Genomic DNA, 54,960 nt, shown 5'->3' with positions numbered 1-54,960 from the left:
CCTCGGCGTAGCGGTCGACCTCTGCGTGCTGGGCTATTTCAAGTACGCCAACTTCGGCGTCGACAGCCTCAACGCCATGATCAGCTCGTTCGGCATGGAGCCCTTCGTGCTCACCCACATCCTGTTGCCGATCGGGATTTCCTTCTACGTCTTCGAGTCCATCAGCTACATCATCGACGTCTACCGGGGCGACACGCCGGCGACCCACAACCTGATCGACTTCGCCGCCTTCGTGGCGATCTTCCCGCACCTGATCGCCGGCCCGGTGCTGCGCTTCCGCGACCTGGTTGATCAGTTCAACCACCGCACCCACACCGTCGACAAGTTCGCCGAAGGCTGCACGCGCTTCATGCAGGGCTTCATCAAGAAGGTCTTCATCGCCGACAGCATCGCGCCCATCGCCGACCACTGCTTCGCGCTCTCCGACCCCACCACGGGTGACGCCTGGCTTGGCGCGCTGGCCTACACCGCGCAGCTGTATTTCGACTTCTCCGGTTACAGCGACATGGCCATCGGCCTCGGCCTGATGATGGGGTTCCGCTTCATGGAAAACTTCAACCAGCCCTACATCAGCCAGTCCATCACCGAGTTCTGGCGGCGCTGGCACATCAGCTTGTCCACCTGGCTGCGCGACTACCTCTACATCAGCCTGGGCGGCAACCGCGGCACCACCTTCCAGACCTACCGCAACCTGTTCCTCACCATGTTGTTGGGCGGCCTGTGGCACGGGGCCAACTTCACTTACATCATCTGGGGCGCCTGGCACGGAGTCTGGCTGGCCATCGAGCGTGCCCTGGGCGTCAACGCCGCGCCGACGGTGATCAACCCGCTGAAATGGGCCCTCACCTTCCTGCTGGTGGTGATCGGCTGGGTGATCTTCCGCGCCGAGAACCTCGACGTCGCCTGGCGCATGTACGCCGCCATGTTCAGCTTCGGTGACTGGCAGCTGTCCGAACTCAACCGCGCCCAGCTGACCAGCCTGCAGATCGCCACCCTGATCCTGGCCTACGTCGTGCTCGCCTGGTTCGGCATCCGCCAGTTCCATGCCCAGCCGTTGTCCGGCGCGCCCAAGGCCAAGGCCAGCCAGGACGACGCAGACGTCCAGGTCAGCGGCAATGGCGCCGTCGCCCTGCAGAGCGCCTGGACCGGCCAGCTGCGCGCCGTGGCCCTGCACGCGGCCATCCTGGTGCTGTTCGCCGCCTCGGTGCTGAAGCTCTCGGCACAGAGCTTCTCGCCCTTCCTCTACTTCCAGTTCTGAGGGGAGACGACCATGAACCGAACCCTGAACCTGCTCTACATCCTGCTCTTCGCCGGCCTGCTGCTGACCCTCAACCTGCTTTCGATGCGCGGTGTATTCGGCTTTTCCGCAGCCCAGGACACCCCCGTGCTCAATGGCAAGCTGGCCCAGGCCTTCGAGAAACACTACGACGCCGAATTCCCGGTCAAGCAACCGGGCACCAATCTCTGGGCGCTGCTGGACTTCAAACTGTTCGGCGAGGGCCGTCAGGGCGTGCTGATCGGAGAGAACGGCTGGCTCTATTCGGACGAAGAGTTCGACCCGGTAGCGGACGGCACTCGCCACCTGCGCGACAACCTGGCGCTGATCCAGGGCGTACGTGACGAACTGGCGCGGCACAAGGTGGAACTGGTCCTGGCGATCGTCCCGGCCAAGTCGCGGCTCTACCCGGAGCACGTCGGCGATTCCACCCCGACCGCCCTGCGCGAGGACCTCTATCCGCGCTTCCTCGGTGCCGCACATAAAGCGGGGATCATCGCCCCGGACCTGTTCGCCAGCCTGGAACAGGCCAAGGACCAGGGCCAGGTCTTCCTGCGCACCGACACCCACTGGACCCCGCTGGGCGCTGAAGTGGTCGCGGGCCGTCTGGGCCAGGCGGTGACCAAAGCCATGACCCTGCGCGGCGCCCCGCAGCACTACATCACCCAGAACGAAGGCAGCGAGACCTACAAGGGCGACCTGACCCGCTTCCTGCCCCTGGACCCGTTGTTCGAGGAGTTGATGCCAGCCCCTGACCACCTGCAGAAACGCGCTACCCGCGCCGCAGACGAAGCAGCATCGGCCGGCGACGCCCTATTCGCCGAAACCGAAGTGCCCGTGGCCCTGGTCGGCACCAGCTACAGCGCCAACGACCGCTGGAATTTCGCTGGTGCCCTGCGCCAGGCCCTGCAGCGCGACCTGGTCAACCACGCCGAAGACGGCCACGGACCGATCCTGCCGATGCTCAAGTACCTCAAGAGTGACGAGCTGAAGAACACCCCGCCGCAGCTGGTGATCTGGGAGTTCCCTGAGCGCTACCTGCCGATGGCCAGCGACCTCAGCGACTTCGATCCTGAATGGGTTGCCAGCCTGCGCAAGGGCGGCACCACCGACGAACGCCTGGCCGCACGGACAGGCCACTGAAGAGTCCCCCTCGCAGAGGGGAAACACGGGGCCCGAACCGGCCCCATTGAACGAGAAGATGGAGGTATACCCCATGAACCGACAGAACAATCGCAGCTGGACGTCATATGCCTGCGCCCTGGTCCTCGGCCTTGGCGCCTTGCAAGCCAATGCTGACGAAGGCGGCCTGTATGGCCCGCAGGCCCCCAAGGGTTCCGCTTTCGTCCGCGCGTACAACGCCACCAGCGGCGAACTCAGCGTGAATGTCGGCAATACCGCGCTGACCGATGTCCCTCCTCTGGGCTCCAGCGATTTCAAGTTCCTTCCGGCAGGGAACTACAGCGCCAAGGTCGGCAGCAGCAACCTCTCAGTGAAGCTGGAAGCCGACCACTACTACACCCTGGTCAATCAGCCAGGCAAGGACCCGCAACTGGTGGAAGAGCCGCCCTTCAAGAACAAGCAGAGGGCCCTGCTGCGGGTGCAGAACCTGACCGATGCCAAGCTCACCCTGAAAACCGCCGACGGCAAGACCCCAGTAGTGCCCGACGTCGCCCCGCAAGGCCGCGGCGAACGTGAAATCAACCCGGTGAAGGTCGGTCTCGCCCTGTTCGACGGCGACCGTAAGGTCAGCGACCTCAAGCCGATCTCGCTGCAGCGCGGCGAGGTGGTGTGCCTCTATATCACCGGCAGCGGCAGCAAGCTTTCGCCGGTGTGGGTGAAACGCCCGGTCGAGTCCTGAGCAACAGCCGGCGCGGATAACGTCCGCGCCACAGCTACCCGCCCCGCAGAGGGCGGGAAGAAAAATGAAAAGTGATCGATGGAAGCAGCGCCCACAACCCATGACAGTTCTAGGAGAAACACCATGATTCCTGTGATCCTCTCTGGCGGTAGCGGCTCTCGCCTCTGGCCTCTTTCGCGCAAGCAGTATCCCAAGCAGTTCCTCGCCCTTGCCGGTGACCACACCCTGTTCCAGCAGACCCTGCAACGCCTCTCTTTCGAGGGCATGCAGCCGGCCGTGCTGGTGGCCAACCAGGATCACCGTTTCATCGTCCAGGAACAACTCGACGGTATCGGCCTGGAAGCCCAATCCATGCTGCTCGAACCCTTTGGCCGCAACACCGCACCGGCCGTCGCCATCGCGGCCATGCAGCTGGTCGCCGAAGGCCGTGACGAGCTGATGCTGGTGCTGCCGGCCGACCATGTGCTGAAAGACCAGCGCGCGTTCCAGCAGGCCCTGGCATTGGCCACTATCGCAGCGGAACGGGGCGAAATGGTGCTCTTCGGCGTCCCGGCCGAGCGTCCGGAAACCGGCTATGGCTACATCCGTGGCCAGGTTGACGGCAACCTGCCAGACGGCATCAGCCGCGTCGCCCAGTTCGTCGAGAAGCCGGACGAGGCCCGCGCACGCCAGTACGTGGAGTCTGGCGACTACTTCTGGAACAGCGGCATGTTCCTGTTCCGCGCCAGCCGCTACCTGGAAGAACTCAAGCACCACGATGTGGATATCTACGACACCTGTCTGCTGGCCCTGGAGCGCAGCAAGCGTGACGGCATCGCGGTCAGTATCGACCCGGCCACTTTTGCCTGCTGCCCGGACAACTCCATCGACTACGCCGTGATGGAGAAAACCGCCCGCGCCTGCGTGGTACCGCTCTCCGCCGGCTGGAACGATGTCGGCAGCTGGAGTTCGATCTGGGAAGTGCACGACAAGGACAAGAACGGCAACGTCACCAAGGGCGACGTCGTGGTGCAGGACAGCCACAACTGCCTGGTCCACGGCAACGGCAAGCTGGTGTCGGTGATCGGCCTGGAAGACATCGTGGTCGTGGAAACCAAGGACGCCATGATGATCGCCCACAAGGACCGCGTGCAGGACGTGAAGAAGCTGGTCAACAAGCTGGATGCCGACGGCCGTAGCGAAACCCAGAACCACTGCGCGGTATATCGCCCCTGGGGTTCCTACGACTCAGTGGACATGGGCGGTCGTTTCCAGGTGAAACACATCACCGTCAAACCAGGCGCTCAGCTGTCGCTGCAGATGCACCACCACCGCGCCGAGCATTGGATCGTGGTGTCCGGCACCGCGCAGGTCACCTGCGACAACAAGACCTTCCTGCTCACCGAGAACCAGTCGACCTACATCCCCATCGCCTCCGTGCACCGCCTGGCCAACCCCGGCAAGATCCCGCTGGAGATCATCGAAGTGCAATCAGGCAGCTACCTGGGAGAGGACGACATCGAGCGGCTCGATGACGTCTACGGCCGCGCCCCGCAAACCGCCACGGTGCACAGCATCGCCCGCTGACGCTGGCTCCTCCAGGGACCCTCGCTCTGCGCTAGCATGGAAGGCCTCAAGGAGGCCTTCCATGCTCATCGGCGCCATTCTCGTCTTCACCTGGCTGATCCTGCTGATCCGCTACCCGACCAAGGCCCTGCCGCTATCACTGGCGGCAGTCTGTGGAGTCGCCCTGATCGCGGGCTGGGTGCTGTGGCAGGAGAAAGGCGAAGAACGTCGGTTCTCCCACCTGGAAATCAGCCTCACCTACAGCCCCGCCGAATGCCCTGCCGACCGCCCGCTGGCGATCCAGGTCCGCAATGGCAGCTCCGCCACCCTGCGTGACTTCGCCTGGCAGGTGCAGGCCTTCCGCCCCGACGACACCATCAATCTGGTGCAGCCCAGCTACGACCATCCGCGCTACCTCGGCCCCACCGAGTTGCAGGCCGGAGCCCAGTGGCGCGACTGCATCCCGCTGCCACCCATTCGCCAAGGTTATCGACCGCAATCACTGGAGTTTCGCGCCGCCAATCTGCGTGGCAAATTCGTCGATTGAGTAAACAGCGGCCGCTGCACGAAGTAGCCCCCTCTCCCAGGGGAGAGGGGAGAAAAGCGCAAGAGCTACCTCCCTCTCTTCAGGGAGAGGACAAACCGGACGCCCATCCAGCAAAGGACCCAACATGCCCAACCCCGTCGCCCTGATCACCGGCTGCTCCAGCGGTATCGGCCGCGCCCTTGCCGACGCTTTCAAGGCCGCCGGTTACAACGTCTGGGCCAGCGCCCGCCAGCCTGGCGACCTTGCCGAACTGGCGGCTGCCGGCTTCACCGCCGTAGCCCTGGACATCAACGATGAAGCCGCGGTGGCCGAGCTCGCCCAGCGCCTGGAAACGGAAACCGGACGACTCGACGTGCTGATCAACAACGCCGGCTACGGCGCCATGGGGCCGCTGCTGGACGGCGGCCCCGAGGCCCTGCGTCGGCAGTTCGAGACCAACGTGTTCGCCCTGGTGGGCGTGACCCGCGCCTGCTTCCCCCTGCTGCGCCGCAGCCGCGGCCTGGTGGTGAACATCGGCAGTGTCTCTGGTGTGCTGGTCACACCCTTCGCCGGTGCCTACTGCGCATCCAAGGCCGCGGTGCATGCGCTAAGCGATGCCCTGCGCCTGGAACTGGCGCCCTTCGGCATCGAGCTGATGGAAGTACAGCCCGGTGCCATTGCTTCCAGTTTCGGCACCAATGCCATCCGCGAGGCCGAAGCGCTGATCGCCGAGAGCTCGCCCTGGTGGCCCCTGCGCGAGGGCATCCGCGCCCGCGCTCGTGCCTCCCAGGACCACCCGACTCCAGCGGCCGACTTCGCCCACGCGCTGCTCACCGCCGTGCAACGCACACCGCGCCCGACGCTGGTACGCATCGGCAACGGCAGCCGCGCCCTGCCCCTGATCGCACGCTGGGTGCCACGTGGATTGTTGGATCGGGTGTTGAAGAAGCGGTTTGGCTTGGGGGTGTCGTTGTAGGCATCACTTCCCTCTCCCCCGCCCCCTCTCCCTGAAGAGGAGAGGGCCAAGGGAGTGGGCAAGCGGATTCAACCACTCCGCTCCACCAGCCCCTCACTTATCCACAATTTCAACCACCCCGCCGCCAGGGTCGGATCACCCAACGCCTCGCACAACTCGGAAAAGCTCCAGCCCTGCTCCACCATCCCCAGCAGCGCCTGTGTTTCTTCTTTCGCGAGGCTGCGGTACTGCCCCACCAGCTCCCGCCGCCATGCCAGACACAGCTCCGCCCGTGCGAGAGCCTGGCAAGCGGGAAACTCAGCCCCGTGCTTCACTGCCCGCCATAGCGCCAGGCTGTTGAACTGGCATGACACGCGCTGCACGCTGGGCAGCAGCGCCAGGCGCAGCTCCGGCCAATCTTCGGCTGGCAAGTGCGCCATCTGCATCAAGGTCAGCGGCTCCCCGTCCGGCGCATCGAACGCCAGGGTAAAAGCCCACTCCAGCCGCGCCAGCTCAGCCAGCGGCGCGGCTTGCTCCGCTACCAGCCAGGTCTCGATGAAGTCGGCCAATCCGGCGCCCAGCCAGCGCAAGCTGAAATGGCGGGAAGGATGGGCACGCAGGTAAGCGCGAGCCAATGCGTCGAACTCGTCGTCGCCGAGCCAGTGGTGAATAGTCGGGTAATCGCCGCGCAAGGCTTCGATCAGCCGCGCGCCGTAGGCGTGATGGTAGATCTGCAGACCCTCGACCGCGCTGAGCGCAGGGCCTCCGTGCAGGCCTGCGAGCAGGTCGGCGTCCAGCGTCCCACCTTCATCCAACAGGTAGGCTTCGAAGCGCTGCTGGTATTCCTTCAGGCGCATGCGGCCTCCCGAGCGAAAGTCGCATCAGCCAGCGCACGCGCTTTCTGCAACTCACTCAGCAGTTCATCCAGCGGCGGCAGGTGGTCATCGCGCTCGAGCAGCGTCGACACCGGCCCCAGGTGCGCCAGGGTGTGCTGGTAGAGCGCCCACACCGGGTCGCACACAGGTTGGTCGTGCGTATCGATCAGGTAATGGCCGTAGTCGCTGTGACCGGCCAGGTGCAGTTGGCGGATCGCGCCTGCCGGCAAGGCACTGATGAAGTCCCAGGGCTCGAAACCCTGGTTGCGCGCACTCACATAGACGTTATTCACATCCAGCAGCAGCTCACAGTCGGTGCGCTCGGCCAGCGCAGCAAGGAACTGCCACTCGCTCATTTCGCTGTCGGTACAACGCAGATAGCTGGAGACGTTCTCCAACACCAGCGAGCGACCGATCACGTCCTGCACCTGATTTACCCGCTCAGACACATGCGCCAGGCTCTCTTCGGTGAAGGGCAGCGGCAACAGGTCATGCAACTGATGGGCGCTGCCCCGACTCCAGCACAGGTGATCGGAGATCCAACGCGGCCGAACCCTCCCCGCCAGTGATTTGAGGCGCCGCAGGTAGTCGCGGTCCAGGTCATGCGGGCCACCGATGGACAACGAGACGCCGTGCATCACCAGCGGATAGCGCTCGGCAATGGCGTCCAGGTAATAGAGCGGCTTTCCGCCCTCGACCATGTAGTTCTCCGAGATGATCTCAAACCAGTCCACCGGCGGTGCGTGGTCAAGGATGTCCTGGTAGTACTGGGTTCTCAGCCCCAGGCCAAAGCCCAGGTTTGTGCTGTCCGTGTGCATGGCTAGCCCCTGTCAGTGGGACGTGGGGCAGCCCGAAGGCCGCCCCGCTCCGGGTCATGCCCCAACCTTGCCGCCCGCGTTGTTGCACTCGGCCAGGGTGGTGCTCTTGAAGCCCTGCCCCTTGCAGGCGCCCTGTCCTTTGCAGGCGTTGTTGGCGGTCTTGCAGTCGTTCTGGCCCTTGCACGCGTTGATGCCATAGCAGTGCACCATGGCCTCTTCGGCGAAAACCTGGGTCGGCAGGCTGGCGAACAGGCCGGCGGCGGCCAGGGCGAGAGCGGCACCGGTCATGGTGGCGGAGGTCTTGATGGTCATTTTTATGCGTCCTCTAACAGTAGGTTGAGCCGCCCCAGATCGACTTCATGGTGCGGACATAGAGATAGAGAACGCAGGCCCCCCTGCGTTACAGCACAGGCGGATTTTTTGTAGCCCGGATGGAATCCGGGAAAATAGCTCACTGCCGCTCCCGGATTGCATCCGGGCTACAGTCTCCAAACATCCACTGCGAGTAACGAGTATGTCGCTTCCCCTCCGCTATGCCCTCGGCGGCGTCGCCCTGGCCATCATCCTCAACCTGCTGCTGCGCACCTTCGTCAAGGTCGGAGGGATCTTCGCCACACTGATCGTCGCTACCGCTGTCTCGGCAGCCATGGCGCTGTGGTTCCGCCTGGCGCAGCATCGCGCGCCCAGCGCAGGCGAGCGCTGGCGCATCGTGCTGTACTTCGCCGGAATTCTGGGAGTGCTGTACCTCGGTCTGTTGGGGATGATGACCGCGCAGGACACGCCCAGCCCCATGGGCGTGGTGTTGTTCGCCCTGCATTACCTCTGCTACCCGGTGCTGGTTGCGGTGATGCTGTCTGACCGGCTGTTCGGCAAGGCCCGTTAGACGCTGCCCTCACGCTCCACCACCAGGATGCGCGCCGCACCACGGGGATGGGCAACGTGTTCGCAGCCGACAGCAGCGTAGAACAGGTCTCCAACGCCCAGCAGCACCTGACGCTCCTCGCCGCCGTCGCGGTAATGCATCTGCACCTCGCCATCCAATACCACGAACACCTCCTGGCCATCGTTCACGTGCCAGACGTAGGGCTGGTCGGTCCAATGCAGGCGCACCGTAGTGCCGTCCAGGTTCGCGATATCCAGCGCACCCCAGGCTCGCTCGGCGGTGAAAGCGCAGCTACGTACCACCCGGCAGCTCATGCCCGGGCCTCCTCGGCTGCAGGTGCCACGGCAAGTTTTGGCTTGCGGAACACCAGCACGTTGCCCGCCATCACCAGTAGCAGACCGAACAAGGCCGGGGCAGTCCATTCATAGCCTTCGACGAACGCCGAAATGTTCAGCGCCACCACCGGGAACAGCACCGTGCAGTAGGCCGCGCGCTCCGGCCCCATGCGCCCCACCAAGGTCAGGTAGGCGGTGAAGCCGATCACCGAGCCGGGAATGGCCAGGTACAGCAGCGAACCGACATAACGGGTGTTCCACTCCATCGCGAATGGCGTACCGCTCACCAGGCACCAGGCGCAGAGCAGCAGGGTGCCGTAGAGCATGCCCCAGGCGTTAGTGGTGAGCGGCTTGAGGCCAACTTTCTGTTGCAGGCTGGAGAGGATGTTGCCAGCGGAAAAGCACAACGTGCCGAGCAGGGCCAAGCCGAGGCCCATCAAGGTTTCGCGGCTGGCGGTGTGGCCGGACAACTCTGGCCAGAACAACAGCGCCAGGCCTGCGAGCCCGAGGCCGCCGCCGGCCAGCACGTTTGGCGCGATGCGCTGACCGAAGAAGATCCGAGCGTTCAGCGCATTCCACAAGGTTGCTGTGGAAAACACCACGGCGATCAGGCCGCTGGGGATCCATTGGCTCGCGGTGTAGAAGCACAGGAAGTTGATGCAGAACAGGCACAGGCCCTGAGCCAGGCAGATCATCTGCGCGCGGCCGTCAAGCTTCTGCAGGCGGCGGCTGAGCAGGAGGATGGCGAACAGCACGACAGCTGCCAAGCCAAAGCGATAGGCGATGGAAACCGGAATGGCGACCTCGCCCATCTGCAGCTTGATAGCGATCCAGGTGGTGCCCCAGATCACGACGGTGAGCAGGTAAAGCGACAGGTTCATGAGAATAACTCCCGGTGGCAGTGAGGGAAGTCTCCACCTCGCAGGCTCTGCCCGCTTGCACAAACTTGCGCTTATCTCGTCGGCTCGCTGCCCAGGCGCGGGCACACGCGTTAGGATTGCCAACATCGCAACCAGCTCGACTCCAAGCCATGTCGCCGCTCGAACAGAACCAGGTATTCCAGTCCCTCAGCAGCTCCCCGAACGCGCGCCTGGAGCATTGCGCGGAGCTGGGCGACGGGCTGGGCGCGGCACTCTGGAGCAATCACCACGATGCCCGTGATTACCAGGGGCCTGCACACCACACGCTGTCCTGCTACCTGGCCGGCGGCACCGGTACCTTCCGCCGCGAGCGGCCCGATACCAAGGGCGCGCCAGACAAACTGTGCGTCCTGCCGGCTGGCCATGAATCATCCTGGGTGATCAATGGCGAGATTCGCCTCGCCCATCTCTACTTCAGCGCCGAACATTTCGCCCAGGCGGCGATCACCCTGCTCGACCGCGAACCGCGCGAGCTGCAGCTGCGCGAGCGGACCTTCCTCGACGACCCGCAGCAAGCACACAACTTCCGTCAACTGATCGGTCTGGACTGGGACGAACCCGGCGAGCGCCTGCTGGCCAGCAGCCTCGCGCACGAAATGATCCATCACAGCCTGCTGACCCAGGCCGGCCTGCGCGAAGGGTTGAGGCTCAAGGGCGGGCTGGCGCCGGCCCTGCGAAAACGCCTGGTGGAGTACATCGAGCACCGGGTGGCTGAACCCATCAGCCTAGGCGAACTGTCGACCTTCGCCGCGCTCTCGGAATATCACTTCGCGCGCATGTTTCGCGAAAGCTTCGGCATGCCACCGCACCAATACCTGCTCGCCAGGCGCCTGGCGCGGGCGCGCAAGCTGCTGCAGGATACCGCCCTGCCCCTGGGCGAGATCGCCATGGCCTGCGGCTTCGCCAGCGCCAGCCACTTCAGCAACCGGTTCCGGGCAGCCATGGGCGGTACGCCGGGGGCGTTCCGAGCGGCGTTTCGGTAATCGATCATTGGGGCCGCATGGCTGCCCGCTGGCGTTCTCCTGCGGCTCTGAGGCTCAGCGACAACTCGTAGGTTGAGTGAAGCGAAGCCCAACAGTCCCCAAACCATTGGGCCTCGCCAGGCTCGGACCTATGAGGCCCGCACCAAATTACGGTGATGCGCAGGCGGGTAGTGCCGTGCACTGGCCCTTGCTGCTGGCAGAACTGGCCAGGGGGGCAGCCAGGCGCTGGTCATCGGGGGCCAGCGTGCGGGCGCAGGCGCGAGCCTGGGAGGCCTGGGAGGCACAGCCCTTTTCGCTCAGCACCTCGGACAGATTGAACCAGCCCAAGGCAAAGTCCGGCTTGCGGCGCAGGCTTTCGCGCAGGGCCTGCTCGGCGCCATTACGATCCCCTTCGGCGTAGCGTGCATTGGCCAGGGCGAACAGCGGCAGAGGCTCCTCCGGCCAGTGTTTGGCGGCCGTCCTATAGGCCTTCTCGGCTACCGGGCGCTGGGCGGTTTCCTCCAGGTCACTGGCGGATTTGAGCCAGGGCTCCAGCTGCGCCTCGGCAGGCAACTGGTCCGCCGGCACGGTCACTACTGCCCAACGCTCGGCACGCTCCCAGGTACGGTCGAAGCTGCGCAGATCGGTCACCCAGCGACGCTCGGTACCGGAACGCAACACCAGCTCATCCTTGCTGCGATCGAAGCCCACCACCACTGCAAAGTGCCAGCGTGGCAACAGGTCGAGGCCGAGGTTCTGCATCACCAGCACCGGATTGCCGGCTGCCACCTGTGTCAGCAGGGCATCCAGGTTCGGCTCCAGCGGGTAGACCAGCATGCCGTGCTGGCGCGCGGCAGCCACCAGTTCCAGCTTCAGGCTGCCCTCGCGCTCAGGTAGGTAGACGCGCGGCACCAGCGCTTCAGGCGAGGTCTTGACCCCGCGCTGCACCAGAACCGTGGCCAGCGCCGCTGGCCCGCACTGGTAAATCTCCTGGGGGTAGAACGGTACCTGGTCCAACTCCACTCGCTGAGGCAGCCGGTCGCTCTGCGGGGGCAGCATGGGCTGCCCCGCACAACCGGCAAGCACGAGGGCCAGCGCGGCGAGACATGGCCGCAACAGGTTTAGTTGATGCATTTGATGAAGCTGAAAATGTCTGTCGCGCAGAGCATGTCGGTAATGATGAAGATCACCAGGAACAGCACGATGATGCCGACCCAACCACCCGCCGGCTCCTGCTCGAGGCGCTGGTTGAACTGCGCCAGTTCGGCTGGCGTCAGGCTGGCGATACGGGCTTCGACCTGTTCACGAGGTACGCCGAGGGATTCGAGCTTCTGTTGCACCTGCTGGTCGTCGAGCATGGCGCGGAGCTGCTCGCGGTCTACCGGTTGGTGTTGGGACTGTTGCTGGATGGCCTGGGGAGTGCCGATCATGGCGGCATGGGCAACGGGGGCCTGGGCGAGAAAGGCAATCTGGCCGGCCATCAGAACAGCAGCAAGACTACGATTGCAGGAACGCGAAAGCATAGGAACTCTCCTTGGATTTGTTACGCATTGACCACAACCGCCCCCGACAGTTCCTTACTGCCTGAAGCCAAGTTGTTGATTCGTTCACAGTTTTAAAAATTGTCTGACGCAACTACGCGATTCATCCGCCGGAAAATCAGCCGATCAGTCAGCTGCGGCCTTGCCAAGGTTCCTGCGGAACCAATCGTCGAGCATGGCCTTCTCGTACCGCAACCGGTCGCTGCTGGAATAACGGTTGCCATGCTGGAGGTAGGCTTGGTCGATCACCATCGCCTCGCGACTGACTAGCACATTGCCATCCTGCTCAAAACTGTAGTGCATTTTTATCCGGGGCCAGGTGATTTCCCGCATGAAGCGGACATTCTGGAACTCCACGCGCCAAGGCTCGTAGCGGCCGGCAAGGTCGATATCGAGGATATCCACCTTGAAGGTCTGCCCGGCCTGCAAGTAACGCTCGCCCAGTTTCTGGATATGGGCTTTCAGCTCCTTCAGCACGACGTCATCCGCACCACGGCCATGGTCGCGCCCAAGATGGGCGTCGCTGAAGCTTTCCGGATGGGTGAAACGAACTTCGGTGGTGGCAGCAAGCGCTGCGGGGGTGAGGATCAGCACGGCGAGCACGATGAGGGGAAGCGCTGGACGCATGGCACACCTCCTGATGGCAACACCAGATTGACTGCCTCGCTCAGTGTACGCCTGCCTCCGAGGGAGGGAAGGGTGGCCGGTGGGCGGCGGCGTAGGGCGTACCCGTGACTTTCCGGGTCGCACTGCAACCCTTGGGGTATGAAGTCCCCCCTACCGCTTCCGTCGCTGCGTTATTGCGGCGAATTCATTGGCGCTCTGTCTGCGCTAGCTGTTGCCAGAAATCAACGTCCGGGCTGATGGGTAATGCGCTGCTCAGGAGAGGGTTATCCGAGCGCGACCGCAACTCTGCAATAAATTCTCGTTTGAACAATGGATGCAGTTGAAATTCCATAGTACTTACTGCGAGCGGATGCCCCTGCCAGGCAATGCGACCTATGGCGGTTCTCCAACGACACTTGGTCGGCGACGGGGCGCGCCGCTGGTCATTGCGGTTCGAACTTTGCAGAAGTCATGGCAGTCCAGAGATTCATTGCCCGATCAATCAGGTGACCTGCCATGTACAACCCATTCCAGATCCTGACCGACGCCTTCCAGGCCGAATACCGGGTCAATCTCAGCCTGGAACGGCAAGGAGGCAATATCATGCTGACCCTTACCAACAAGCGGGGCGTAGTGGCGCGGCGCATGATCAGCCCGGCCCAGCGCAACGATCCGGCTCGCCTGCAACGGGTGATCGAGAGTATCCGCCTGGGCATCGCCATCGAGCGCGGGCACGAGGTGGGCTCACTGCTGTGCGCCATGACCGGTGGCCGGGTCACTCCGGTTCGGCCTGGCCAGGTCTGTGCTGTGCAGAACGCGGGGATGTGAATGGAGGTGGCGGCTCAGGCCTCCTCCTCCACCACCTCATCGCGACGCAGGTGGCGCCGGTGGGGACCATCGCTCTGCACCGAAGGGAAGCGCGATGAGGCGAAACGCACCACAAGGATCGCCAGCGCCAGCAACAGGATCGCGCCGGACACATAGACCACCCCAAGGTCTGGACGGTGATGATGGGAAACGTCGGAGATCAGCAGACGGGTCAGCGCGGTGATGGCTACGTAGATCAGGAAGCGCACCGGCATGTGGTTGGTCTTGAAGTAGATGCCGACCATGGCGCCCAGTTCTAGGTAGATGAACAGGAGGAGGATGTCATCGACCGTAATGTGTCCCTTCTCCACCATTCCAAGGAACGCGACTACGGCGGCCCACGCGGTAATGCCACCAATGGCGAACAGCGCCAGGTAGTGGAAGCTCTCCACCAACAGGTTACCCAGCGATTCGGCCAGGCCATGCACGTTCTCGCGCAGGGTGTCAGCCCAGTTGATCTTCACGATACAGCTCCTTGATACGACAGGCCCAAGAGTGGCGGGCGAAAGTGACAGGGGGATTATGCAGGATGGAGGCCAGTGCCTCGTTATGAGGGCTGGGCCCACTGCCACGCCACTGGACAGGTTGTCGCACCCTTGACGAAGGGAAAGCTCCTCAGAAAAAGCTGCGGACTGGACAAGGCCGGGTCCGTACCCGCATAAACGCGGTTCGCACTGAAAAGGAGTTCCGTCATGATTCGCCCGCTCACTCCCCGACACGTCCTGCTCACCGCCCTCGCGCTGGCCATTCCACTGGCCACGCCAATTGCCACCCTGGCCGCGCCGGTGGCCAAGCAGCAGACCCAAGTGCCTGGTTTCTACCGCACGGCCGTGGGCGACCTGGAGATCACCGCGCTCTACGATGGCTACGTCGACCTCGGCACCAGCCTGCTCAAGGGCGCCAGCGCCGAGGACATCCAGAGCCTGCTCGCACGCATGTTCGTCGAGTCCAGCAAAGGCGTACAAACCGCCGTGAATGCCTACCTGGTCAACACCGGCAGCCATCTGGTGCTGGTCGATACCGGGGCAGCCAAGTGCTTCGGGCCCACCCTGGGCGGCATCCTCGGCAACCTGAAGGCAGCGGGCTACCAGCCGGAACAGATAGACAGCGTGCTGCTCACCCACCTGCATCCCGACCATGCCTGCGGCCTGCTGGATGCCGAAGGCGAGGCCGCTTTCGCTAACGCCACCGTATTCGTCAGCCGTGACGAAGCCAACTACTGGCTGAACCCCGAAGTCGCCGCCAAGGCCTCGGAAGACGGGAAGAAGTTCTTCGCGATGGCGCAGGCCGCGGTGGCGCCTTACAAGGCCGCCAGCCGCCTGAAGGTCTACGCTCCTGGCGACAGCCTGGTCGAAGGCCTCGTCGCCGCCCCCTCCCCCGGCCATACGCCTGGCCACACCGGCTACCTGTTCAGCTCCAAGGGCCAGAGCCTGCTGGTCTGGGGCGATGTGGTGCATAGCCACGCCACACAGTTCGCCAACCCGGATATCGCCATCGAATTCGATGTAGATAACGCCAAGGCCATTGCCAGCCGCAAACAGGTGTTTGATAACGCGGCAAAGGACAAGCTCTGGGTCGCCGGCGCCCACCTGCCCTTCCCCGGCCTCGGCCACGTTCGCCGAGAAAACAGTGGCTATGCTTGGGTACCGGCGGAGTACGGGCCAATCCGTAACGACCGTTGAGACGCGGATGACGATATCCCGCGCCAGCGGTGAAATCGTGAGCGAGCTCCAAGGCCCACGTCGTCGGGAAATTTGCCTTCGCCTATTCCCGTCGGCAGCCAATCCATATACTGTATGCACATACAGTAATTTTAAGCCAATGAACAAAGGTGAGGGGTGATGAATGGCCGTCGAAGTGGTGTATCGCAGCAGCCGCGATCCGGAGCGCCTGTTCATGGATAAGGCTGAAGCCGATCGTTACGACAAGATGCTGGAGCTGGCGGAGTCGCTGGCGGAAGTCCTGCAAAAGGCGGTGCCTTCACTCAGCGAACAGCAGGTAGAAGACATCGGCATCTTCATGGCCAAGCACCGCGACACTTTCGCCCGCGCGTTCAAGAACCAGCCTGAAGCGTTGTCTGAGCTGGGTACCGAGTAGACGACAGGTTGTACTTCCCCCGCCCCCAAAAGAGGAGAGGGGAGTTTATCCGTGCCGAGATCATTCCCGCGTCCAGCGCTGCCCCAATCTACCCGGTACTGCGCCAAAGTTTCAGGCGCGAGCCCCCTCTCCACGTGAGAGAGAGGGGCGGGGGACAGGGTGGCGGAGTCCGCCCCCAAGATACCGTCCCCGCGCTATGGCGCCTCCAACGCCTCCACCAATGCCTTGAGGAATCGCGCCGCCTCCCCGCCCGTCACCGCGCGGTGATCGAAGGTGAGCGACAGCGGCAGCACCGGATGAATCTCCACCTTGCCCTGCCAGGCCACCGGCTCTTCACGGATGCCCCCGGCACCGATGATGGCCACCTGCGGCGGCACCACCACAGGGTTGGCGTAGCGCCCGAACAGCATGCCGAAGTTGGACAGGGTGATGGTGGCGCCCATCATCTCCTGTGGCGGAATGGAGCGTGCCTTCACGTCCGCCCTCAAGCGCGCCAGGCCTTCCTTCAAGTCATCCGCAGCGCGCCCACCAACATCCCGCACCACCGGCACGAACAAACCGTCCGGGGTATCCACGGCAATGCCCAGGTCAAGTTTCTGGTGCTGGCGGATCGACAGGGCACGGCCATCGAACCAGCTGTTGAGGATGGGCTCCACTTCGCAGGCGGCGGCAATCGCCTTGGTGAGGCGGACCAGCGGGTCACGGGCCTGCGGCCAGCGGTGCAGGTCGGCGTCGCCGAAGATGGTCACCGGCACCACCTCGGCGTGGGAACGCGCCATGTTGATCGCCATGCTGCGCCGTACGCCACGCAGCTTTTCGCCACCGAAGCTTTCACGGGCGCTCTGCGCGGCCAGTTCCACGTCGGCCCGGGTCACCAGGCCGTCAGGGCCCGTGCCGGCGAGGCTACTCAGTTCCAGCCCAAGCTGCCGTGCCAGTTGGCGAACCGCCGGTGTCGCACGGGGCGCCAGGTGCTCGCGAGTGGACGGCGCGGCACCGACGAAGAAGCTATCGGCCTGGGCGCTGCCGCCACCCTCGAGGCGCCCGACCACGGTGCCGGCATCGTCGTCTTCGCCCTCATAGCCCAGCAGCGGCTCGCCGACATGGAGGATGTCGCCTTCCTTGCCGAACGTCTTGGCCACGACACCGTCGTGAGGTGCAGGGATATCCACAAGGGCCTTGGCGGTCTCCACCGAAACCAGCAACTGGTCGGCCTTGACGCTGTCCCCCACGTTCACATGCCACTGGACGATCTCAGCCTCCTGCAGGCCTTCCCCCAGATCGGGCAGTTTGAAGTATTTCATCGCGCACTCCTCTAACCGGGCTCAGGCGTAATTCAGTACCAGGTCGCAGGCCGCGAGGATGTCCTCGGGGCTCGGGATGTAGAGCTGCTCCAGGCGATACAGCGGCGGCGGGATGTCCGGCGCAGTGACCCGCTGGATCGGCGCCTGCAGGTCGAGCAGCGCACGCTCATAAAGGCTCGCAGCGATCTCTGCGCCCACCCCACAGGAGCGCGGTGCCTCATGCACGATCACGCAGCGCCCGGTCTTGCGCACTGAGGCCTCGAGGGTGTCGAGGTCCAGGGGCTTGATGCTGGCGACGTCGATCACCTCGGCGGAAACACCCCGCTCGGCCAGCAGGGTGGCGGCCTGCAAGGTCTCGTGGACGCTGGCCCCCCAACTGATCAGGGTCAGATCCGAGCCTTCACGCAGGGTGAAGCAGGTATCCAGCGGCAAACGCCTGCCATCGTCGACGATGGGTTGCGGGTTCATCCGGTAGAGCCGGGTGGGTTCGAGGAAGATCACCGGGTCTGGGTTGTCGATGGCCGCCAGCAGCAAGCCGTAGGCCCGTGCCGGTGACGAGGGGATCACGACGCGCAGGCCGGGGATATGGGCGAACAGCGCCTCGGTGCTTTCGCTGTGGTGCTCCGGCGCGCGGATGCCAGCGCCCATGGGGCTGCGCAGCACCATCGGGCAGCTCAGGCGGCCGCGGGTGCGACAGCGCAGGCGACTGGCGTGGGAGACCAGATGTTCCATGGCAGCGTAGATGAAGCCGAGGAACTGGATTTCCATCACCGGCTTCAGCCCTTGCGCGGCCATGCCGACAGCCAGGCCACCAAGCATCGTTTCCGCCAGCGGCGTGTCGATCACCCGCTTGAAGCCGAAGCGCTCGCGCAGGCCGAGGGTGGCGCGGAACACGCCGCCGTTGACGCCGACGTCCTCGCCCAGCACGACGACGTTCTCGTCCTCCAGCATCGCCCGGTGCAGCGCAAGATTGACGGCCTCCAGCAGGGCACGCTTTTCGGTCGTGATGTTGAGGTTACTCATGGCCTTGAACCTCCCTGCGCGCGACCCGTTCCAGCAACATTTCTCGCTGCTCGCCCAGTGCCGCAGGCCAGCGTGCGTAGACATGATCGAGGACGGACTCCACGGGCTGGATGCCTGCCGCTTCGAAGTTATCCACTGCTGCCTGCACCTGCCGCTGGCAATCGGCGATCAGCGCCTGCTCGCGGCCTTCGTCCCAGACCTGATGGCTCGCGAGGTAGCCCTGCAGACGCTTGACTGGTTCTTCCATCCAGGCCTGCTTGACCTCATCGGCGCTGCGGTAGCGCGTGGCATCGTCAGCCGTAGTGTGGTCGCCCAGGCGGTAGCTGATGCATTCGAGCAGCGCTGGCCCCTTGCCGTGACGGGCGCGTTCCAGGGCGGCCTTGACGCGGTCATACACAGCAATGACATCGTTGCCATCCACCTGCTCGCCGTGGAAGCCGGCACCGATGGCCTTCTGCGCAAGCGTCGGAGCACCGCACTGGATGCGCCGGGGCACCGAGATCGCCCATTGGTTGTTGTTCACCACGAACACCACGGGCAGTTGCCAGGCACCGGCCACGTTCAATGCCTCGAGGAAATCGCCCTTGCTGGTGGCGCCGTCGCCGCAGGTAGTGACGGCCACGCGGTGCTCGCCACGGATCTTGAAGGCCGAGGCGACGCCGCAGGCATGCAGGGACTGGGTGGCAATGGGCACGCAGATGGGGAAGTCTTCACGGGCGGCCGGGTCGACAAAGGCGCTGCCGCGTTCGTCGCCGCCCCAATAGAGGAGGATTTCCTCCATGCGCACGCCACGCATCAGTTGCACGGCGGTGTCACGGTAGTACGGCACCAGCACGTCTTCGGAGTGCATCAGGCTGCCGATGGCGACACCAATGGCCTCCTGTCCCAGGGTCGGGGCGTAGGTGCCGATGCGGCCGGTGCGCTGCAGGGCCACCGCTTTCTGGTCAAAGAGGCGGGTCAACACCATGCGCCGGTAGAGCTGGGTGAGGAGGTTGAAATCATCAGCCCAGTCGGGCAACTCGCCGACCAGGCGCCCCTCGGGGTCGAGGTAGCGGGTAAAAGGCAGATCGATCCTGCTGGACATAGCATCTCTCCTTACACCTTTTGGGTGCCTTCACAGGGGCCGACGCTCGTGACGTCGGGATTCCACGGAAGGTGCGCTGGTAAACGCCCGCTTCCTCATCCGACCGGCTCGCGCCCGTGTTGGGGCGACTCAGCCGTACAACAGGCGCTCGGCCAGGGTATCTGCGACGCGCGCGGGTGAGCGCTTGTCGGCCTGGGCGTGCGCGTAGATCTCGGTGAGACGAAGGCTGATCCGCGCCAGGTGGCTGGTAATCGCGGTCAGGCTTTCGCCCCGGTGACGGAGGGCGACATAGATCAGCCCCCCGGAGTTGATCACGTAGTCCGGCGCGTAGAGGATGCCGCGCGCCTCCATTTCATCTGCGATCTCCGTGCTGGCCAGCTGGTTGTTGGCTGCGCCGGCAACCGCGGCGCAACGCAGCTGGCCGACTGTCTGCGCATTCAAGATACCGCCCAGACCGCACGGTGCGAGGATGTCGCAAGGCGTCGTGAGCAGGGCTCCGCTGGCCACGGGTTGGGCTCCGAGCTGTTCGATGGCCAACTGCACACGGCCGGCATCCAGGTCGCTGACCAGCAGCTCAACTCCTGCAGCATGCAGTTGCTCGGCAAGTGCGTAGCCGACATGGCCGAGCCCCTGCACGGCCACCCGCAGGCCTTCCAGGTCATCGCTGCCGAGGCGGGCCTGAGCAGTGGCGCGAATACCGGCGAACACCCCCATGGCGGTGTGGGGTGACGGATCTCCCTCGGCCGAAGTGCTGGTGACGTGCTGGGTCTGCTGGGCAATGCAATCCATGTCGGCGCTCGAGGTGCCGCTGTCCACCGCCGTGATGTATTGGCCCTTGAGCGACTCGATCATGCGACCGAAGGCTTCGAACAAGGCGGCGCGATTATCCACATGGGCGGAACGGATGATCACGGCCTTGCCGCCGCCTTGGTCGAGGCCGGCCAAGGCAGCTTTGTAACTCATTCCCTGGGCAAGGCGTATGGCATCCCGAATGGCACTCTCATCATCGGGATAGGCGAGGTAGCGACACCCGCCCAGAGCCGGACCAAGGCGTGTGTTGTGAATGGCGATGATGGCCTTTAGCCCGGTGACAGGGTCGTTGGCAAGATGCAGCGCCTCGAGCCGGGCGGTCTCCATCATGGCGAACATGTCGGACTCCCCTTCGGACTTTAGGCCCAGTATAGGACGCCCTTCGCGATCCGCCCCCGGGCATCGCGGCATAAACCACCGCCCGTAGATAACCACGATGCGTCAGTAGCCGACGGCAGCACTGGACGAAGAACCGACCGCCAGCTAAACAAATAAAGTTTCCCGGAGAAGTCCATGAACCCGCGTCAAAGATGCTTGGCCTGCCTTGATCGTGCCCCTCCTGCAACGCTGGAGGCGGCCCTCTGGATCGCTGCCGAACATGACGCCCAGCTGCGCCCTGAACAGGTCATGCAAGAGTTCGCCGGCCTGGTCCAGCAGGTCTCCGCCGGTCTGCCACGATTACCGGCTGCAGAGCTGGCACAGCCCCTGTTGCGCCGCCTCAACGAGCTGGACTTCCACGATGACGACTACATTCCCACGCAACCCAGGGCGGCGCTGCTGCACCAGGTGCTGCAACGACGACGCGGCCAGCCGCTGTCCCTGGCGATCATCGCCCTCGAACTGGCAGCGCGCCTGGACATCCCCTTGAATGGGGTGAACTTCCCCGGCCACTTTCTGTTGCGCGTGCCGGGCGCCGATCACTTGCTCGACCCCTGCGGCGGTCGCCGGCTATACACCCGCGACTGCCGCGAACTGCTGCTGCGCCTTCATGGCCCGCACGCCGAGCTCCAAGCCGAACACTTGAAGGTAGCGAGCCCGAGCGACCAGCTGCAGCGTCTATCTCGCAACCTGCGCCAGCTGCACCAGCAGGCCGACGATCCACTGGCAGCGCTGAAGGATGCCGAGCGCGTGCTGCTGCTCGGGCCACCCACCATGCAGGACCACGTTGCCCGCGCGGATATCTACCAACGGCTTGAATGTCCTCAGGCCGAACGCTATGACCTGGAACGCGCTCTGCTGCTGTGCGACGACCCTGCCGAGCGCCTGAGCCTGACGCAACGACTGCACAAGAAGGGCCACAGCCCCGCGCTCCATTGAGCCCCTGTACGCTGCCTTGCCGGCGCCACCTGAAAGCTGGCACGTCTCGGCTCCCCCCTATCCCTGATGGAACGGGCGTGCAGGTTGGTGCGGGCCGCGCAGGTCTGAGCAACGCAAAGCCCATCATCCCAGGCGCCGAGCGTGCCCGCGCAGACGACAACGCCCCACACAACCGCTAGCCTTGCCAACCAAGACAACTTTGCCGCGGAGACCTGCCGATGCCGAACTGGCGCTCGATCAGCCTGTGGATGGACCAGCTCGATGAAGACCTCACCCCGCGCCCGGCACTGGCCGGCACACTGGAGGTGGACGTGGCGATCATTGGTGCCGGCTACACCGGGCTGTGGACAGCCTATTACCTGAAGCGCCAAGCGCCGGACCTGAAGATCGCCATCGTCGAAGCCCAGTTCGCCGGATTCGGCGCCAGCGGGCGCAATGGCGGCTGGCTGATGGGCAACCTGCTGGGCGAAGACCGTGTCCTGAGCAAGCTCCCGGCCGAACTGCGCCGGGCCTCCTTCGAACTGCTGCATGGCATCCCCGATGAAGTCGCGACCGTGCTGCAACGCGAAGGCATCGACTGCCACTACCGCAAAGCCGGCGTCCTCTATTGCGCGGCCCGCTACCCGGAACAGGAAAAACGCCTGCGTGCGCAACTGGCGGACCTCTACACCGAAGGGCTGTCCGAAGCCGACTACCGCTGGCTGACGCCGTCTGAGTTGAGCAGCCAGTTGCGCGTGTCCAATGCGCTGGGGGCCATCCACACGCCACACTGCGCCACCATCCAGCCGGCGCGCCTGGTCCGTGGCCTGGCGCGGGTTGTGGAACAATTGGGCGTGCAACTCTTCGAGCAAAGCCCGGCCACCGACTGGCGGCCTGGTCTGGTGCGTACCGCTCAGGGTCAGCTCAAGGCCCAATGGGTGGTGCCAGCCGTCGAAGGCTATGCCGCCAGCCTGCCACCGCTGGGCCGCTACCAACTGCCGGTGCAAAGCCTGTTGATCGCCACCGAACCATTGAGCGACGCGCAATGGGCGGACATTGGCCTGGAGCACGGCCAGGCCTTCAGCGAAAGCAGCCGCCAAGTCACCTACGGCCAACGCACCGCCGACAATCGCCTGGCCTTCGGCGCCCGCGGTGGATACCGCTTTGGCGGTCGCCTGCGCGAAAACTTCCACCTCAGCGAGGACGAAATCGGCCTGCGCCGCTACCTGTTCGGCGAGCTCTTCCCGCAGCTGCGCAATGTCCGCATCAGCCACGCCTGGGGCGGCAACCTCGGCATGGCACGGCGCTTCCAGCCGCACATGCTGGCCGACCGCAAGAGCGGCATCGCCCTTTCCGGCGGCTATGGCGGCGAGGGCGTGGGCGCCAGCAACCTCGGCGGCCGCACGCTGGCCGACCTGATCCTGCAGAAGGACACGACGCTGACGCGCCAGCCCTGGGTTCTCGGCAATACGCCCATCAGCCGCCTGAGCCGCTGGGAGCCCGAACCCTGCCGCTGGCTGGGCTACAACGCGATCATCCGCAGCTTCGTGCATGAGGACCGAGTGCTGGCCAACCCCAACAGCGCACCTTGGCGCCGGGCCATGGCCCTCAAGCTGGCCGACCTGATGGAAGGCCTGATGCGCTGAATCCCAGACATGATCATTCGCCGCTGAAATCACCGTGGCGCCCCTGGCCCACGCTGAAGGCACGGGCGCCAGCCAGGGTTTCGCCACTGCCGATCACCCGCATGCCGCCCTTGAACTCGTTGGCGATAGCCGCCTCGAAGGGCAGCTCCCATTGCGCGTAGGCACTGGCGCGGTCAGCCAGCATGCAGCGCTGTGGAAAGGCGGAAATGGCATGGGCCAACTGCTCCGCCGCGGCGCGCGCCTCGCCCTTGGGCACCACGCGGTTGGCGAGGCCCATGGCCAGGGCCTCTTCGGCTTTCACCGGGCGACCGGTGAGGATCAGGTCCAGCGCTCGGCCCTGGCCGACAATGCGCGGCAGGCGCACCGTGCCGCCGTCGATCAACGGCACGCCGAAGCGCCGGCAGAACACGCCGAACACCGCGTCTTCGGCCATCACCCGCATATCCGCCAGCAGCGCCAGCTCCATTCCCCCGGCGACGGCGTGGCCCTCGACGGCAGCGATCAGCGGCTTCTGCAACTGCATGCGGCTTGGCCCCATCGGGCCATCGCCCTCGGTCTCCAGGCGATTGCACCGGGCGCCATCTTCGGCCACTGCGCTAAGGTCGGCCCCCGCGCAGAAGGTGCCGCCCGCGCCCGTGAGCACTGCCACGCGCGCCTCATCATCGGCATCGAAAGCGCGTAGGGCAGCGGCTAACGCCTCGGCAGTAGGCCGATCCACGGCGTTGCGAACTTCGGGCCGGTCGATGATCAGGGTCGTGACCGGGCCATTCCTTTCGACTTTGATGTTCATGGCGACTCCTGCAAAGCTGGCAGGTAAAAGACACTGTAGGGGCGAATGAATTCGCCCCTACAACTCCCCGCCCCAAATGAAAAAGGCCGGCATCACTGCCGGCCTTCACCTTAGCTCCGCCTGCCAGGGCGTTCAGCGCACTGGCCGAAATCCCCGGAGGACTGTCGCGATCAGAGCGCGTATTTCTGCAGGTTGGCCATCATCTCCTTGAGCGCCTCGACGTTATCGGCCGGATGCGCGGCATTGTCGAAGTCGCAGATGCGCTGCCAGGCCGCCGCGACATCCTCGGCATCGAAGCCGGCCTTGGGGTCGAAGCCCACGCCCAGGCTGCGCTCCCAGCGGACCTTGCCAATCCAGCCGCCACCGACTTCGAACAGGCCAGAGGTTTCCTGGCATTGCTCGCTGCCCAGGTACACCACCAGCGGGCTGACCAGTTCGGGCTTGAGCTGCTCGAAAACCTGTGGAGGGATCAAGCCTTCGGTCATGCGGGTGCCGCCGGTGGGGGCAATCGCGTTGACCAGGATGTTGTTCTTGCGACCTTCGAGAGCCAGGTTGCGAGTCAGCCCATACAGGCCCAGCTTGGCCATGCCGTAGTTGGACTGACCGAAATTGCCATAGATGCCCGACGTGGACGAGGTGAAGATCACGCGTCCGTAACTTTGCTCGCGCAGGTGCGGCCAGGCAGCGCGCGTGACCTTGTAGGCACCTTCGACATGGACCTTGTAGACCTGGTCCCAATCGGCGTCTTCCATCTTGTGAAAAGTCTTGTCGCGCAGGATGCCGGCGTTGTTCACCACCACGTCCACTCGACCGAAGCAGTCCAGCGCAGCCTGCACGATCTTGTCGCCGTCGGTCACCGAGTCATGGCTGGCGACCGCAGTGCCGCCGGCCTCACGAATCTCTGCAACCACCCGATCTGCGGCCGAGGCATTGGCGCCTTCGCCGTGGGTGCTGCCGCCGAGGTCGTTGACCACGACTTTCGCCCCGTGACGGGCGAACAGCAGCGCGTGGGCACGGCCGAGGCCACCGCCCGCACCGGTGACTATGACGACTTTGTCTTCGAACCTGATTGCTTCGCTCATCGATCGGCTCCTTGGCAGGCCTGGGAATGCACCGAGTTTCCGGCAGCAGCCACGCCCCCACAAGAATGCGCACGACCATGAATAGTGCTCGATAACGCCTGGGGATGAACGAGCTACTTGAGGGGGATGAACAGGCAACCTCGTGGCCGGAGCTTGAACAGCCACCAGTTGTAGCTGTGGCACAGCAATCCCAGGAAAGTTGCACTGATGAAGCAGACCAATGCGACCAGCCAATACATCAGGCCGTCCTCCCGAAACCAGGCGTAGCCTGCCAGGCTCAGACCGCCCACTGACAGCAAAGCCGACAGCGAAGGGCCAACCAGGCGAATGATCGGATAGAAGAAAACCAGGAGCTTGAACAGCATCTTGCGCGGGCCTCCTCACAGGAAGCCAAGCTCCCTGCGCTGATCGGGTAACGAAAGCTGCGCATGCTATTTCGCGTCACTCGGGCGGCCTAGACGGATAGGTCTGAAATAGCTGCCAGAGCGGTCCGTTAATCCACTCCTGCCCTGAAATCGAAGTAATGCCGCAGCACCTCCCCAGGCGCCTCGGTTTGCGGATAGTGGCCGATGTCCTCGAGCAGCACGCAATCCGCCTCGGGTACCAGTTGGCGATAGCGTGCCACCATGTGTGCGCCAGAAATGGGATCCACAGCACCGTCGATCACCCGCAGGGGCACATCGCCCCGCTGCATGGCCACCACCCAGCGGTCACGCTGCTGACGGCGCTCCGGCATATAGCGGATCAGCCGGTGCATGACACGCGGACCATTCTGTTCGGCGATCAGGCTCCAGAAGTCATCCAGCTCTGCTTCACTCGGCTGGCTATGCGGACCGAATACCTTGGCGAAATTGGCCGCCAGCTTGCGCCGCGAGAATCCTCGTGCCACCAGGAAACCGATCGGGCTCAGCAAGAGCTTCTGTACCAGCACCGGACGGTGGGTTTCCGGGAACAGGCCTCCGTTGAGAAAAACACAGCTGGCCATCTGGAAGCGCCCCTCATGGTGCCGCGCCAGGAGTTCCTGGGCGACACTGTCCCCGTAGTCGTGAGCCAGCACATGAACCGGCCCCTCGATGCCCAGGTGGGCAAGCAGTGCCTGTTGCAGGTCGGCCTGTTCCAGCAAGCGGTAATCGTGCCCGAGCGGCTTGTCGGAGTAGCCAAACCCGAGCATGTCGCAGGCAATCACCTGGTAGCGCTCCGCCAGCGGTTGCCACAAGTAATGCCAGTCCCAGGATGCCGTGGGAAAGCCGTGGATCAACAGCAACGGCGCGCCCTGCCCCGCAACCCAATAGCGAATGCGTTGTCCGCGAAACAGGAGCCCTCGTCCCTGGGCGCGCCAGTCGCCCAGGGCTATGCCCGCCAGCCCCATCAGTCGGCGTACCCTGGGTTCTGCAGGTCCAGCTTGCGCAGCAGCGCCGGCCAGGGCAGCGAGCCGCCCATGCCCTGGGAGCTTCTCATCACGCCAGCGACCATCGCCTTGGCGCCGTCGAGAATCTGCTGCGGGATGTGGATAAGTTCGCTGCCGCCGGCCTGAGCCATGATCTGGATCTCGCAGGCGCGCTGCAGGGTGAACATCATCAGGAAGGTGTCGGCGATGCTCGACGAAGCGGTCAGCAGCCCATGGTTGGGCAGGATCATGAAATTCGCCTGGCCGAGGTCGGCCTGCAGTCGCGCCTTCTCTTCATGGTTCAGCGCCACGCCTTCGTAGTCGTGGTAGGCCAGGCTGGAAAGGACGAACAGCGATTGCTGGGAAATCGGCAACAGGCCCTGTTTCTGTGCCGAAACCGCGATCCCGGCCGGGGTGTGGATATGCAGCACGCATGCTACATCGGGACGCACCTCGTGCACGGCGCTATGGATGGTGTAGCCGGCCGGGTTGATGTCGAAAGGGCTGTCCATCAACTTGTTGCCGGCCAGATCGATCTTCACCAGGCTGGACGCGGTGATCTCGTGGAACATCAGCCCGAAGGGGTTGATCAGGAAGTCCTCTGTACCGGGGACCTTGGCCGAGATATGGGTGAAGATCAGGTCATCCCAGCCATACATCGCAATCAACCGGTAGCAGGCGGCCAGGTCGACGCGGGCCTGCCACTCGGCAGCGGACACCTGGTCCTTCAGATTGAGTTGGGGCAGGACTTGTGGGGCTGGCATGGCGATCACCTCGTTATTGTTTTGCTGACCCAGGAGTCTAGCCACAGCCCCCAACGCCGAAAGTCGCCTTGGCAGCCAGCTTATTGTCCGTGCGAGTCAGATCGAAGCGGCCACCAATGGCGCGCCCATGAATGGGCTTTGTCTGCGTCAGCTGTTGCCAATCATCAACGGCTAGGCTTAGCGCCTGGTAGGAGCGAGCTTGCTCGCGAACCCGACCTTTTCGCGAGCGAACTCGCTCCTACGAGAGATGCATCCCGTTGCAGCACATGACAGGGACAAAGCCAATGAATTGGCCTCCGCCTTGCTGCCCCGACCGGCGATCGGCGATCGCTCAGAGCAGCGCCAGATCCAGCAGCGGCCAGTCGCGCTGAGCCTGCGGGTCGTCAGCGAGCAGGCGGAAGCCGGCGAACTCGAACCCGGGCGCGACGGTGCACCCCACCAAGGTGTAGTCGCCGAGCGCGCGCGCCGCCTGCCAGGCGTGGGCCGCCACGACACGTTGCGGCATGCAGTCTTCCGCCACCGGGCCAAGCAGTTCACGCCGGACGGTCGACGGGGTTTCCGCAATCAGCAACTCCAGCGGCTCACCTTCGTAGAAATGCCAGATCTCGTCGGCATCCACACGGTGCCAGCGGCTGACTGCGCCCTGCGGCAGGAGAAACAGGATGGCCGAAGAGCAGGCACGGCCGTTGGCTGCTTGCGCAGCTGACTGGAACACCCTGCGGTAATAGCCGCCCTCGGGGTGGGGCGCCAGCTGAAGCTCGCGGATCAGGGAAGCTGCACGCGGGTGCATCAGGCCTTCAACGCTGCAACGAAAGTGGCCAGCCAGGGCTCGGCATCGACTTCCGGTGTAACGGTTTCGCTGGCGTCCAGACGCAGCATCTCGACGACCTCACACAGCCCGAGTTCAGCATACAGCTCACGCATCAGTTCACCACCACCGCAAAAGGTCTCGTAGCTGGAGTCACCCAGCGCCAGCACCGCGCCAGGACGTCCACGCCAGTTGGGCAGCCGGTCGCGCAGTTCATGGTAGAGGGGCAACAGGTTGTCTGGCAGCTCACCCATGCCAGTGGTAGCGGTCACGGTCAGCACGGCGTCGGGGTCGAAGGCGACCAGTTCTTCCAGGCTCACCCGTGGCTGATATCGGGCTTCCAGGCCTTGGAGTTCGAGCAGCTTTTCGGCATGACGGGCGACTTCTTCAGCGGTGCCGTAAACCGAGCCGGACAGGATGGCGACTTTCATGGGTACTCCGAAACAAGGCGTAATGACACGCATTATGCCGCAAGTGGAAAGGGCCACATGATGCTTTAGAATTGATCAGTCCGACCTGACGAGCCTGAATATGATCAACGCCAAACTGCTGCAACTGGTCATAGACGCATCCAACGACGGCATAGTGGTCGCCGAGCAGGAAGGCGATGACAACATCCTGATCTACGCCAACGCCGCGTTCGAGCGTCTCACTGGCTATGCCCGTGACGATATCCTCTACCAGGACTGCCGGTTCCTGCAGGGCAAGGATCGCGACCAGATCGGTCTGGCCGCCATTCGCCAGGCCATCCGCAAAAGCCAGCCATGCCGCCAGATTGTTCGTAACTACCGCAAGGACGGCAGCCCATTCTGGAACGAGCTGTCCATCACGCCGGTGTTCAACGAATCGGACCAACTGACTTATTTCATCGGCATTCAGAAGAACGTCACCGAGCAGGTAGAGGCGCGCCAGCGCATCCGCGATCTCGAAGACGAAGTCGCCAGCCTGAAGGCCGAACTGGCTGCACTCAAGGGTTGATCACAGCGTCTGCGCCCCCGAAAACGGCGGGGCGCATATTCCATGGGAATGAAACACCGGTAGCCCAGTTGAGGGAAGGAATGACTACCGGGTGCGCAACCCGATATCCATACAAAAATCACACAATTAAAAATATTGCATAATTTCTGTATGGAAAATCGCCATCCGAAATGCAGATGGACGCCCTCGGCAGGGCGAGGTTCCCCGCCGAACGGTCATTGGAAATGGAAGAAGTCCCCGATCAGGTATCGAGGTGCCCCGCAAGGAATTGCCGGAGGCGACGCTGCATCAGTCGCCCTTCGCTACCCAGGCAGGCCACGGGAGAGCCGGCCAGCTCCTCGCCCATCAAGTCCGACACCTCGCCTGCCAGAGCCAGAGGGCAATCCAAGGCCAAGGCCAAGCGACCGAGCTCACGCTCCAAGTTGTCGGCAGGGGGGTGGTTGGAAAACAGCACCAGCGCCTGCGGCAGGGTCTTCCCGCAGACCAACTCCAGCTCATCCAAAGGCTGCCCAAGCCCGAGCACGCTGACGCCAAGCTCGCTGCTTCCCAGCAGCAAACCCGTCACCAGCAACTCCAATTCACGACACTGTGCTGACAAGGGTGCCAGCAACACCCGCGCCTGCTGACTGTCACGAGCGAGCTGCAGGCGCTGGAGCACCCGCGCGCGCAGAAAGCTGTCGAGCAATACCCACTCGCTGCCGACACCCGGCTCATCCTGGCGTACCAGCAACTCCTGCCAGACCGGCATCAACACGTCCTGGAACACCGCATGGAGCGGGTAGGTGGAAAAGACTTGCCCGTAGACCCGCTCCAGCTCCGCCTCATCGAAGCGTGAAACAGCGTGCCGCACGCGGCCCTGCCATTCGTTCCACTCACCGGAAGCCACTTCGCGATAGACCGGCGCTACCGGTACTCGCGCCGCGCCGCCCTTGGCCAGCAGCTTGCCGACCTTGCTCACCGGCACACCGCGATCTATCCACGCCAGGATGCTGCGCACCGAGTCGACGTCGGTCATCGAGTAAAGCCGATGGCCACTGTCGGTGCGGGTCGGCTGGATCAGCCCGTAGCGGCGTTCCCAGGCCCGCAGGGTGACCGGATTGACGCCGGTCAGGCGCGAGACTTCACGGATGGGGAACAGCTCTTCCTGTTTCAGGGCGCCCGAGGCGAAGGAAGCACCAGATTCGGTCATGACGTGGCAATCGGCAGAAAAGTGTTCTGGCAGTTTAACCCGAGTGTGGCGGATTCCAATTACAGGCTTCATACGGCAGAGCCTCATGCCTTGTATCGGGCGGAAAAAGCGGAATAATCCTTGCCTCTTTTTTCATGTAGCCCAATACCCCGGCGCTGCGTGACGCGAATCGCTCTACCCGAGCACTCGCCTGGCTTTTGGAGATACACGATGTCTACCGACCCCGTCACCTTGATGGTGGCGCGCCGCGTGCCTCGCGAGCGCTACCAGGACTTCATGCACTGGCTGCGCGAAGGCGAGCAGTTGGCCGCCGACTTCCCCGGCTACCTGGGCTCCGGCGTGCTGGCACCACCGCCCGATGACGACGAATTCCAGATGGTTTTCCGCTTTTCCGACGAACAGACCATGGCTACCTGGGAACACTCCGCCTCTCGCCACGCCTGGCTGCAACGCGGCAGCGGCCTGTTCGAGCAACCTCATGAAGTGCGCGCAACGGGCCTGGACGCCTGGTTCGGAGCAGCCGAGCAACGGCCGCCGCGGTGGAAGCAGAGCGTGGCTATCTGGTTGGCGTTCTTTCCCGTATCCCTGGCCTTCAATCTGCTGTTCGGAGACGCACTGAGCGACCTTCCCCTGGCCCTGCGGATCTTCCTCAGCACCCTGGCCCTCACGCCATTGATGACCTATTGGTTCATACCACTTTCCACCCGTCTGCTGGCCCCCTGGTTGCAAGGGCGACGCTCGGTGGTATGCGTGACACCGCCGCTTACCAATCTCGCTGACGAATAATTGTACAATTAAAAACAATGTACAACTTAATCCTTCATCAATCAGCTGAAGCCTCGCACAAAAAAGCCATAGATCGCCTGTTTTCAAGGGATTTGCAGAGATGCGCAGGGTGGCCAACAGTTGTACAAACACACCCTCTGGTATAACGTTGAGTCCGAGAAGCTGGCGAACCGTTGAATTGCCGGCCATGCCCAATCCCTGAACGAGGCGCACATGAGCGCTCCCCTACCCCCCATCCTGATCACCGGCGCCAGCCAGCGCGTCGGTTTGCACTGCGCTGGGCGGCTGCTCGATGAAGGGCAGCCGGTGATCATCAGCTACCGGACTGAGCGCGACGCTGTCGGCCAGCTGCGTGAACGCGGCGCCATTGCCCTGCAGGCAGATCTCTCCAGCGAGCGCGGCATTCTCGATTTCATCGTTGCCCTCAGGAGCAGTACTGGGAGCCTGCGCGCCATCGTGCACAACGCATCTGATTGGCTCACTGAAGTCCCCGGTCAGGAAGCTGACGCGTTCCAGCGCATGTTCAGCGTGCACATGCTCGCGCCCTACCTGATCAACCTGCATTGCGAAGACCTGCTGCGCCGCAGCAGTCCGGCCGACATCGTGCACATCAGCGACGATGTTGCACGCAAGGGCAGCGCCAAACGCCTGGCCTATTGCGCCAGCAAGGCGGGGCTGGACAACCTGACCCTGTCCTTTGCAGCTCGCTTCGCCCCCCATATCAAGGTGAACGGCATTGCACCGGCCCTGGTCATGTTCAACCCGGACGACGACGCCGAGTACCGCAGGAAGACGCTCGCCAAGTCGGCGCTGGGCATCGAACCCGGCCCCGAAGTGGTTTACCAGAGCCTGCGCTATCTGCTGGACAATCCTTACGTCACCGGCACCACCCTAACCCTCAACGGCGGCCGCCATGTCGTCTGATACGAGCCGAAGGACAAACGCCATGAGCGAACAACTGTCGCAACACTACCGGGAAATTCTGGTGGGCCTGGGCGAGAACCCGGAACGTGAAGGCCTGCTGGACACGCCCAAGCGTGCTGCCAAGGCTATGCGCTACCTGTGCCACGGCTACGAGCAATCCCTCGAAGCGATCGTCAATGGCGCCCTCTTCGCCTCCGACAATGACGAGATGGTGACGGTCAAGGATGTCGAGCTCTATTCATTGTGCGAACACCACCTGCTTCCCTTCATCGGCAAGGCCCATGTAGCGTACATTCCCACCGGCAAAGTGCTGGGTCTGTCGAAGGTCGCACGCATCGTCGATATGTTCGCGCGACGCCTGCAGATCCAGGAGAATCTCACCCGACAGATTGCCGAGGCCATCCAGGAAGTGACGGGGGCCGCAGGCGTCGCGGTGGTGATCGAGGCCCAGCACATGTGCATGATGATGCGAGGTGTGGAGAAGCAGAACTCGGTGATGAGCACCTCGGTGATGCTCGGAGCTTTCCGAGAGTCCAGCACTACCCGCCAGGAATTCCTGCAATTGATCGGACGGAGCAAGTAAGAATGCCGCGACTGGAGCCCGGAATGGCGCGTATCCGCGTCAAGGACCTGCGCCTGCGCACCTTCATCGGAATAAAGGAAGAGGAGATCAACAACAAGCAAGATGTGCTGATCAACCTGACCATCCTCTACCCCGCGACTGACGCCGTGCGCGACAACGACATCGACCACGCGCTGAACTACCGCACCATCACCAAGGCGATCATCCGCCATGTCGAGGAAAACCGCTTCGCCCTGTTGGAGCGCCTGACCCAGGAAATCCTCGACCTGATCATGGCCAACTCCAACGTGCGCTACGCTGAGGTCGAGGTGGATAAGCCCCACGCCCTGCGCTTCGCCGAGTCAGTCTCCATTACCTTGGCCAGCCACCGCTAAGGCCTTCCTTCCCGCCCGGCTGCAAGCTGCCGCCGGGCATTGTCGCCGCCTGGGCGGGCTTTTATCATCCCGCACAATTCCTCCCGCAAGCCCCAGGAGAGTCCTGCCATGACCGAGCAAGAACGCCTCGAACTCGAAGCCGCAGCCTTCCGCAGTCTGGTGCAACACCTGCGCAGCCGTCCGGATGTACAGAACATCGACCTGATGAACCTCGCCGGCTTCTGCCGCAACTGCCTGTCCAAGTGGTTCAAGGCCGCCGCCGACGACATTGGCGTCGAAGTGAGCCCCGACGAAGCACGCGAAGAGATCTACGGCATGCCCTATGCCGAGTGGAAGGCCAAATACCAGAAAGAAGCCAGCGCCGAGCAGCAAGCGGCCTTCAACAAAGCGAACAAAGAATGACTGACCTGAACGACTTCCGTGCCCGCCTGCACAGCGAGCAGCACCTCTTTGCCGATACTCTTGCTTTCATTGCGACCCACTACGACTATCAGCAAAGTGCCTTCGCCAATGGCTCGGTAGAGAACGCTGCCGGGCAGAACGAAGGCTCCTGCAAGACCCTAGGCCTCGCGCTGCTAGAGGGCTTCAGCCTGGAAGAAACCCTGCAGGCCTTCGGCGAGCATTACCGCTCCGTCCTGGCCACGCCAGACGGCAACGACCATGGCAATATCCGCGCCCTGATGGCCACCGGCCTAGCCGGTGTGCGCTTCGAGCGCCAGCCGCTGCAACGCAAGGCGTAGGGGGACGCTGAGCGAAGCTCAACCCCCCATGCTCTGACGAGTCTTTGTGTAGGTTGGGTGGAGCGCAGCGATACCCAACAGTCGTGCAGTGACATGATGGGTATTGCTGCGCTCAACCCATCCTACGGACTAACGCTTGACTGGTCAGCCATGAAAAAACCCCGCTTTGCGGGGTTTTTCTCCTTCCGATCTCACTGCGCGTCGAGGTATCGCTCTACATCCAGTGCCGCCATGCAGCCGGCTCCGGCCGAAGTGATGGCCTGGCGATAGATGTGATCGGCCACATCACCCGCAGCGAAGACACCCGGCACGCTGGTCGCGGTGGCATTACCGTCGCGGCTGCCGCTGACCACCAGATAGCCGTCCTTCAATGCCAGCTGGCCTTCGAACAGCGAGGTATTCGGGGTATGACCGATGGCGACGAACAGGCCGTCGACCTTCAAATCCTCGCCGGCGCCGTCCTGACGCTTCAGGCGCACGCCGGTGACGCCCATGTCGTCGCCCAGCACTTCGTCCACTTCAGCATTCAGCTTCAGTACGATCTTGCCTTCGGCAACCCGCGCCATCAGCTTGTCCTGCAGAATCTTCTCGGCGCGGAAGGTCTCCCGACGATGTATCAGGGTGACCTTGCTGGCAATGTTGGCCAGGTACAGCGCTTCTTCCACAGCGGTATTGCCACCGCCTACCACTGCGACCTCCCGGTTGCGGTAAAAGAAGCCATCGCAGGTGGCGCAGGCGGAAACGCCTTTGCCCATGAACGTCTGCTCGGACGGTAGCCCCAGGTAGCGGGCGCTGGCGCCGGTAGCGATGATCAGCGCATCGCAGGTGTAGGTCGCGCTGTCACCGACCAGGGTGAACGGCTTGCCGGCCAGGTCCACCGCGTTGATGTGATCGAACACGATCTCGGTCTCGAAACGCTCGGCATGCTCCTGCATACGCTGCATCAGCGCCGGGCCGGTCAGGCCGTGGGGATCGCCCGGCCAGTTGTCGACCTCGGTGGTGGTGGTCAGCTGGCCGCCAGCCTGCATGCCAGTGATCAGCAGTGGCTTGAGGTTGGCCCGGGCGGCATAGACAGCGGCGGTGTAACCCGCCGGTCCGGAACCGAGGATAATGACCCGCGAATGGCGTGCTTCGGACATGGCTGACTCCTGCCGGTTAGCCGGCGTGCAAATAAAAAGGAGCCACTGCGGCACTTGGGGAAGGCTTTGAAGATACAGTGGCTCCGTCGAACCGGGCCTGGCCCCCAGCTTTCGCCAGCGGACCAGGGAATGGCCGCAAGGTTACGGGCCCTCCCGCTGCAGCGGAAATGTCGATTCTCAATGCCGGCCATAGGAAGGGCCTATGACGTGGTCTCCAAACAGCGGCATACCCGTCAGAGGAAATTGTTCCCAGCCGTTTCGGGCCTTTCCAGCGCAGCGGCAAAGCCGGTAAGGTCGGCGCGATTTCAACCTTGGGGGAACCTCCATGCTGACACCTACTCTCTCCGGCCCGCAGTACCTCGGCGAGGGGCTGAAACTGGTCCTCAGTCCCGGGCTGCGCCTATTCGTGCTGCTGCCACTGACCGTAAACCTGCTGCTGTTCATGGCTCTGATCGGTTTTGCGATGCAGGAATTCAGCGGTTGGGTCGATGCCTTCATGCCAAGCCTTCCGGACTGGCTGAGTTTCCTCCAGTACCTGATCTGGCCACTCTTCGTCCTGCTGGTGCTGGTGCTGATCTTCTTCACCTTCACCATGCTCGCCAACGTCATCGCCGCGCCGCTCAACGGTTTCCTCGCGGAGAAGGTCGAGGTGGTTGTCCGCGGCCAGGACAACTTCCCATCCTTCAGCTGGGGCGAGCTGATGGCGATGATCCCGCGCACCGTTGGCCGAGAACTGCGCAAGCTGGCCTACTTCCTGCCTCGTGCGGCCGCCCTGCTCATCCTTTCCTTCATCCCGGGGCTCAACCTGCTGGCCGCGCCGCTGTGGATCATCTTCGGTATCTGGATGATGGCTGTGCAGTACATCGATTACCCGGCGGACAACCACAAGCTGGGCTGGAACGAGATGCTCGCCTGGCTGCGCGAGAAGCGCTGGCAGAGCCTGGGCTTCGGCGGCGCCACCTACGCTGCGCTGCTGGTGCCGGGACTCAACATCCTGATGATGCCCGCCGCAGTGGCCGGCGCGACGCTGTTCTGGGTCCGCGAGGGCGGTGACAAGGCGCTGGTGAAATAACGGGTTATACCCGCTGGCTGATCCACATGATTGGCACACATTGCCCCTACTTCCGGCACCCCGATCCAGGGATCTGATACCTGCGACGTGGGGTGCCGGATCTGCCGCGAACAGTCATTGAAAAGACCGAAATCCACCGATCCCTGAATACGCGAAATAACCATCAAGCCCGGATTTCTTCTGCACTACTGCAACTAGCGGGGCAAACATCGGGACCGGCTTACGCCCCCCGTAATCGCTTCGCGCATCCACAACTCGGCCGGATTCGGACAAGTCGATATCATCGTAGATCATCGTCAACCCACGATTAATTTCAGACTCTATTTATAACCAAAAAAAAACCAAGCCACTGACTGACATCAACATTATCCAGAAAAATCAACTTCACTTCAGGGTCACCGACAACCACTTCCTAAACACCAAACCCTTGACGCGCCTGATCTACAGCGCTCACCAGAGAACTCAGCCACGCATGAGCAGCGCCCAGCTAGCAGATCAATGCAACAGCAAAATTTTAAAATACGAAACTTCTTACATATCAATAAGCCGAGATCAAATCGGCAAAACGAGAAAAGGTAATAAATATGTAATTGATCCATGACAGACACTCTAAACTCGTTATCCTGAATCCTTTTCTTCGCAATAAACTCTTGGCGGCCCAGCCGGCTTCGGCGCAGCGCTGCACAAGGATCTTCTGGCCCATGGCCTGAGCCCCGTCGATTTCCACCAGGAACTATTCCAGATGCGCTGAGAAGGGGTAGATAGCATCGTTGCGCCTCTGCGCTCATGCGGGGAAGCACCGTCACCTGGCAGTCACCTCAGCGTCACATCGACTACATGAGCGCGCGGGAAACTCCTCGCATGAGCCCGACACTCCTGCGTATAGCGCTGATCAGCGAAACCTTCCTGCCTGAAGTCAACGGCGTGGCCAACACCCTCGGCCGTCTTTACGACGGGTTGCGCGCCCACGGCCACCGCCTGCAAGTGGTCCGCCCGCGCCAGGCCTGCGACCAGGGCCGAAAAAGCAGCGACGAACTGCTGCTGATCCGCGGCTGGCCACTACCCGGCTACCCCGGCCTGCAGTGGGGTCAGTCGTGCCTGCACAAACTGCTGCGGCGCTGGCGTCAACAGCCACCGGATGTGCTCTACATCGCCACCGAAGGCCCATTGGGCTTCTCTGCCCTGCGGGCGGCGCGGCGATTGGGGATTCCGGTGGTCAGCGGCTTCCACACAAACTTCCAGCAGTACACCGGGCATTACGGTGTCGGTCTGCTGACCCGGCTACTGACCGGTTACCTGCGCTGGTTCCACAATGCCACCCGACTGACCCTGGTGCCCAGCGTGAGCCAGTTGCAGGACCTGGCCCGACGCGGGTTCGAGCGTCTGCATTTGCTGTCCCGCGGGGTCGACGGCCAACTGTTCACCCCCGCCCGGCGCTGCTGTGACCTTCGCGCCCAGTGGGGCCTGGATGACGACGACATTGCGGTGCTCCACGTCGGCCGGCTGGCCATCGAGAAGAACCTGGGCCTGCTCTGCAGCGCCTTCAACAGCCTGCGCAAACGCTATCCCGAGCGACGCCTGAGACTGATCCTGGTCGGTGATGGCCCTCAGCGGGCGATGCTCCAGCAGGCCATGCCGGAGGCAATCTTCTGCGGCATCCAGCGCGGTGAGGAACTGGCGCGACACTATGCCAGCGGCGACCTGTTCCTCTTTCCCAGTCTTTCGGAAACCTTCGGCAACGTAGTGCTCGAAGCCCTCGCCTCGGGATTGGCAGTAGTCGCCTTCGACCAGGCCGCCGCCGCCCAGCACATCCGCCACGGACACAACGGCGCCCTAGCCCTTCCGGACGAGCCAGGCAGCTTCCTCGATGCAGCCATCTGGCTGCTGGAAGACCCGGAAATCCTGCGTCGGGTCCGCCTCAACGCCCGCCAGCATGCTGGCCGCCAGGGGTGGGAGGTGATTGTCCAGCAGTTCGAACAATGTCTGATGGAGGCGCGCCACGCCAGCATTGCCGCCCCCGAAGGACAGTCACTACCGCCAGTGAGCTGATCACGGCCTCCCCATGGTCCCTCCCCCTCAGGGAGGGGAGCCGGCGAGAGTCAGGGCATACAAAGGACACCCCCAAGGAAAGAGCCCCGCCTGAGCGGGGCTTCCAACATCTCAGACCAGACTACCCAAGGCTTCGCGGCTGAACGGCAGGATGTCCTGCATGCGCCCTTCACGAACCTTCACCGCCCAGTCCGGGTCGACCAGCAGGGCACGGCCCACGGCCACCAGATCGAACTCGGCCTTGTTCAGGCGCTCCAGCAGGCCTTCGATGTTGGCCGGCTGCGCCACCTTGTCGGTCTTCACCATGAATTGCAGGAACTCGCCATCCAGGCCGACGCTGCCAACGGTGATGGTCGGTTTGTCGGTCAACTGGCGGGTCCAGCCTGCAAGGTTGAGGTCGGAACCGTCGAACTCCGGCTCCCAGAAGCGGCGGGTCGAGCAATGGAATATATCCACTCCGGCCTCGGACAGTGGCTTGAGAAAGGCTTCCAACTCTTCGGCACTCTGCACCAAGCGTGCGGCGTAGTCCTGCTGCTTCCACTGGGAAAAACGGAAGATGATCGGGAAGTCCGAGCCCACAGCCGCACGCACTGCCTGGATCAGCTCGATGGCGAAACGCGAGCGATTGGCCAGACTGCCGCCGTACTCGTCGGCGCGCTGATTGCTGCCTTCCCAGAAGAACTGGTCGATCAGGTAACCGTGTGCACCGTGGATTTCCACACCGTCCATACCGATGGCCTTGGCGTCGCGAGCTGCTTTGGCGAAGGCGGCAATCACGTCCTGAATGTCCTCTTGGGTCATGCCGTGGACGACCACCTGGCCATCCTTCAGCTTCTCGCTGGGGCCATAGCCGGGCACGCTGGCGTCAGGCTCGGTGCCCAGGCGACGTACATTACCCACGTGCCAGAGTTGCGGGACAATGCGGCCGCCTTCGGCATGCACGGCGTCCACCACCGCTTTCCACCCGGCCAGGGCGTCGTCGCCGTAGAAGCGCGGCACATGCGGGTAACCGTTGGCGGCTTTGTGGCCAACCGTGGTGCCCTCGGTGATGATCAGGCCGACACCGGCAGCTGCGCGGCGACGGTAATACTCCACCACTTTGGCATTGGGTACGCCGCCCGGGGAGAAGGAACGGGTCATCGGCGCCATCACCACGCGTGTGGGAAGTTCCAGGCCGCCAAGGCGGAAGGGTTCGAAGAGGGCTTGCACGGGAGCAGTCACGGGGTCTCCTTGGGCCGGCCATATGACCGGTCGTCTCGTTTACAGGCGTGGAAAAATCAGGCCCGGAGCAGCAGCTCCAGGCGGTCTACGAAAGCGTTCATCGGCAAGGTGCCGCTACCCACCTTCAGGCGCGTCAGCACGCCTTGCCAGGCGTTGGCGATGAAGGCGGCGAGGTTCGCGCAGTCTTCTTCAGGTGCTAGTTCGCCGGCAGCCACGGCTTCTTCCAGGCAGCCTTGAAGGATGTCCGCCGAACGTTGCAGGATCAGATCCACCTGCTCGCCAATGGCGGGAGACAGCTCGGCCATCTCGAACCCCAGGCTGCCAATGAAGCAGTGATACTCGGGCTTTTCGCGGCTGGCGAAGTGCGTCAGCAAGTCCTGGTAATAACCGATCACGCGCTGGCGTGGGCTCAAAGCCGGGTTGGTCAAGGCCTGTGCATAACGCTCCAGGCGTGGCAGGTAGAGGTACTCCAACGCCTGTAGGGCGAAATCTTCCTTGCTGGCGAAGTAGTGATAGAAGGACCCCTTGGGGATGCCGGCGGCCTGGACGATCTCCTGTACACCGGTGCCGTGGTAACCACGGCGGGTCATCACCTGGGAGCCCTTGGCGAGGATGAGGTCACGTTTGTCGAGTCGGATACTGGTCATGGCGGCGAGCATATGACCGGTCGTCTCGCCCGCCCAGCACTATTGATCAGAGTGATTGGGTGGCAACAGGGAAGATGTTGTGAGGTGGGCGCTGTAGGAGCCAGCGTGCCGGCGAATTACCAGCATCGTGCCCTTCGCGAGCAAGCTCGCTCCTACAAGTGAAAGTTCATGGGTGCGATGGTAGATCAGGCCAGGGCCTTTTCCACAGCCTGGATCAACAGGGGATCGTCCGGCGCCGTGCGCGGCGAGAATCGCGCCAGCACGCGGCCATCCTTGCCCACCAGGAACTTCTCGAAGTTCCAGGTGATGTCGCCAGGGAACTCCGCGCCCTCGCCGGCCAGCAGTCGGTACAAGGGGTGCCGCGCCGCGCCGTTGACCTCGAGCTTGCTGCCCAAGGGAAAGGTCACCCCGTAGTTGAGGCTGCAGAACTCGCGGATCTCGTCTTCAGTGCCCGGCTCCTGGCCTGCGAATTGGTTGCACGGCAAACCGAGCACCGTGAAGCCTTTGTCATGGAACTGCTGGTGAAGCTTTTCCAGACCGGCATATTGAGGGGTCAGGCCGCACTTGGAGGCTACATTCACCACCAGGACCACCTGCCCCTTGAACGGAGCCAGAGGCAGGTCCTGACCGTCCAGGCCACGCAGTTTGAGGTCGTGAAAGGCGCTCATGACAGACTCCTTGAAAGTCGCAGGGATTTCACAACGGACGAAAAAGGCGCCCCGGGGCGCCTTTTCGGTTTGATCAGCTTAGCAGCCGAATCACGTCTTGCTGAGGCCAGCAATCGCTGACGATCGGTCAGTGGTGATGACCGCCTTCGCCATGGATGTGGCCGTGAGCGATCTCTTCGGAGTTGGCATCACGCACGTTGACTACCTTGACCTTGAAATTCAGGCGCTGGCCAGCCAGCGGGTGGTTGCCGTCGACGGTCACGTCGTCGCCGTCGATATCGCGGATGGTGACGATCTGCATGCTGCCGTCCGGGCCCGAAGCGTGGAACTGCATGCCGACTTCCAGTTGGTCGACGCCTTCGAACATGGCGCGATCTAGGGTAGCAACCAACTCGGCGCTGTATTCGCCGTAGGCATCTTCCGGCTCGACGGCAACGCTCAGCTCGTCACCGGCCTGCTTGCCTTCCAGTGCCTTCTCCAGACCGAGGATGATGTTGCCCGCGCCATGCAGGTACACCAGCGGAGCGCCGCCGGCAGAGCTGTCGATCACCTCACCGGCGTCGTTGGTCAGGGTATAGTCGATGGACACAGCCTTGTTGGCGGCGATCAGCATGGTGCGAGACCTTTTGCGAATGAATGATGAACGTGCAAGTTTAACCGCGCAGTCAGCCGATTGCGACCCGAGCACTGACGGACGGATCGCTGCCGCGCCGCGTCTGATAGGGCTCCGCCAGGATGACGACGGCCATTGGGTAGCCGTTCTCTCTTGCGGCCATACTCAACACCTGCGGCACCAGCCGCCGTGGCAGTCGCGCACCTGGGTTCTAGACCCCGAGCAGCGCCAGGCCCAGCTCGGCCGCCTGTTCCCGTGCGGCTGGTGTGCCCAGGGCATCGCGCCCGTACCGAAGAAGGAAGATTGATGCCTGCACGCAATATCCTGGTCATCCACGCCCGCGCTTCGTCCTTGCGCTTTGCTTTGGTCAACGAGGCCCACAGCCAGTTCCCCCTACACGGCATGGCCGATGGCTTGGGCAGCCGCAACGCCGAGCTCCGCTGGCAGCGCGGCGGCGAGAAAGACAGCCTGATGATCCCCAATGCCGACCACCGTGCAGCGCTGTCCCAGCTCCTGCCCCTGGTGCAAAACGCTGCTGGCGGCAAGCTGCATGGCATTGGCCATCACGTCCTGCATGGCGGCGAACAGTTCACCTCAGCATGCCGGCTGGATGCCAAGGTCCTCGCCCGGCTGCGCGCCCTCGCCCCGCTCGCACCGGATCAGATGCCGGCCAGCCTGCACGGCATCGAGGCCGCCCTGCACCTGGTCCCCAACCTGCCGCAGGTGGCAGTGTTCGACACCGCCTTCCACCAGACCCTGCCCGAACATGCCTACCGCCTGGCCCTGCCGGACGAACTCTATCGCCAGCACAGCTTCCGCCGTTTCAGCTTTCACGGCAGCAGCCATCGCTTCGTCAGCCATCGCGCCGCCGAGCTGGCGGGGCTGGCCATTGGCGACAGCTGCTGGCTATCGGCACACCTCGGTTTGCACAGCTCCGTATGCGCCATCGTCAACGGACAGAGCCGCGACTCCAGCATGAACCTGGTGATGGGTACCCGCAGCGGGGACATCGACCCGCACCTTTACACCCAGCTGCATCGCAGCCTGGGCTGGAGCCTGGAGAAGATCGACCAGGTGCTGAAACAGGAAAGCGGCCTGCTGGGCCTTTCCGGTCTGGCCAGCGATATGCGCAGCCTGGAGCGCGCCCGCGACCAGGGACACGCCGGAGCGACCCTGGCCATCGAGGTATTCTGCTACCGCCTGGCCAAGGCCCTTTCCGCCGTCGGATGTGCCCTGCCGCAACTGGACGGGCTGATCTTCACCGGCGAGATAGGCGAGAATTCACCCTTGGTACGCAGCAAAACGGTGGATCACCTGAAGCTGCTCAACCTGGCCATCGACCGGGAGGCCAACGCGCGCTGCGTGCGCGGCGTCGCTGGCCCCATCCACAAGCGCGGTCATCCCCGCGTGCTGGTGGTGCCTACAAACGAAGAACGGCAGATCGCCCTGGACACACTGGGCCTGCTCAACTGACACCCGGCTCCCGCAGTACAACTGAGGAACCCCATGCATACCTTTTTCATCGCCCCCACCGGTTTCGGTGTGGGCCTCACCTCCACCAGCCTAGGCCTGGTCCGCGCCCTCGAACTGGCCGGCCTGAAGGTGGGCTTCCTCAAGCCCATCGCCCAGCCGCACCCCGGCGACGTCGGCCCGGAGCGCTCCACCGAACTGATCGCCCGCACCCATGGCCTAAACCCACCGAAGCCGCTGGCACTGTCGCAGGTCGAGCGCATGCTAGCCGACGGCCAGTTGGATGAGTTGCTGGACGAGATCGTCGACCTGCACCAGCAGGCCGCCCAAGGCAAGGACGTGGTCATCGTCGAAGGCATGGTGCCAACCCGCCACGCCAGCTATGCGGCGCGAATCAACTTCCATCTGGCGAAAAGCCTCGATGCTGATGTGATGCTGGTGTCCGCACCGGAAGACGAAACCCTCGGTGAACTCTCCGATCGCCTGGAGATTCAGGCCCAGCAATTCGGCGGGCCGCGCGACCCCAAGATGCTCGGCGTGATCCTCAACAAGGTACAGGGCGACGATTTCCCGAAGCGCCTCAAGGAGCAGTCGCCCCTGCTCAGGAGTGGCGAGTTCCGCCTGCTCGGCTGCGTCCCGTGGCTGGAAGAACTGAACGCCCCGCGCACCCGCGATGTGGCCGACCTGCTCGGTGCACGCATCATCAGCGCCGGCGATTGCGACCAGCGCCGAGTGCAGAAGATAGTGGTCTGCGCACGCACCGTGCCCAACACCGTTCAGCAGCTGAAACCCGGCGTGCTGGTGGTGACGCCCGGCGACCGCGACGACATCATCCTCGCCGCCAGTCTGGCCTCGATGAACGGCGTGCCCCTGGCAGGCCTGTTGCTGTCCAGCGATATCCAACCCGATCCACGCACCCTCGAACTCTGCCGGGGCGCCCTGCAAGGCGGCTTGCCGGTCTTGGGCGTGGTCACCGGTACCTATGACACGGCCACCAACCTCAACCACATGAACAAGGAGATCCCGGTGGACGACCGGGAGCGTGCGGAAAAAGTCACCGAGTTCGTCGCCCGCCACCTCGACCTCGACTGGCTGCGCAAGCGCTGCGGCAGCCCGCTCGAGGAGCGCCTGTCGCCACCAGCCTTCCGTCACCGGCTGATCGAACGCGCCCAGCTTGCGGGCAAGCGCATTGTCCTGCCTGAGGGCAGCGAACCGCGCACCGTGCAAGCTGCGGCGATCTGCCAGTCACGCGGCATCGCTCACTGCGTGCTGCTGGCCAAGCCCGAGGACGTCCGCGCGGTCGCCAGCGCCCAGGGCATCCAGCTACCGGACGGGCTGGAAATCCTCGACCCGGACTTGATCCGCGAACGGTATGTGCACCCCATGGTGGAGCTGCGCCAGAACAAGGGCCTGAACGCCCCAATGGCCACCGCGCAGCTCGAGGACAACGTCCTGCTGGGAACCATGATGCTCGCCCTGGATGAGGTGGACGGCCTGGTATCAGGCGCCATTCACCCCACCGCTAACACCATTCGCCCTGCGTTGCAGCTGATCAAGTCGGCACCCGGCTACCGCCTGGCGTCGTCGGTCTACTTCATGCTGATGCCAGAGCAGGTGGTGCTCTTCGGCGACTGCGCGGTGAACCCGGAACCGAATGCCAGCGATCTCGCTGAGATAGCCCTGCAGAGTGCCGACTCCGCAGCCGCCCTCGGTATTCCGCCGCGTGTGGCGATGATCAGCGATGCCACGGACGTGGGGGAGCTGGCAAAGCTCCGCGAGGCCATCCGCATGGCCAGGGAAGCACGCCCCGACCTGCTGATTGATGGTCCCCTGCCCTACGACGCCGCCGCCTTCGAGAATGCGGGGCGCCAACAGGCGCCGGGCAGCCCCGTGGCCGGTCGCGCCACTGTGTTCGTCTTCCCCAACCTGGCCACGGGCGACGCCACTTACAAGGCTGTGCAGCGCAGCGCCCAGGTGGTCAGCGTCGGTCCGGTGCTGCAGGGGCTGCGAAAACCGGTCAACGACTTGTCGCGCGGGGCACTGGTGGACGACATCGTCCACACCATCGCCCTGACCGCGATCCAGGCGGCGAGCCAGGGTTGAGCAACACACTCCAGAAGGACCTTGTGGGTGCGAATTCATTCGCAATGGGCCGCACCGCGGCCCCCTGCAAGTCCGCCGGGCAGGCCGCTGGTCCCTTTGCCTGGCAAATGAAATCCCCCTCACAAAGTCACCACGGGCCGCCCACCCACGCGACCGCTTGGTCACCCTTCGCGCTTGCAGTCCAGTGAACAACCGTTAACCTTTGACCCATTCTGCCCGCCCTCAGGGAACACCGCGGGCCCAACCCATAACGAGGTGGCCATGACCACCGCACGGTGAGGCTGCATCCCTTCCATGCTCAGTTTTATCCCTTCCCCCTTGCGCGGTGTACTGGCCACCCTCCTGCTGGCGCTCAATACCCTGTTCTGGTGCTGGCCGCTTTTCGCCGTCACCCTGCTCAAGCTGCTGCTGCCCTTCCGCTTCGCCAAGCGCGTGCTGAACGTGATGATGAGCTTCATCCAGGAAGCGTGGATCACCTGCAACAAGGGCTGGATGCGCCTTGTGTGCGTTACGCGCTGGGATGTCGACGGCCTGGCCGGGCTGGACTACCAGCACTCCTACCTGGTCACCAGCAACCACCAGAGCTGGGTTGACATCCTGGTGCTGCAACACCTGCTCAACCGTCGCATCCGTCCGCTGAAGTTCTTCCTCAAGCAGCAATTGATCTGGGTTCCGGTGATCGGCCTATGCTGGTGGGCGCTGGAGTTCCCCTTCATGAAGCGTTACTCCAAGGCGTACCTGGCCAAGCACCCGGAAAAAAAGGGCAAGGACCTGGCAACCACCCGCCACACCTGCGCCAAGTTCCGCGACAACCCGGTGGGCATCTTCAACTTCCTCGAAGGCACCCGTTTCACGCGTAACAAGCATGACCAGCAGGGATCACCCTTCCAGTACCTGCTCAAGCCCAAGGCTGGGGGCATCGCCTTCGTACTGGACGCGATGGGCGAGCAGATGCACGCGCTGCTCAACGTCACCATCCATTATCCGGATGGCAATCCGAACTTCTGGGCTCTGCTGTCCGGGGAGCTACGCCAAGTAGTGGTGCGCATCGAGAAGCTGGAGATTCCGCAGGAGTTCATCGGCAAGAGCTACGACCAGGACGAGATATACCGCCTGGCCTTCCAGAAGTGGGTCAACAACCTGTGGGAAGTGAAGGACGCACAGCTGGCAAGGCTGCATCAGAAGTTCCAGCCGGCCCGCAGCGCCTGAAACGACGAAAAGCCCACCTGATTGCGTAATGCTGTTCACTTCGGCGATGTCTGCGTCAGCTGTTGCGGTTTCAGCGATGGTGCTGCGCGGAAGGCGTGTCCGGGATAACCCGTTTTTGATGGCGCCAACCCCAAAAACGCCGCTTCCCCCTGAGGGCCAAGCGGCGTTTCTTTCTTATGTGACCAGCATTACGACTTCTGCCGGGCTTTTTTTCTCGTCGCTGTCAAAGCACCTCGTCCAGCTGCAGCAAGGGGGAAAGGTTCGTGTAATTGGGGATGTCGGCGCTGATCTCGTCACCGTTCAGGTCCAACGTACTGCGCAATTCCTCTGCCGACAGCACCCACAAATTGGCCATGCAGATGAATGGCGCGACGGCACCATCGGCAGCGGACAGCCCCTTGCGAACCTCCACTTTCACCAAGTTCTCGCCCAGCAGGCGGCTCAGCAGTGGAATGTGCTCTTCGCAGTAGTAGGTGAAATCGAACTTCGCGCCAGGCGCGTTGGGGTACGCCACAACAAAGCAGTACATGGAGCCTCCTTATCGCTCGAATGCCAGGGCGGGTTTCCATCTGCCCCGACAGAAAAAGTGTAGGCCCGGTGAGCTGGAAGTGCGCTATGGAGCGAAACGGAAAATGGACGATGTATCGAGTAGGGCTCGGTCACCCTCTCCGCTCAGGGAGAGGGGGCGGGGGAGAGGGCCGGGACCGGCGTGGAGCGTAACGCCCCCCATTCCACTCGCAACGGAAAGGCCCCAGCGGCAGCTGCCGCCATTCCCTGCGCGACCAGGAAGCCCTGCATGATGGCGCAGCCGTGGTCCAGCAACCAGTCGCGCTGAGCCATGGTTTCCACGCCTTCGGCGATCACCTCCAGGCCCAGGTGCCGCCCCAGGTCGATGATGGTGCTCACGACGGCGGCATCACGCGGGGAGTCCAGCATGCTGGCAATGAACAACCGGTCGACCTTCAAGGTGTCCAATTCGAAATGCCGCAGGTAGGCCAGGGAGGAATAACCCGTCCCAAAATCGTCGATGGCTATGCGCACACCCAAGGCGCGCAGCTGTTGCAACTTCTTGCGGGTCTGCTCCAGATCCTGCATCAGGGCACTTTCGGTCACCTCCACCTCCAGTTGGCTGGGCCGCAGTTGCAGGTCGTCAAGCACTCGCTGCAGGTCGCTCAGCAACTGCGGCATGCTGAACTGCACCGGGCTGACATTGAGGCTGATCACCAGGTCCTCACCAAATCGAGGGAGCCAGGTCTTGCACTGGTTAGCGCCTTCGCGGATAACCCAATCCCCCAGCCGGTTGATCAGCCGGGTTTCTTCCAACAGCGGAATGAACACGTTGGGGGCCACGGTGCCGGCAACGCGGTGCTCCCAGCGCAACAGTGCCTCGAAACCGCGCAGGCGGCCACTTTCGAGGTAGATCTGCGGCTGATAGACGAGGTAGAAATCGCTGTGCTCGATGGCATTACGCAGGCTTTCTTCCAGCATCAGCCGTGAACGCGCGCGACCATTCATCTCCGGCGAGTAGAAGCGGTACTGCTGTCGCCCGGCGCGCTTGGCCTCATACATGGCGATATCGGCAGCGCGCATCAGCCCGTCCACACTCTGCCCGCACTCCGGATAGCAGGCAATGCCGATGCTCGCGCCGAGGGTAACGTCGATGCCTTCGATCCGTTGCCGGACCGAAACAAGCTCGATGAGTTTTTCCGCCACCCGTGCCGCATCCTCCGGATGTTCGAGCACATCCAGCAATGCGGTGAACTCGTCGCCCCCTACACGCGCCAGCACGTCATACGGACGCAGGCAGGACTTGAGCTGTTCTGCCACCCGACGCAGTACATGGTCTCCGGCCTCGTGGCCGAGGGAGTCGTTGATCAGCTTGAAGCCGTCCAGGTCGAGGTAGAGCACCGCCATGCGCTTACCGTTGCGTTCGATGCGCGCCAGCACCGACTCCAGCGACTGGTAGAAGCCGCGTCGGTTGAGCAGCCCGGTAAGGGCATCGGTGATGGCCTGGGATTCGAGCTGGGCGTGCAGGTGGCGCACGACCGACATATCCAGGGCGATCACCACCATGGAGCGCTGGGCGCGCGGCAAGGGCGAGCAGGACACGGCTACCGGCAGGCGTTCTCCACCCAGAGTTTGCAGGCTCGCGTCGTGCAGTCGGTAGGTCAGCCCCTGCCTCCAATGCCGATAGAACTCCGAAAAACGCCATTCGACAGCCATTTCCGGGAACCCGAACAGTGACAGCAGCGTTCTGCCCTCCAGATCGCCGACGCTGCACTGGAGCATCTGCGCCATGGCCGGGTTGGCAAAGCTGATCAGGCCATCTTCGCCGACCACAACAATGCCTTCCGCCGCGTTTTCCAGCACCGACGCATTAAAGGCTCGGGCGCTGTCGAGTTGCTGGCTGAGGTGCAAGAGATCGCGGCGATTGCGTTCGTGGGCCAGCAGCGACTGGATCTTGTAGCGCAACACCTGGGGGTCGAAGGGTTTGAGGATGAAGTCCACAGCGCCCGAGGTATAACCGCGCAGCACCGCATCCTGGGTATGGGCGATGGCGGAAATGAAGATGATGGGCGTATAGCGAGTCAACGGGCTACAGCGCATCAGCCGCGCCACTTCGAAGCCATCCATGCGCGGCATCTGCACGTCCAGCAGCACCAGGCCAATCTCTTCTTCAAGCAGGCAGCGTAACGCCGCTTCGCCCGAGTTCGCGGTACGCACTTGCCAATCTCCGTTGTCCAGCAAGGCTTCCATGGCGATGAGATTTTCCTGACGGTCGTCCACCACCAGCAAGATGTTGTACAACGGATTTTCCCTAGGCTGCAGGTCTGCCATCGCGACCTCCCGGGTTGTCAAGCCAACGATAGAGCATGTCCAACAGATCCTGACGACTCACCGGCTTGGCAAGGTAGTCGTCGGCACCTGCGGTAATGCACTTCTCCCGATCACCCTTCATGGCATGGGCCGTCAGTGCGATCACAGGGATGCTGCAACCGTGCTTCTGCTTAAGGACTCTGGTGGCGGTGTAGCCGTCCATTTCGGGCATCGCCATGTCCATCAGGATCAGATCGAAAGGCTCGCGCTGATAGCAGGCGATGGCCTCGAGTCCATCGCTCGCGGCCGTCACCTTCAAGCCGACCTCGTCGAGCAGCGCGCTCAAGGCATAGATGTTGCGCACGTCATCGTCGACCAGCAGGACGCGCCCTCCCTCCAGCGGGTCAACGATACCGGCATGACCTTGCTGCCCCTTAGGCTCGCGCACGCTGGCGAGAAACCCTTCGACAGCGAAACTGAGCCCGTCCAGGTCATTGCCTGCCTTGCGCACCACCACGGCCGAGTAGCGGCGCAAGTGCTGAAGACTCTGCTGCTCGATGTCCACGCCCGTATTAACCACCACCTGCGCGCCGTTCAACGGCCGCAGGCGATCAAGCCGCTCGAGTAATTCGAACCCATCCTGGTCGGGCAGGTCGAGGTCGACCACCAGGGCATCGAACGACTGCACAGCATAGGCCTGGCTGGCCGCCTCGCCGCTGGCGCTGGCGGTGACCTCGAAGCCCAGCCGCTCCAGGTGCTCGCGATAATGTTCGCGCTCCACCTCGACATCCTCAACCAGCAGCAGCCGACGAGACTCCACGCCGACCCGCTCGATGCCTTCGAAGACCTGCTCCAGGTCTTCGCGTGCAATGGGCTTGACCAGGTAGCGGGTACCGTCCTCCTCCCAGTCCTGGGGTTGGGGCACGCAAGAGATGATGTTCACTGGCGTTCCTCGATGGTTGGCCAGGCTGCGCAGGCGCCGGTAGATCTGCCATCCACTGACGTCCGGCAGCAGGATGTCGAGAATCACCGCCACGAAACGCTCCTCCTGCAGCACAGTCATGGCCTGCTTGCCACTGCGGCAGAGAACGGTGGAAAACCCGTGGTTCTGCGCTTCCTCGGCAATCACAGAGGCGAAATTGGCGTCATCCTCGACGATCAGCACTGCCGGCCCCTGACCGCTGCGCAGGGGTTGCGTCGAGGCCTCTTCCATCGTCGGCTGCACCGCCGCTACCGCTACCGGCAGCCGCACGATGAAGCTCGCCCCCTTGCCTGGCGCACTTTCAAGGCTGATGCTGCCCTCCAGGGCCAGTACCAACTGTCGGGTGATGGCCAACCCCAGGCCCGTGCCGCCGAAACGGCGGCTGGTGGAGCCGTCTATCTGCTGGAAGGCCTGGAAAATTCGCTCGCGTTGGTCCTCGGCGATGCCGATTCCGGTGTCGCGCACCACGAAGCGCAGCACTTCGCGTCCATCGCAAGCACCTGCCGGGTCCAGCTCAATGCTGATGCCTACTTCGCCGTGCTCGGTGAATTTCAGAGCATTGGAAAGCAGGTTCCGCAAGATCTGATGCAGACGCACTCGGTCGCTATGGATAACCCGCGGAACGCCCGCCTGGACCTCTGTGACCAGGCGCAATCCCTTGATCTCGGCCATGGGGCGCAGGCTGCCATCCAGCTCAGCGAGCATATCCTGGACGTTGAGCGGCTCCAGCTTCAACTGCATGCGCCCCGCCTCGATTTTGGCGAGGTCGAGCACATCGTTGATCAGCTGCAACAGGTCATTGCCCGCCTTGTGGACAATATCGGCATGGCGGGCCTGACGCTCAGTGAGGTTACCGGCTAGGTTCTGCCGCAGCTGATCGCTGAGAATCAGGATGCTGTTCAGCGGCGTACGCAGCTCATGGGACATGTTGGCGAGGAACTCGGATTTGTAGCGATTGGCCAGGATCAGCTGCTCGGCCTGGTCGCGCAGGCGCTGCTCGGCTGCCTTGCGCTCGCTGATGTCGATGATCACCGCCTGGACCAGCAGTTCGCCGCCACTCTGGATGGGCGACAGGCCCACCTCCAGGGGAATCAATTGACCGTCGCGATGCTGGCCATGGAGTTCGCGGTTGCTACCCATGCGCCGTTGCTCGGGCCTCTGCTGGTAGCCCTTGCGCAGCCCCACGTGGGCCGCTCTGAAGCTCTCCGGCAGGAGCCGTTCCACCGTCTCCCCCAAAAGCTCGTCGCGGCTGTAGCCAAACAGCTGCTCGATCTGGCGATTGACCATCTCGATTCGCCCCCGCGCATCGACCAGCAGGATGGCATTAGGCGAGGCCTCGACCACAAGACGGAAACGTTCCTCACGCTCGCGCAACTCCGCAGCGGCAGCCTGGGTGAGCAAAAGACGGCGCTCGCGCTGGTAGAGATAGCCACCGACCAGCAGACCTAGCAGAATCGCAGCGGCGAGACCGGTCCACAGGCTGAAGGCCAGGCGGTTATTGCCCAGCATGGCCTCATATTCGGACGTACTGCTGATGCCCAACACCCAGGTGCGGCCGAACAGATTGAGCTCTTCGACCTGGCGAAAGCGCGGCTGTTGCACGGCATTTTCGGCTTCGGCAAGCAAAGGGTCATCAGGGCTGCCCATATCTCGCAGGTCGATCTGATAAAGGGCGTTCTGGCTCCCCAGGATGCCATCCATCAGGTCGTGCACGCGGAATGCGCCGATCACAGTGCCCAGTAAGGCATCGCGGCGCTCTTGGACCGTCGTGATCGGCGCGTCGACCCGATACACCGGCATGTACAGCAGCACACCGCTCTGGACGTCCTGCTCGGTTTCCTGCTTCAGCTTCACCGGCCCCGTCAGACGGGCCTCGCCGCTCTCTCGCGCCTGCTCCACGGCCAGCTTACGCACCGGCTCGCTGAGCATGTCGTAACCCAGCACACGACGGTTGCGCCAATCCAGCGGGTTGCTGTACTGAACCACCACATACTCGTCGCGCTCACCCGGCGGAAAAACACGAAACTCCCGCCTCCCCTGATCCCAGATTTCCCCGACGAACTGGCTCAGCTCCGCCTTCTTCAGTGCACGCGCCCAGACCAGGGCCTGAATTCCCGGATAGCGATCCTGCAACTGCAACTGTTCGGCCGCCCTGGACCACTCTTCGGCAGAGACGTTGGAACTGCCCACCATCAAGCCGGACATCCCGCGCAACACCATGCCGTAGGCCAGCATGCGGGCATTGACGCGCTGAGCAATCTCTTCGGCCTCGATGCGAAAGCGCTGCTCGTACTCGTTGCGGTTACGGTCCTCCAGGGCCAGCCACTGCCAGAGCACCAGCCCGCCAAGGCCAACGATCAAGGCAAGGGTGACGAGCGCTGGCACACCGAAGCGCTCTAAAAAAGAGGGGGATTTGTCTTCCATGCTGTCTCCTGTCCACTCCGTGGATACCGGCAAGCAGCCATTGACAACTGGCGTGCAGGCTCGGCGAGATTCGGTGCAACCCACCTCGCCAGTTTAGACAGGAATCCAATAACTGGCGGTGAGCGTGTTGCCCTTCGACAGACAGCCCCGGAAACAAGAAGGCCCGCTTATGCGGGCCTTCTTGCACTCAGCGGGATCAGTATTACTGTTGCGAAACCTGAGCGCCGGGGATAGGTGTCAGCTTGACTTCCACACGACGGTTCTGGGAACGGCCGGCCTCATTGGCGTTGCTGGCGGCAGGCTGGTCAGGGCCCATGCCACGGGAGGAGACACGGGCACCGTTGACGCCCTGGGCCATCAGGTAGTTGGCCACGCTCTGCGCACGACGCTGCGACAGGGTCATGTTGTACTGATGGCTGCCAGTGCTATCAGTATGACCGACGATCTCGATGTTGTTCTGATCGTACTGTTTGAAGGAGGTCGCCAGGTTGTTCAGCGGGTTGTAGAAGTTGCTGGCGATATCGGCCGAGTCGGTGGCGAAGGTAATGCTGCCCGGCATGATCAGGTTGATATTGTCGCCATCACGCTGCACCTGGACGCCTGTGCCTTCCATGCTGCGGCGTAGCTCGGCTTCCTGCTTGTCGACGTAGTAGCCGTAGCCGGCACTGGCCGCGCCCGCAACGGCGGCACCGATCAGCGCACCCTTGCCACGGTTGTCGTGATTGATCGCAGCACCTGCCACGGCGCCAGCCAGAGCACCGAGGGCACCGTACTTGGCGGTTTTGCTCATGCCGCTGCCTTCGCTTGGGGCTTGGCTCTGGACGTCGTAAGGGGTTTGTGCACAGCCCGAAAGCATGGCGAAGGCAGTAGCGGCGATGATCAGGCGACGCGGGGTGAACATGGACTTTTTACTCCTGAGAATTCTTACAGCCGATCTCGGCTGCGCACAATTAGAGCACAGCAATCGATAGAAATTCCGTGCATCAGGCCCGCACGAAGGGGTTTTCACGCATTTCCTCCCCCAGTCGGGTCTCCGGACCGTGGCCGGTAATCACGGTGGCGTCCTCGTCAAGGCTGTACAGGCGCTGCTTGATCGAGCGCTCTATGGTGCCGTAATCACCGCCCCACAGGTCGGTCCGGCCGATTCCGCGACGGAACAACGTGTCGCCAGCAATCAGCAACTTGGCCTGGGGAAACCAGAAACTCATGGAGCCAGGCGTATGCCCTGGCGTGTGCAAGGCCACGCCGCAACCACAGGCCAGCTCCTCATCGTCGGCCAGCCACTGGTCAGGCGACGGTACGGGCTTATAGGGTACGCCGAACATGCGGCATTGCATTTCCAGGTTGTCCCAGAGGAACTGGTCCTCCTTGTGCAGGTGGAGCGTAGCACCGGTAGCCTTCTTCAATTCTCCGGACGCGAGGAAATGGTCCAGGTGGGCGTGCGTGTGAATAATGCTGACCAGCTTCAGCTCATGGGCCTCAAGCCGCGCCAGGATCAACTCATGGTTACCGCCTGGATCGACCACGATAGCCTTCTTGCTGATGGGATCGCCGATCAGGGTGCAGTTGCACTGCAAAGGCCCAACAGGGAAGGTTTCACGGATCAGGGTCGTTGGCTCTCTCATCAGATGTCTCCGTTACAACGCTGAGCCCCGGCCGCATCTTGGCGTGCAGAGCGCTGTGTATTCAGGTTCATGGCTCGGCACGATAATCGCTGGTTAGCCTGCCCGTCCATTTATGGTAGGCGCGGAGGAAGTTTGACGGGTCGCTGAACCCAAGCAGGCAAGAAATCTCGTACAGCGGCAAATGGATGGTGACGATGTATTGCAGGGCCAGGCCCTTACGCACTTCGTCCAAGACCTGCTGGTAACTGATCCCCATGGCCGTCAGGCGGCGACGCAGGCTCCGGCAGCTGGTATGCAGTATGTGGGCAACGCTATCGAAATCGGGAAAATCGCCTGGGCGGGCCAGTAGCAGGCGGCGTACGCGGGTGAGCAATGCGTCCTGCAAGCCAGCAACGCCTCGCACTGCTGTTCGCACATTTGCACCGTAGCGGGGTTGGCCAGGGCCATCGGCCGATCGATTTAGGCGTTGGGCAGGCTCAGCCAATGGAAAGGCTGCTCAAAGACCGGAGCAACGCCAAAGACCTCGGAGTAACGCGCGGCGTAGCCCAGTGCAGTGTAAGCAAAGCCCACCTGCTGCCCCTCCAGCGCCTCGCCAACCAGAAACCGGGCAATGCTGAAGAAGCTGCTCAGCAGCCCCTCGCCCGCAAAGCAGCCGAGCGAGCCCATGGGAAAGGACTCGGTTGCACGGAGTTGCACGCAATCGAACTGCTTCATCAGTTCCAGTTCGTAGGCTAGGCCAAGCACTCGGTAGTACTTCAAAGCGAATTGCAGGGCATGGCCGAGGTTGGCGCTGGACAAAATACTGCGTAGCCAAGAATGCCGTGGATGGAGACGTTGAGGCGTTGCTTGAGGACCAGCCCCAGTGCAGGCTCCCGGCACTGCGCCAGTGCCACACTGGCCAGTTGGTTGAAATCGAGGAATGACAGGCGGCCATTGGGATTGCCAAGGACTCCCTGTCTTAGCAGCGCCGCAGCCAACAGCGCATCGCGCGGGACTGTTTCGCCTTCCTAGGCGAGTCACTTTTGCCCATCGTTGAATGGCCGGCCCTGGCAAAAGCTATCAAAACTGCTTGTCCGGCATGGGGACATCTGCTGCGCTTCGGCTCCCCCTTCAGCCCTGTTCCAGCGGCCGGACCGAAGCCGGTTTTTCCCGTGCCCAAAGGCAAACCCCCGACACGCCTGGGCGTATCGGGGGTTTGGGATAGGAGCTTGACGATGACCTACTCTCACATGGAGAAGCTCCACACTACCATCGGCGATGCGTCGTTTCACTACTGAGTTCGGGATGGG

The 54,960-nt window shown here is 63.2% G+C and carries 58 protein-coding genes, 1 rRNA gene and 1 pseudogene (1 of these 60 only partly in view); 26 read left to right on the top strand and 34 right to left on the bottom strand.

Annotated elements, in window-relative coordinates; genetic code table 11:
• The 6 genes from J7302_RS18735 to J7302_RS18710 all read left to right on the top strand — a co-directional run.
• Window positions 1-1,258 carry the 3' portion of an MBOAT family O-acyltransferase gene (locus J7302_RS18735; RefSeq protein ID WP_215378088.1) on the top strand. The gene continues 239 nt to the left of window position 1, outside the view, so only the last 1,258 of its 1,497 coding nucleotides appear in the window; the start codon falls outside the window, past its left edge; its stop codon occupies window positions 1,256-1,258.
• A 12-nt stretch (window positions 1,259-1,270) separates the two neighbouring features.
• Entirely contained in the window at window positions 1,271-2,419 is a 1,149-nt protein-coding gene (locus J7302_RS18730) for an alginate O-acetyltransferase (protein WP_215378083.1), read from the top strand.
• 73 nt (window positions 2,420-2,492) lie between these two features.
• Window positions 2,493-3,137, top strand: a complete 645-nt coding sequence (locus J7302_RS18725) for an alginate O-acetyltransferase AlgF (RefSeq protein ID WP_215378077.1) — start codon at window positions 2,493-2,495, stop codon at window positions 3,135-3,137.
• 123 nt (window positions 3,138-3,260) lie between these two features.
• Window positions 3,261-4,703, top strand: a complete 1,443-nt coding sequence (locus J7302_RS18720; protein WP_215378071.1) for a mannose-1-phosphate guanylyltransferase/mannose-6-phosphate isomerase — start codon at window positions 3,261-3,263, stop codon at window positions 4,701-4,703.
• Window positions 4,704-4,764: 61 nt separating this feature from the next.
• Entirely contained in the window at window positions 4,765-5,229 is a 465-nt protein-coding gene (locus J7302_RS18715; protein ID WP_215378066.1) for a multidrug transporter, read from the top strand.
• Window positions 5,230-5,353: 124 nt separating this feature from the next.
• Window positions 5,354-6,184: an SDR family oxidoreductase gene (locus tag J7302_RS18710; protein ID WP_215378063.1), complete on the top strand. Its 831-nt coding sequence runs from the start codon at window positions 5,354-5,356 to the stop codon at window positions 6,182-6,184.
• Window positions 6,185-6,252: 68 nt separating this feature from the next.
• Here the strand turns inward: J7302_RS18710 and J7302_RS18705 are convergent, their stop codons facing one another.
• The 3 genes from J7302_RS18705 to bufA2 are packed head-to-tail and all read right to left on the bottom strand — an operon-like array spanning window position 6,253 to window position 8,168.
• Window positions 6,253-7,020, bottom strand: coding sequence for an HvfC/BufC N-terminal domain-containing protein (locus J7302_RS18705; RefSeq protein ID WP_215378060.1), 768 nt, complete (start codon window positions 7,018-7,020; stop codon window positions 6,253-6,255).
• Window positions 7,011-7,856, bottom strand: coding sequence for an MNIO family bufferin maturase (bufB, locus tag J7302_RS18700; protein WP_215378057.1), 846 nt, complete (start codon window positions 7,854-7,856; stop codon window positions 7,011-7,013). The genes J7302_RS18705 and bufB overlap by 10 nt, the downstream gene beginning before the upstream one ends.
• Window positions 7,857-7,910: 54 nt before the next feature.
• Window positions 7,911-8,168 carry a BufA2 family periplasmic bufferin-type metallophore gene (gene bufA2, locus J7302_RS18695; protein ID WP_215378054.1) on the bottom strand — a complete coding sequence of 86 codons (258 nt, stop codon included), beginning with the start codon at window positions 8,166-8,168 and terminating at the stop codon, window positions 7,911-7,913.
• 202 nt (window positions 8,169-8,370) lie between these two features.
• Here bufA2 and J7302_RS18690 point away from each other — a divergent pair, with 202 nt between their 5' ends.
• Entirely contained in the window at window positions 8,371-8,739 is a 369-nt protein-coding gene (locus tag J7302_RS18690; protein ID WP_215378050.1) for a hypothetical protein, read from the top strand.
• Here J7302_RS18690 and J7302_RS18685 read toward each other — a convergent pair.
• Both J7302_RS18685 and J7302_RS18680 read right to left on the bottom strand, forming a co-directional pair.
• Complete coding sequence (locus J7302_RS18685; protein WP_215378047.1) at window positions 8,736-9,053, bottom strand: cupin domain-containing protein; 318 nt, start codon at window positions 9,051-9,053, stop codon at window positions 8,736-8,738. The genes J7302_RS18690 and J7302_RS18685 overlap by 4 nt on opposite strands.
• Complete coding sequence (locus J7302_RS18680) at window positions 9,050-9,955, bottom strand: DMT family transporter (protein WP_215378043.1); 906 nt, start codon at window positions 9,953-9,955, stop codon at window positions 9,050-9,052. The genes J7302_RS18685 and J7302_RS18680 overlap by 4 nt, the downstream gene beginning before the upstream one ends.
• A gap of 149 nt (window positions 9,956-10,104) precedes the next feature.
• Here J7302_RS18680 and J7302_RS18675 point away from each other — a divergent pair, with 149 nt between their 5' ends.
• Window positions 10,105-10,977: a helix-turn-helix domain-containing protein gene (locus tag J7302_RS18675; protein WP_215378041.1), complete on the top strand. Its 873-nt coding sequence runs from the start codon at window positions 10,105-10,107 to the stop codon at window positions 10,975-10,977.
• Window positions 10,978-11,124: 147 nt separating this feature from the next.
• Here the strand turns inward: J7302_RS18675 and J7302_RS18670 are convergent, their stop codons facing one another.
• From J7302_RS18670 to J7302_RS18660, 3 genes are all read right to left on the bottom strand, one after another.
• Complete coding sequence (locus tag J7302_RS18670; RefSeq protein WP_251702146.1) at window positions 11,125-12,015, bottom strand: PA2778 family cysteine peptidase; 891 nt, start codon at window positions 12,013-12,015, stop codon at window positions 11,125-11,127.
• A 62-nt stretch (window positions 12,016-12,077) separates the two neighbouring features.
• On the bottom strand, window positions 12,078-12,479 hold the full coding sequence (locus J7302_RS18665) for a PA2779 family protein (RefSeq protein ID WP_215378035.1): 402 nt from the start codon (window positions 12,477-12,479) through the stop codon (window positions 12,078-12,080).
• Window positions 12,480-12,623: 144 nt separating this feature from the next.
• On the bottom strand, window positions 12,624-13,124 hold the full coding sequence (locus J7302_RS18660) for a DUF3016 domain-containing protein (protein WP_215378032.1): 501 nt from the start codon (window positions 13,122-13,124) through the stop codon (window positions 12,624-12,626).
• A 495-nt stretch (window positions 13,125-13,619) separates the two neighbouring features.
• Here J7302_RS18660 and J7302_RS18655 point away from each other — a divergent pair, with 495 nt between their 5' ends.
• On the top strand, window positions 13,620-13,931 hold the full coding sequence (locus J7302_RS18655) for a DUF3509 domain-containing protein (RefSeq protein WP_215378029.1): 312 nt from the start codon (window positions 13,620-13,622) through the stop codon (window positions 13,929-13,931).
• Window positions 13,932-13,945: 14 nt separating this feature from the next.
• Here J7302_RS18655 and J7302_RS18650 read toward each other — a convergent pair whose 3' ends face one another.
• Window positions 13,946-14,434, bottom strand: coding sequence for a phosphate-starvation-inducible protein PsiE (locus tag J7302_RS18650; protein WP_215378026.1), 489 nt, complete (start codon window positions 14,432-14,434; stop codon window positions 13,946-13,948).
• Between the two features lie 228 nt (window positions 14,435-14,662).
• Between J7302_RS18650 and J7302_RS18645 the strand changes: the two genes are divergently transcribed.
• Window positions 14,663-15,652 (top strand): MBL fold metallo-hydrolase, encoded by a 990-nt coding sequence (locus J7302_RS18645; RefSeq protein ID WP_215378023.1) that lies wholly within the window; start codon window positions 14,663-14,665, stop codon window positions 15,650-15,652.
• Window positions 15,653-15,815: 163 nt separating this feature from the next.
• Complete coding sequence (locus J7302_RS18640; protein WP_215378020.1) at window positions 15,816-16,067, top strand: YebG family protein; 252 nt, start codon at window positions 15,816-15,818, stop codon at window positions 16,065-16,067.
• 194 nt (window positions 16,068-16,261) lie between these two features.
• Here J7302_RS18640 and J7302_RS18635 read toward each other — a convergent pair whose 3' ends face one another.
• The 4 genes from J7302_RS18635 to J7302_RS18620 all read right to left on the bottom strand — a co-directional run bounded on the left by J7302_RS18635 (window position 16,262) and on the right by J7302_RS18620 (window position 20,624).
• Window positions 16,262-17,368 (bottom strand): dihydrolipoamide acetyltransferase family protein, encoded by a 1,107-nt coding sequence (locus tag J7302_RS18635; protein ID WP_215378015.1) that lies wholly within the window; start codon window positions 17,366-17,368, stop codon window positions 16,262-16,264.
• A 21-nt stretch (window positions 17,369-17,389) separates the two neighbouring features.
• Window positions 17,390-18,391, bottom strand: a complete 1,002-nt coding sequence (locus tag J7302_RS18630) for an alpha-ketoacid dehydrogenase subunit beta (protein WP_215378011.1) — start codon at window positions 18,389-18,391, stop codon at window positions 17,390-17,392.
• A complete protein-coding gene (gene pdhA / locus J7302_RS18625) occupies window positions 18,384-19,475 on the bottom strand; it encodes a pyruvate dehydrogenase (acetyl-transferring) E1 component subunit alpha (RefSeq protein ID WP_215378008.1) in 1,092 nt (363 codons plus the stop codon). The genes J7302_RS18630 and pdhA overlap by 8 nt, the downstream gene beginning before the upstream one ends.
• A gap of 129 nt (window positions 19,476-19,604) precedes the next feature.
• On the bottom strand, window positions 19,605-20,624 hold the full coding sequence (locus J7302_RS18620) for a Leu/Phe/Val dehydrogenase (RefSeq protein ID WP_215378005.1): 1,020 nt from the start codon (window positions 20,622-20,624) through the stop codon (window positions 19,605-19,607).
• A gap of 174 nt (window positions 20,625-20,798) precedes the next feature.
• Here J7302_RS18620 and J7302_RS18615 point away from each other — a divergent pair, with 174 nt between their 5' ends.
• Both J7302_RS18615 and J7302_RS18610 read left to right on the top strand, forming a co-directional pair.
• The gene (locus tag J7302_RS18615; protein WP_215378002.1) at window positions 20,799-21,602 is read left to right on the top strand and encodes a SirB1 family protein; all 804 of its coding nucleotides are present in this window, start codon (window positions 20,799-20,801) and stop codon (window positions 21,600-21,602) included.
• A gap of 218 nt (window positions 21,603-21,820) precedes the next feature.
• Entirely contained in the window at window positions 21,821-23,227 is a 1,407-nt protein-coding gene (locus tag J7302_RS18610) for an NAD(P)/FAD-dependent oxidoreductase (protein ID WP_215377999.1), read from the top strand.
• Between the two features lie 13 nt (window positions 23,228-23,240).
• Here J7302_RS18610 and J7302_RS18605 read toward each other — a convergent pair whose 3' ends face one another.
• From J7302_RS18605 to J7302_RS18575, 7 genes are all read right to left on the bottom strand, one after another.
• Window positions 23,241-24,017, bottom strand: a complete 777-nt coding sequence (locus J7302_RS18605) for a crotonase/enoyl-CoA hydratase family protein (RefSeq protein WP_215377996.1) — start codon at window positions 24,015-24,017, stop codon at window positions 23,241-23,243.
• 170 nt (window positions 24,018-24,187) lie between these two features.
• On the bottom strand, window positions 24,188-25,099 hold the full coding sequence (locus J7302_RS18600; protein WP_215377993.1) for an SDR family oxidoreductase: 912 nt from the start codon (window positions 25,097-25,099) through the stop codon (window positions 24,188-24,190).
• Between the two features lie 113 nt (window positions 25,100-25,212).
• Window positions 25,213-25,464 (bottom strand): hypothetical protein, encoded by a 252-nt coding sequence (locus J7302_RS18595; protein ID WP_215377990.1) that lies wholly within the window; start codon window positions 25,462-25,464, stop codon window positions 25,213-25,215.
• A 128-nt stretch (window positions 25,465-25,592) separates the two neighbouring features.
• Window positions 25,593-26,468 carry an alpha/beta fold hydrolase gene (locus J7302_RS18590; RefSeq protein WP_215377988.1) on the bottom strand — a complete coding sequence of 292 codons (876 nt, stop codon included), beginning with the start codon at window positions 26,466-26,468 and terminating at the stop codon, window positions 25,593-25,595.
• On the bottom strand, window positions 26,468-27,250 hold the full coding sequence (locus J7302_RS18585; RefSeq protein ID WP_215377986.1) for a class II aldolase/adducin family protein: 783 nt from the start codon (window positions 27,248-27,250) through the stop codon (window positions 26,468-26,470). The genes J7302_RS18590 and J7302_RS18585 overlap by 1 nt, the downstream gene beginning before the upstream one ends.
• 331 nt (window positions 27,251-27,581) lie before the next feature.
• The gene (locus tag J7302_RS18580; protein WP_215377984.1) at window positions 27,582-28,040 is read right to left on the bottom strand and encodes a cupin domain-containing protein; all 459 of its coding nucleotides are present in this window, start codon (window positions 28,038-28,040) and stop codon (window positions 27,582-27,584) included.
• Complete coding sequence (locus J7302_RS18575; RefSeq protein WP_215377982.1) at window positions 28,040-28,489, bottom strand: flavodoxin; 450 nt, start codon at window positions 28,487-28,489, stop codon at window positions 28,040-28,042. Before J7302_RS18575 ends, J7302_RS18580 begins: the two co-directional genes overlap by 1 nt.
• Before the next feature lie 100 nt (window positions 28,490-28,589).
• Between J7302_RS18575 and J7302_RS18570 the strand changes: the two genes are divergently transcribed.
• A complete protein-coding gene (locus J7302_RS18570; RefSeq protein ID WP_215377981.1) occupies window positions 28,590-29,036 on the top strand; it encodes a PAS domain-containing protein in 447 nt (148 codons plus the stop codon).
• A gap of 241 nt (window positions 29,037-29,277) precedes the next feature.
• On the opposite strand, the gene J7302_RS18565 is transcribed toward J7302_RS18570, so the two are convergent.
• Window positions 29,278-30,225: a MerR family transcriptional regulator gene (locus J7302_RS18565; protein ID WP_215377979.1), complete on the bottom strand. Its 948-nt coding sequence runs from the start codon at window positions 30,223-30,225 to the stop codon at window positions 29,278-29,280.
• Window positions 30,226-30,435: 210 nt separating this feature from the next.
• Here J7302_RS18565 and J7302_RS18560 point away from each other — a divergent pair, with 210 nt between their 5' ends.
• The 6 genes from J7302_RS18560 to J7302_RS18535 all read left to right on the top strand — a co-directional run bounded on the left by J7302_RS18560 (window position 30,436) and on the right by J7302_RS18535 (window position 33,632).
• On the top strand, window positions 30,436-31,011 hold the full coding sequence (locus J7302_RS18560) for an antibiotic biosynthesis monooxygenase (RefSeq protein WP_215377977.1): 576 nt from the start codon (window positions 30,436-30,438) through the stop codon (window positions 31,009-31,011).
• 213 nt (window positions 31,012-31,224) lie between these two features.
• Window positions 31,225-31,935, top strand: coding sequence for a dihydromonapterin reductase (folM, locus tag J7302_RS18555; protein ID WP_215377976.1), 711 nt, complete (start codon window positions 31,225-31,227; stop codon window positions 31,933-31,935).
• Window positions 31,936-31,957: 22 nt separating this feature from the next.
• Window positions 31,958-32,518 (top strand): GTP cyclohydrolase I FolE, encoded by a 561-nt coding sequence (folE, locus tag J7302_RS18550; RefSeq protein ID WP_215377975.1) that lies wholly within the window; start codon window positions 31,958-31,960, stop codon window positions 32,516-32,518.
• Window positions 32,519-32,520: 2 nt separating this feature from the next.
• Window positions 32,521-32,892 (top strand): dihydroneopterin triphosphate 2'-epimerase, encoded by a 372-nt coding sequence (folX, locus tag J7302_RS18545; protein WP_215377974.1) that lies wholly within the window; start codon window positions 32,521-32,523, stop codon window positions 32,890-32,892.
• A 108-nt stretch (window positions 32,893-33,000) separates the two neighbouring features.
• On the top strand, window positions 33,001-33,294 hold the full coding sequence (locus J7302_RS18540; RefSeq protein ID WP_215377973.1) for a DUF1244 domain-containing protein: 294 nt from the start codon (window positions 33,001-33,003) through the stop codon (window positions 33,292-33,294).
• Window positions 33,291-33,632 (top strand): HopJ type III effector protein, encoded by a 342-nt coding sequence (locus J7302_RS18535; RefSeq protein ID WP_215377972.1) that lies wholly within the window; start codon window positions 33,291-33,293, stop codon window positions 33,630-33,632. Before J7302_RS18540 ends, J7302_RS18535 begins: the two co-directional genes overlap by 4 nt.
• Before the next feature lie 191 nt (window positions 33,633-33,823).
• Here J7302_RS18535 and trxB read toward each other — a convergent pair whose 3' ends face one another.
• Window positions 33,824-34,771, bottom strand: coding sequence for a thioredoxin-disulfide reductase (gene trxB / locus J7302_RS18530; protein WP_215377971.1), 948 nt, complete (start codon window positions 34,769-34,771; stop codon window positions 33,824-33,826).
• Between the two features lie 325 nt (window positions 34,772-35,096).
• Here trxB and cysZ point away from each other — a divergent pair, with 325 nt between their 5' ends.
• Entirely contained in the window at window positions 35,097-35,843 is a 747-nt protein-coding gene (cysZ, locus tag J7302_RS18525; RefSeq protein WP_215377969.1) for a sulfate transporter CysZ, read from the top strand.
• Between the two features lie 538 nt (window positions 35,844-36,381).
• Here cysZ and J7302_RS18520 read toward each other — a convergent pair.
• Window positions 36,382-36,570, bottom strand: a complete 189-nt coding sequence (locus tag J7302_RS18520) for a hypothetical protein (protein WP_215377967.1) — start codon at window positions 36,568-36,570, stop codon at window positions 36,382-36,384.
• Window positions 36,571-36,704: 134 nt separating this feature from the next.
• On the opposite strand from J7302_RS18520, the gene J7302_RS18515 reads away from it, so the two are divergent.
• Entirely contained in the window at window positions 36,705-37,892 is a 1,188-nt protein-coding gene (locus J7302_RS18515; RefSeq protein ID WP_394359100.1) for a glycosyltransferase family 4 protein, read from the top strand.
• Window positions 37,893-38,003: 111 nt separating this feature from the next.
• Here J7302_RS18515 and J7302_RS18510 read toward each other — a convergent pair whose 3' ends face one another.
• The 4 genes from J7302_RS18510 to J7302_RS18495 form a co-directional block, all read right to left on the bottom strand.
• A complete protein-coding gene (locus J7302_RS18510) occupies window positions 38,004-39,113 on the bottom strand; it encodes an NADH:flavin oxidoreductase (RefSeq protein WP_215377965.1) in 1,110 nt (369 codons plus the stop codon).
• 56 nt (window positions 39,114-39,169) lie between these two features.
• Window positions 39,170-39,760, bottom strand: coding sequence for a TetR/AcrR family transcriptional regulator (locus J7302_RS18505; RefSeq protein WP_251702145.1), 591 nt, complete (start codon window positions 39,758-39,760; stop codon window positions 39,170-39,172).
• A 185-nt stretch (window positions 39,761-39,945) separates the two neighbouring features.
• Window positions 39,946-40,428: a glutathione peroxidase gene (locus J7302_RS18500; RefSeq protein WP_215377961.1), complete on the bottom strand. Its 483-nt coding sequence runs from the start codon at window positions 40,426-40,428 to the stop codon at window positions 39,946-39,948.
• 127 nt (window positions 40,429-40,555) lie between these two features.
• Entirely contained in the window at window positions 40,556-41,041 is a 486-nt protein-coding gene (locus J7302_RS18495) for an FKBP-type peptidyl-prolyl cis-trans isomerase (protein WP_215377960.1), read from the bottom strand.
• On the opposite strand from J7302_RS18495, the gene J7302_RS18490 reads away from it, so the two are divergent.
• The 4 genes from J7302_RS18490 (at window position 41,010) to J7302_RS18475 (ending at window position 45,823) form a co-directional block, all read left to right on the top strand.
• A complete protein-coding gene (locus tag J7302_RS18490; protein WP_215377958.1) occupies window positions 41,010-41,348 on the top strand; it encodes a DUF3565 domain-containing protein in 339 nt (112 codons plus the stop codon). The two genes, J7302_RS18495 and J7302_RS18490, sit on opposite strands and share 32 nt — an antisense overlap.
• The gene (locus tag J7302_RS18485; protein ID WP_215377956.1) at window positions 41,348-42,514 is read left to right on the top strand and encodes an acetate/propionate family kinase; all 1,167 of its coding nucleotides are present in this window, start codon (window positions 41,348-41,350) and stop codon (window positions 42,512-42,514) included. The genes J7302_RS18490 and J7302_RS18485 overlap by 1 nt, the downstream gene beginning before the upstream one ends.
• Before the next feature lie 33 nt (window positions 42,515-42,547).
• Window positions 42,548-44,614 (top strand): phosphate acetyltransferase, encoded by a 2,067-nt coding sequence (gene pta / locus J7302_RS18480; RefSeq protein WP_215377953.1) that lies wholly within the window; start codon window positions 42,548-42,550, stop codon window positions 44,612-44,614.
• Between the two features lie 294 nt (window positions 44,615-44,908).
• The gene (locus J7302_RS18475) at window positions 44,909-45,823 is read left to right on the top strand and encodes an acyltransferase (RefSeq protein WP_215377951.1); all 915 of its coding nucleotides are present in this window, start codon (window positions 44,909-44,911) and stop codon (window positions 45,821-45,823) included.
• 223 nt (window positions 45,824-46,046) lie between these two features.
• Here the strand turns inward: J7302_RS18475 and J7302_RS18470 are convergent, their stop codons facing one another.
• From J7302_RS18470 to rrf, 7 genes and pseudogenes are all read right to left on the bottom strand, one after another.
• The gene (locus J7302_RS18470; RefSeq protein WP_215377949.1) at window positions 46,047-46,352 is read right to left on the bottom strand and encodes an EthD family reductase; all 306 of its coding nucleotides are present in this window, start codon (window positions 46,350-46,352) and stop codon (window positions 46,047-46,049) included.
• Window positions 46,353-46,495: 143 nt separating this feature from the next.
• Window positions 46,496-48,661, bottom strand: coding sequence for a putative bifunctional diguanylate cyclase/phosphodiesterase (locus J7302_RS18465; RefSeq protein WP_215377947.1), 2,166 nt, complete (start codon window positions 48,659-48,661; stop codon window positions 46,496-46,498).
• Window positions 48,642-52,046 (bottom strand): response regulator, encoded by a 3,405-nt coding sequence (locus tag J7302_RS18460; protein WP_215377944.1) that lies wholly within the window; start codon window positions 52,044-52,046, stop codon window positions 48,642-48,644. The genes J7302_RS18465 and J7302_RS18460 overlap by 20 nt, the downstream gene beginning before the upstream one ends.
• Window positions 52,047-52,248: 202 nt before the next feature.
• Window positions 52,249-52,947, bottom strand: a complete 699-nt coding sequence (locus J7302_RS18455; RefSeq protein WP_215377942.1) for an OmpA family protein — start codon at window positions 52,945-52,947, stop codon at window positions 52,249-52,251.
• Window positions 52,948-53,029: 82 nt separating this feature from the next.
• On the bottom strand, window positions 53,030-53,671 hold the full coding sequence (locus J7302_RS18450) for an MBL fold metallo-hydrolase (protein WP_215377939.1): 642 nt from the start codon (window positions 53,669-53,671) through the stop codon (window positions 53,030-53,032).
• Window positions 53,672-53,738: 67 nt separating this feature from the next.
• Window positions 53,739-54,666: pseudogene (locus tag J7302_RS18445) on the bottom strand (AraC family transcriptional regulator); the annotation flags it as partial.
• Window positions 54,667-54,877: 211 nt separating this feature from the next.
• Window positions 54,878-54,960: ribosomal RNA gene (gene rrf, locus J7302_RS27155) — 5S ribosomal RNA — on the bottom strand; the annotation flags it as partial.

This window comes from Metapseudomonas boanensis, from assembly GCF_018704125.1.
In the GTDB taxonomy this organism is placed as follows: Bacteria; Pseudomonadota; Gammaproteobacteria; order Pseudomonadales; family Pseudomonadaceae; genus Metapseudomonas; species Metapseudomonas boanensis.
This window is presented reverse-complemented; position numbering and strand designations above follow the sequence as displayed.

Coding starts and splice junctions, on each gene's coding strand:
- J7302_RS18730 (WP_215378083.1), top strand. CDS start 1,271: ATGAACCGAACCCTGAACCTGCTCTACATCCTGCTCTTCGCCGGCCTG.
- J7302_RS18725 (WP_215378077.1), top strand. CDS start 2,493: ATGAACCGACAGAACAATCGCAGCTGGACGTCATATGCCTGCGCCCTG.
- J7302_RS18720 (WP_215378071.1), top strand. CDS start 3,261: ATGATTCCTGTGATCCTCTCTGGCGGTAGCGGCTCTCGCCTCTGGCCT.
- J7302_RS18715 (WP_215378066.1), top strand. CDS start 4,765: ATGCTCATCGGCGCCATTCTCGTCTTCACCTGGCTGATCCTGCTGATC.
- J7302_RS18710 (WP_215378063.1), top strand. CDS start 5,354: ATGCCCAACCCCGTCGCCCTGATCACCGGCTGCTCCAGCGGTATCGGC.
- J7302_RS18705 (WP_215378060.1), bottom strand. CDS start 7,020: ATGCGCCTGAAGGAATACCAGCAGCGCTTCGAAGCCTACCTGTTGGAT.
- bufB (WP_215378057.1), bottom strand. CDS start 7,856: ATGCACACGGACAGCACAAACCTGGGCTTTGGCCTGGGGCTGAGAACC.
- bufA2 (WP_215378054.1), bottom strand. CDS start 8,168: ATGACCATCAAGACCTCCGCCACCATGACCGGTGCCGCTCTCGCCCTG.
- J7302_RS18690 (WP_215378050.1), top strand. CDS start 8,371: ATGTCGCTTCCCCTCCGCTATGCCCTCGGCGGCGTCGCCCTGGCCATC.
- J7302_RS18685 (WP_215378047.1), bottom strand. CDS start 9,053: ATGAGCTGCCGGGTGGTACGTAGCTGCGCTTTCACCGCCGAGCGAGCC.
- J7302_RS18680 (WP_215378043.1), bottom strand. CDS start 9,955: ATGAACCTGTCGCTTTACCTGCTCACCGTCGTGATCTGGGGCACCACC.
- J7302_RS18675 (WP_215378041.1), top strand. CDS start 10,105: ATGTCGCCGCTCGAACAGAACCAGGTATTCCAGTCCCTCAGCAGCTCC.
- J7302_RS18670 (WP_251702146.1), bottom strand. CDS start 12,015: ATGCTGCCCCCGCAGAGCGACCGGCTGCCTCAGCGAGTGGAGTTGGAC.
- J7302_RS18665 (WP_215378035.1), bottom strand. CDS start 12,479: ATGCTTTCGCGTTCCTGCAATCGTAGTCTTGCTGCTGTTCTGATGGCC.
- J7302_RS18660 (WP_215378032.1), bottom strand. CDS start 13,124: ATGCGTCCAGCGCTTCCCCTCATCGTGCTCGCCGTGCTGATCCTCACC.
- J7302_RS18655 (WP_215378029.1), top strand. CDS start 13,620: ATGTACAACCCATTCCAGATCCTGACCGACGCCTTCCAGGCCGAATAC.
- J7302_RS18645 (WP_215378023.1), top strand. CDS start 14,663: ATGATTCGCCCGCTCACTCCCCGACACGTCCTGCTCACCGCCCTCGCG.
- J7302_RS18640 (WP_215378020.1), top strand. CDS start 15,816: ATGGCCGTCGAAGTGGTGTATCGCAGCAGCCGCGATCCGGAGCGCCTG.
- J7302_RS18635 (WP_215378015.1), bottom strand. CDS start 17,368: ATGAAATACTTCAAACTGCCCGATCTGGGGGAAGGCCTGCAGGAGGCT.
- J7302_RS18630 (WP_215378011.1), bottom strand. CDS start 18,391: ATGAGTAACCTCAACATCACGACCGAAAAGCGTGCCCTGCTGGAGGCC.
- pdhA (WP_215378008.1), bottom strand. CDS start 19,475: ATGTCCAGCAGGATCGATCTGCCTTTTACCCGCTACCTCGACCCCGAG.
- J7302_RS18620 (WP_215378005.1), bottom strand. CDS start 20,624: ATGTTCGCCATGATGGAGACCGCCCGGCTCGAGGCGCTGCATCTTGCC.
- J7302_RS18615 (WP_215378002.1), top strand. CDS start 20,799: ATGAACCCGCGTCAAAGATGCTTGGCCTGCCTTGATCGTGCCCCTCCT.
- J7302_RS18610 (WP_215377999.1), top strand. CDS start 21,821: ATGCCGAACTGGCGCTCGATCAGCCTGTGGATGGACCAGCTCGATGAA.
- J7302_RS18605 (WP_215377996.1), bottom strand. CDS start 24,017: ATGAACATCAAAGTCGAAAGGAATGGCCCGGTCACGACCCTGATCATC.
- J7302_RS18600 (WP_215377993.1), bottom strand. CDS start 25,099: ATGAGCGAAGCAATCAGGTTCGAAGACAAAGTCGTCATAGTCACCGGT.
- J7302_RS18595 (WP_215377990.1), bottom strand. CDS start 25,464: ATGCTGTTCAAGCTCCTGGTTTTCTTCTATCCGATCATTCGCCTGGTT.
- J7302_RS18590 (WP_215377988.1), bottom strand. CDS start 26,468: ATGGGGCTGGCGGGCATAGCCCTGGGCGACTGGCGCGCCCAGGGACGA.
- J7302_RS18585 (WP_215377986.1), bottom strand. CDS start 27,250: ATGCCAGCCCCACAAGTCCTGCCCCAACTCAATCTGAAGGACCAGGTG.
- J7302_RS18580 (WP_215377984.1), bottom strand. CDS start 28,040: ATGCACCCGCGTGCAGCTTCCCTGATCCGCGAGCTTCAGCTGGCGCCC.
- J7302_RS18575 (WP_215377982.1), bottom strand. CDS start 28,489: ATGAAAGTCGCCATCCTGTCCGGCTCGGTTTACGGCACCGCTGAAGAA.
- J7302_RS18570 (WP_215377981.1), top strand. CDS start 28,590: ATGATCAACGCCAAACTGCTGCAACTGGTCATAGACGCATCCAACGAC.
- J7302_RS18565 (WP_215377979.1), bottom strand. CDS start 30,225: ATGACCGAATCTGGTGCTTCCTTCGCCTCGGGCGCCCTGAAACAGGAA.
- J7302_RS18560 (WP_215377977.1), top strand. CDS start 30,436: ATGTCTACCGACCCCGTCACCTTGATGGTGGCGCGCCGCGTGCCTCGC.
- folM (WP_215377976.1), top strand. CDS start 31,225: ATGAGCGCTCCCCTACCCCCCATCCTGATCACCGGCGCCAGCCAGCGC.
- folE (WP_215377975.1), top strand. CDS start 31,958: ATGAGCGAACAACTGTCGCAACACTACCGGGAAATTCTGGTGGGCCTG.
- folX (WP_215377974.1), top strand. CDS start 32,521: ATGCCGCGACTGGAGCCCGGAATGGCGCGTATCCGCGTCAAGGACCTG.
- J7302_RS18540 (WP_215377973.1), top strand. CDS start 33,001: ATGACCGAGCAAGAACGCCTCGAACTCGAAGCCGCAGCCTTCCGCAGT.
- J7302_RS18535 (WP_215377972.1), top strand. CDS start 33,291: ATGACTGACCTGAACGACTTCCGTGCCCGCCTGCACAGCGAGCAGCAC.
- trxB (WP_215377971.1), bottom strand. CDS start 34,771: ATGTCCGAAGCACGCCATTCGCGGGTCATTATCCTCGGTTCCGGACCG.
- cysZ (WP_215377969.1), top strand. CDS start 35,097: ATGCTGACACCTACTCTCTCCGGCCCGCAGTACCTCGGCGAGGGGCTG.
- J7302_RS18515 (WP_394359100.1), top strand. CDS start 36,705: ATGAGCCCGACACTCCTGCGTATAGCGCTGATCAGCGAAACCTTCCTG.
- J7302_RS18505 (WP_251702145.1), bottom strand. CDS start 39,760: ATGACCAGTATCCGACTCGACAAACGTGACCTCATCCTCGCCAAGGGC.
- J7302_RS18500 (WP_215377961.1), bottom strand. CDS start 40,428: ATGAGCGCCTTTCACGACCTCAAACTGCGTGGCCTGGACGGTCAGGAC.
- J7302_RS18490 (WP_215377958.1), top strand. CDS start 41,010: ATGGACACAGCCTTGTTGGCGGCGATCAGCATGGTGCGAGACCTTTTG.
- J7302_RS18495 (WP_215377960.1), bottom strand. CDS start 41,041: ATGCTGATCGCCGCCAACAAGGCTGTGTCCATCGACTATACCCTGACC.
- J7302_RS18485 (WP_215377956.1), top strand. CDS start 41,348: ATGCCTGCACGCAATATCCTGGTCATCCACGCCCGCGCTTCGTCCTTG.
- pta (WP_215377953.1), top strand. CDS start 42,548: ATGCATACCTTTTTCATCGCCCCCACCGGTTTCGGTGTGGGCCTCACC.
- J7302_RS18475 (WP_215377951.1), top strand. CDS start 44,909: ATGCTCAGTTTTATCCCTTCCCCCTTGCGCGGTGTACTGGCCACCCTC.
- J7302_RS18470 (WP_215377949.1), bottom strand. CDS start 46,352: ATGTACTGCTTTGTTGTGGCGTACCCCAACGCGCCTGGCGCGAAGTTC.
- J7302_RS18465 (WP_215377947.1), bottom strand. CDS start 48,661: ATGGCAGACCTGCAGCCTAGGGAAAATCCGTTGTACAACATCTTGCTG.
- J7302_RS18460 (WP_215377944.1), bottom strand. CDS start 52,046: ATGGAAGACAAATCCCCCTCTTTTTTAGAGCGCTTCGGTGTGCCAGCG.
- J7302_RS18455 (WP_215377942.1), bottom strand. CDS start 52,947: ATGTTCACCCCGCGTCGCCTGATCATCGCCGCTACTGCCTTCGCCATG.
- J7302_RS18450 (WP_215377939.1), bottom strand. CDS start 53,671: ATGAGAGAGCCAACGACCCTGATCCGTGAAACCTTCCCTGTTGGGCCT.